Raw genomic sequence first — 57,671 nt, forward strand, 5'->3', positions numbered from 1 at the left:
TGGTGGGCCTTGGCTGCGAGGGGCTGCTGGACAAGGCGCCGGACTACTATGCCAAGGCGCTCGACCTCATGGAAGGCGCCGGCGCCAACTGCATCGACCTCTATTCGCCAAGCCCCGACCTGCGCACCAATCTCGGCCGCGCCATGCGCGGGCGCCGCGAAAAGTTCATCCTGCAGGGCATTTGTGCACCGTCTGGGAAGACGGGCAGTACAAATGCACGCGCGACCTGCAAAAGGTGCGGGCGTCGTTTGATGACCAGCTTAAAAGGCTCGGCACGGACTGGCTCGACATCGGCATGATCCACTATGTGGATTCGCTGGCCAACTGGAAAAAGGTGGAGGAGGGCGGCATCCTCGATTATGCGCTCGGGCTCAAAAAGCAGGGCGTCATCCGCGCCCTGGGACTTTCCAGCCATAATCCCAAGGTGGCGCTCAAGGCGGTGGAGGAGGGCGCCATCAAGGTGCTCATGTTTTCCGTCAATCCCTGTTATGACCTCCAGCCGGCGGACGAAGACGTGGAGCAGCTCTGGAACCGGGAAAAGTACAAGCAGCCCCTCACCAACATGGACGCCGACCGCGCCCGGCTGTACGAAACCTGCATGGAACGCGGCGTGGGCATCACCGTGATGAAGGCCTTTGGCGGCGGCGACCTCTTGCATGCCGAGCGCTCCCTCGCCGGCGTGGCGCTCACCGCGCACCAGGCCATCGCCTATGCCCTGGACAGGCCGGCCGTGGCCTGCGTGCTCGCCGGGGCCCGCAGCCTCGGGGAGCTTGAGGAATGCCTCAGTTACGGCGCGCCCGGGAGCGGGGGGAGTGACTATGCCGATGTCCTCGCCCGCTTCCCGCGCATCAGCTGGAAAGGGCACTGCATGTATTGCGGGCATTGCGCCCCGTGCACGGAATACATCGACATCGCCATGGTCATCAAGCTCCTCAACCTGGCCTGTGCGCAAAACGAGGTGCCCGAAACGGTGCGCGAGCATTACCGCGCATTGCCGGCCCGGGCCGATGCGTGCAGCCAATGCGGCGTTTGCGAAACGCGCTGCCCCTTTGAGGTAAAGATCCGCGAGCAGATGGCCCGCGCACGGGAAGTCTTTTCCTGAGCTTCGCCGCGTCGCCGGGGGGTTTCCTTTTCGCGCGAGTGACAGACATACAGAACCAAGATGCTTCAACCATAAAAAGGTGGAGGACAGGTAGATGAAACTCCTTTCCCGCAGAACTTTCGTTCAGGGCGCCGCCCTCTCCCTGGGCGCCGCCGCCCTTGCGCCGGGCCTCAGCCTTGGGGCGCAGAAGCAGGATGCCGCGGCTTCGCCGCAAAAGACCCCGGTCACAGGCTCCAAGAAAGTCACTGCGGCGCAGGCGCCGGGCTCGGTCGCCAAGGTGTATTTTTCGCCCGTCATTGATGAAGCGAGCCTTATCAAGCTGTATAATCTCGTCAATGAGGGCATTTACGGCAAGGTCGCCATCAAGGTGCACACGGGCGAGCCCAACGGCCCCAACATCCTGCCGCGCGAGCTCGTGGCCGCCCTGCAAAAGACCATCCCGGACAGCGCCATCGTGGAGACCAACACCCTCTATGAGGGCGGCCGCTACACCACCGAAGGCCACAGGAAAACGCTTGAGGTCAATGGCTGGACCTTCTGCCCCGTGGATATTCTCGATGAAAAGGGCGATGTCAGCCTGCCCGTGCGGGACGGTTTCCACCTGAAAGAGGTGGCCATGGGCAAGGGCATCACCGACTATGACTCCATGCTCGTGCTCACGCATTTCAAGGGCCATTCGAGCGGCGGCTTTGGCGGCTCCATGAAGAATATCGCCATCGGCTGCGCCTCCGGGCAGCTGGGCAAACGCCAGGTGCACGGCACCAACCTCGAGGGCAAGCCCGAGTTCAGCACATCCGCCAAAAAAGAACTCTTCATGGAGCTGATGGCCGATTCCGCCAAGGCCGTAATCGACCATTTCGGCAAGCATATCACCTATATAAACGTCCTGCGCAACATCAGCGTGGATTGCGATTGCGCCGGCACCCGCGCCCACGCGCCCACCATGAAGGATATCGGCATCCTGGCTTCCAATGACCTGCTCGCCATTGACCAGGCCGCGTGTGACCTCGTTTTTGCCGCGCCGGACAGCAAGGACGTTATCGAAAGAATCGAGAGCCGCCACGGCTTGCGGCAGCTTTCGGCCATGCGCGAAAAAAAGATGGGCAATCCGCAATACGAACTGATCACCGTTGAGTGAGCCCGGCGCAGGCCGGTCGGTCACATGAGGGATGGCGTTCGCCGGGGCATTCCCCGGTGGGCGCGCCCCTCTCCTCGCTTGATGCCCCTGCAAAATTTGATTAAAAAACCCTCTGGACTAGTGGCCCGCTTTGCCCATATGGCCGCGGCAGAGGCCGCCACCGGGGCATGGGCGCCCAGCGGGCCGGCGCTTTTCCTGTAACGAACGCAACTTCAGTATCCCGTGGAGAACTGCCATGGATTGGTTGGTGCACATCTTCAGGGCCAACCCCGTCATCCCCATTTTCTTGACGCTCAGCATCGGCTTCTGGCTCGGACAACTCAAATACAAGTCGTTCACCCTTGGCCCGGTGGCGGCCACCCTGCTGGTGGGCGTGGTCATCGGGCAGATGCAGATCCAGATCCCGGAGATCGTGCGTTCCATCTTCTTCATGCTGTTCCTGTTTTCCATCGGCTACAGCGTGGGGCCGCAGTTTTTCATGGCCTTCAAGGGACATGGCCTCAAGCAGGTGGCCTTTGCGCTCTTGGAGGCTGTCATCTGCGCCACAACGGTCATCGTGGCCGCGCGTATCATGGGCTATGACATGGGCGTGGCGGCGGGCCTCTTCGCCGGCTCGCAGACGGCCTCCGGCTCCCTCGGGCTCACCACCGAGACCATCCGCGGCCTCATGATGGATGCTGACAAAAAAGATTTTCTCCTGTCAATGATCCCGGCGAGTTATGCCGTGACCTATGTTTTCGGCACCATCGGCTCGGCGTGGTTCCTTTCCAATATCGGGCCCATGCTCCTTGGGGGCATGACCAAGGTGCGCAAGGAGATTGAGGAGATCGAGGCCGCCATGGAGGACGGCGAATTCCAGGCCGAGCCCGGCTACATGCTGGCCGAGCGGGCCGTGTCCTTCCGCGCCTACCGCGCGGAGAGCGCCTTTTTTGACCGCCCGCGCACCGTGGCCGAAATCGAGAAGGAATTTGCGGACAGGGGCTTGCGCCTCTTTGTGGATCGGTTGCGCATCAGGGGGGAGATCCACGACCCCGCCCCTGCGCTCCGTGTGCGCAAGGGGGATATCGTTGTCCTCAGCGGGCGCCGTGAGGTCATCGTTGACGACGGTCAGGCTATCGGCCCCGAAGTGGCCGATCATGAGCTCCTGAGCTTTGGCGTGGAGAACCTGCCCGTCACCATCGCGCAGGGCAAGGTGGCGAAGATGACTTTCGGCGAGCTCAGGCAGCAGCCCTTCATGAAGGGCGTGGTGGTGCGCAGCCTGACCCGCAACGGCGTGTCGCTGCCCGGGCGCTCGCGGACGCGGCTCCAGCGCGGGGATGTCATGACCCTCGTGGGCCTGCCCGGGGATGTGGCCGAGGCCGTGCAGGAGATCGGCTATTCCGACCGCCATACCCAGGCCACGGACATGATCTTTTTGGGCTTCGGCGTGGCGCTCGGCTGTTTTGTGGGCGCCCTAAGCGTGAAGATCGGCGGGGTGCCCGTCTCCATCAGTACCAGCGGCGGCACCTTGCTCTCGGGCCTTTTCCTGGGCTGGCTGCGCAACCGGCGCCCGTCCTTTGGCCGGATACCTTCGCCGGTCATCTGGCTGTTTGACAAGCTCGGGCTCAACATGTTCATTGCCGTCATCGGGCTCACGTCCGGCGCGACCTTCATCCACGCGCTCAAGGAATTCGGTGTGGGCCTTTTCGTCACGGGCATCGTCTGCACCCTGCTGGCCCTGACCATCAACATCTTCATCGCCCGCAAGATTTTCCGCTTCACCGCGCCGGAGACACTGGGCTGCGTGGCCGGCGCCCGCTGCGGCGTGGCCTCCATCGGCGCCATTCAGGACGCCCTTGACAGCAACCTGCCGGCCATCGGCTACAGCGTCACCTATGCGGTGGCCAATCTCGTGCTCGTCTTCTCGAGCCTGCTTGTGCTGGCATTTGCATAAGAAAAGCGCGTTCCCTGAGGGGAGCGCGCTCGTGGTTTCCTCGAGGAAAGCGCCCCGCATGCGGGGCGTTTCTTCATATCTTATGCGCTTCAGGCTTCGGCCCTGGTCTTGGCGGCCTTGATGAATTCCCGGAAGAGGGGATGCGCCTGCATGGGGCGCGACTTGAACTCGGGATGGAACTGGCAGCCCAGAAACCACGGATGATCGGGCAGCTCCACGATTTCCACCAGCGAGTCATCGGGCGCGGTGCCGCTGAAAATCATGCCCTTTTCGCCGAGCGTATCCTTAAAGTCATTGTTGAACTCATAGCGGTGGCGGTGGCGCTCGTCTGCCATGTCCGTGCCGTAGGCGTCATGCGCCCGGCTGCCCGGCAGCAGCTTGCACGGGTAGGAGCCGAGGCGCATGGTGCCGCCCTTGTCGCTCCCGTCATCCCGGCGTTCCACATTATGCGTGCGGAAATCGAACCACTCCTTCATCAGGTAGATGACCTTTTGCGGCGAGAGGGGGTTAAACTCCTCGGAATTGGCTTCGGGGAGGCCGGCCACATTGCGCGCAAACTCGATGACCGCGCATTGCATGCCGAGGCAGATGCCGAAAAACGGCACCTTGTTTTCGCGCGCGTACTGGATGGCCGCGATCTTGCCCTCCACGCCGCGATAGCCGAAGCCGCCCGGCACCAGGATGCCGTCACAGCCGGCAAAGACCTCGGCGGCGTTTTCCGGGGTGACATTCTCGCTGTTCACATAGCGCAGCTCAACGGCCACGCGGTTGGCGACGCCGCCGTGCATCAGCGCCTCGTGCAGGCTCTTGTAGGCTTCCTTCAGGTCCACATACTTGCCCACGATGGCGATGGTCACCTTGCCGCGGGGATTGGCGCTGTCATGGATGAGGCGCTCCCATGCTTCAAGGTGGGCGTTGCGCGCGGGCAGGCGCAGCATGATGGCAACCTTCTGGTCAAAGCCCTCCTCGTAGAACTTGAGCGGCACCTCGTAAATATTGTCCACATCCACCGAGGAAAACACGGCGTCCTCGTCCACATTGCAGAACAGGGCGATCTTTTTGCGCATTTCCTGCGGGATGCTCTGCTCGCAGCGGCACAGGATGATGTCCGGCTGGATGCCGATGGACAAAAGCTCCTTGACGCTGTGCTGGGTGGGCTTGGTCTTGTGCTCGCCCGCGCAGCGCAGGTAGGGCACGAGGGTGAGGTGGATGTTGAGGCAGTTGTCGCGCCCGAGCTCGGAGCGCAGCTGGCGGATGGCCTCGAGGAAGGGCAGGCCCTCGATGTCGCCCACCGTGCCGCCGATCTCGATGATGGCCACGTCCGGCGCGTCGGGCCCCTCGGCGAGCGAGAGCACCGTCTGCTTGATCTCGTCCGTGATGTGCGGGATGACCTGCACCGTGGCGCCGAGATAGTCGCCCCGCCGCTCCTTGGCGATGACATGGTTGTAGATGGCGCCCGAGGTGGTGTTGTTCTTCCGCGACATGGGCACATCGAGATAACGCTCGTAGTGGCCGAGGTCGAGGTCGGTCTCCGCGCCGTCGTCGGTGACGAAGACCTCGCCGTGCTGAAAGGGATTCATGGTGCCCGGGTCCACATTGATGTAGGGGTCGAGCTTCTGGATGGTGACATCCAGCCCGCGCGCCTTGAGCAGGGCGCCCAGTGAGGCCGCCGCCAGCCCCTTGCCCAATGAGGAAAGCACGCCGCCCGTCACGAAGATGAACTTGGTTTTCATGGCACCCCCTTGGCACTGCCGCGCGCGGCGGCATATCGCTCAACCGGGGAAGAATAAACCATGTCGCGCGCCTTGGCTAGTCATTTTGCCGGTCCGCCGGCTGGCGGGGGTGCGATTGCGAGCTTCGCCGGACGAAGATGTGGGCGACGCCGATATGGGTAACATGCAAGACAAAACTTGCCCCCAAAGTTGCCCCCTTTTAGTGGCTGCCAACGATTCTTAGCGCAAACCAATGGGCGACAAAAGCAGAAAAACCCGCTCTGCTCAAGGCATTGCGGGCTTTCTTGAACCGTGTTGAGAACTTTCTTGGTGGAGGCGGGGGGAGTCGAACCCCCGTCCGCGAACACTCCGCGCGAAGCGTCTACAGGCATAGATCAGGTTTGAATCTGACCGTGCTGGTGGCCCCTGATCAGGCGCAGCACGGCGGGCTCGCCGGTGACAATCTCGCGGAAAACCCCGGTGAACACCAGTTTCCGCCAGCCTGATAAGTGTCGCCCGGAGGGAATATCAGGCGTCCTCCCCCCGGACGTGACCGGCTATGCGGTCAGGTTGCCGCGCTGACTAGGCAGCGTAGGCGTAGTCGTAATCGTTGTTGGCAATTACTGTTTTGCCGCTTTTTACGAGGCCAGCGGCGCCTCGGCCTGCAACTCCGGTTTCCATATCCACGTCGAAACCAGTGCGCCCCCGTGCCGTGCACAATAGGGACTTAATGCCCGCCTGGCAAGCTCAGCGGACATAAAAATGTGAGAGCGCCCCCTTGAGGCACATGTGGTAGCGGCCGAGCAGGGGCTCCTCGTCGCTGTCGGCGCCGGCCTCCATGGCCGCATGCGCCCGCCGGGCCACCGCGATGCCGTGGGTGAGCAGGGCGAGGCGCGCGAGCTCCCGAAAACGCTGGTGGAGCTGCGGCTGGCGGGAAAAGATGGCGCAGACCTTGTCCGCGTCGTCATCCTCGCCCTCCACCACGAGCTTGCCCTCCGGCGAGAGGAAGATGTGCAGCCTGTGGTCCGGCGTAAATTTTTCTTTTTCAAACTGGCGCTCGAGCAGCGAAACGAAGGTCTCTTGCAGGCCGTCGAGCTGTTCTTCAAGTTCCGGAAGAAGTTCCGCGCTTTGGTTCATGAATTCCCGCAGGCGGGCCTTGACGGGATCTGGAGAGGCTGGGGGGAGGCAGTCGGGGATGGCGGAGCGGGCTTGGGCGGTGAGCGGTGTATCGCTGTTCCTCAAGTGTACCATCTCCGCAAGGTGGTTCCGGCTTTCGCTATTCACAACATCCTCCAGGGCAGGTATCGCATGGGGTTTGCCCTCCGGGAGCCCGGAAACCCTGCTTTTGCGCGGGGCGGCCGAATTTTCCTCGGGGTGGCAACGCCCGTGAGAAAGCAAAAGCAATGCCAAAAATGCGTCTGGATCTCTCTTAGCAGAAAATTTCTAGAAAATATCGTGAAAAAATGGAGGAAAGTGCTTGAAATCAAGTTCCCGAGCGCCCGGGGAGAGATGGAGAGGCTAGGCTTCGGCGTCTTTTTGACGGGGAGGACAGCTGGATTTTGCCGGCCCGCTCCCTCTGGCAGGCAAAAATTTCCAGTCGCCGGCAGGGGGACGTTTCACTCAAGAAGGGAATGCGCCACGGCCTCGCCCTGGCTGCCACCGCCAGCCATGCGGGCGAGCTCCTGGCGGCGCCCTTCCGCATCCAGCGGGGCACAGAGGGTATAGGTGGCCGCATCGCGCACCACCTTGCTGATCTGGAAGTGCCGCTCAGCGCGGGCCGCGAGCTGCGGCCAGTGGGTGATGAGCAGCATCTGGTGACTGTCCGCGAGGGCTACCAGCCTGTCCGCCAGCTTGTTGAGGGTCATGCCGCCCACGCCCGCATCCACCTCATCAAAAATATAGGTGGCGTCTCCCTGGTCGGTGCGCAGCCCCGCCAGGGCCAGCAGGAAGCGGGAGAGCTCGCCGCCCGAAGCGATTCGGTCGAGCGGCTGCGCCGGCTGGCCCGGGTTGGGCGCCCAGAGGAGGCGCCCGCGCTCGTCGTTGATGCCGGGCCAGAGCTCATGGGGGGTGAATTCCGGGATGACCCGCGCCCCTTCGGAAAAGCCGAGCCCGCGCAACTGCTCCTCCAGATTTTTGGCAAGCCCGGTGGCTGCCTCCCGGCGCAGGGGCACGATACGCGCCACAACGGCGCCAAGCTCTTGCACAAGCCGGGCTTCCTCCTTGTTCAGGCGCGAAAGATCGAGCGAGCAGACATCGAGGAAGGAAAGGTTTTCGACAATCTCCTCGCGCATGGCGAGGATTTCGGGGAGTGTGCGCTTCAGCTTGCGCTTGAGCTGCGCCAGGAGGAAGAGGCGTTCCTCCACCTTGTCGAGGTCCACGTCAGTGTCGACCGCGGGCTGGCGGCGCAGCTCCCCGGAGAGGTGCGAAAGCTCCTGGCGCAAGGCGGCCGCAGCCTCGGCGGCGGCCACGGAGCGGTCATCGCCCTCGCGGCCCATGCGCTGGGCGAGGCGCTCGAATTCCGCCAGCAGGTCAAGCAGGCCCGGGCCGTCCTCGCCATGCAGGAGCAGCAGGGCGCGTTCTCCCTCCTCGCGCCTTGCCTCCGCGTCGCGCGCCTGTGCGCGCTGGGCTTCAAGCCGCTCCTCCTCGCCCTCCTGCGGCGCCACCTTGTCGATCTCCTGCTGCTGCATTTCCAGAAGGTCGCGGCGCTCGGCAAGGCCCTCCTGCCGGGCGCGCAGGGTATCCCGTTCTTCCGCAAGGGCGCGCAGTTGCGCGACGAGCCTGTCCCGTTCCTCGAGCAGGGCCGGCTCCGGGAAGGCATCATCAAACAACCGGGCCTGGAAGGCCGGCTGGAGGAGCTTCTGCTGCGCGTGCTGGCTCGTATGGCTCACGAGGCGGCTGCGCAGCTCGCGCAGGCTCTCCTGCGAGCTCAGGGCATCGTTGATATAGAGGCGGCTGCGGCCACTTTCCGCCGCCAGTTCGCGCCGCAAGACCAAGTCCCCGTCTTCCAGCGCGAAGAGCGCCTCCACTTGCGCCCGCTCGGCGCCCGGCCGCACCATGTCCGCGCCAAGCCTGTCGCCCAGCAGAAAGCCCAGGGCCTTGAGGATAAAGCTTTTCCCGGCGCCGGTCTCGCCCGTGAGCACATTGATGCCGCGGGCGAATTCCAGCTCCATGTCCTCGATGAGGGCCAGGTTGCGGATGCGCAGATATTCCAGCATAGGTTCACCCGAAAATACGTTGCCCGGGGCGGCACGGCTGCCCGGCGCGTCCCTGCCTATTGCGAGAGGCGCGGGTCCAGCAGGTCGCGCAGGCTTTCGCCCACCAGGTTGTAGCCCAGCACCGTGAGCAGGATGGCGAGGCCCGGATAGACGGAAAGCCAGGGCGCCGTCTCGATGGTGGCCTTGCCCTCCATGAGCATGTTGCCCCAGCTGGGCATCGGCGGCTGCACGCCCAGGCCGAGAAAGCTCAGGCTCGACTCCACGAGGATGGCGCCCGCGATGCCAAGGGTCGCCGTGATGAGCACCGGCGCCAGCGCATTGGGCAGGATATGCCGCATCAGGATATGCGGCGTGGAGGTGCCGGCCAGCCGGGCCGCGGCCACAAATTCGCGCTCGCGCAGGCTCAGGGTCTCGGCGCGCACCAGGCGGCACACGCCCATCCATGAGGTCAGGCCGATGACAATCATGATATTGGTAAGGCTCGGCTCCAGAAAGGCAATGACCGCCAGGATGAGAAAAAAGGAGGGGAAGCAGAGCATGATGTCCACGAGGCGCATGACGGCTTCGTCCACCCAGCGGCGAAAATAGCCGCTGATGAGCCCGAGCGTGGTGCCGATGCTCACGGAGATGCCCACCGCCACGAAGCCCACCCACAGCGAGACGCGGCCGCCATAGAGCAGGCGCGAGAGAATGTCACGCCCAAGGCGGTCGGTGCCGAGCCAGAATTCCGCCGAAGGCGCCTCGAGCACATGGTCGAGATGTTCGGCGTCGGGCGGGTAGGGCGCGAGCCATGGCGCCCCGAGCGCGGCCAGCGACATGAAGATCACGATGCCGAGCCCGAGGGCCAGCATGCCATTGCGCCCGAGAAAGCGGCGCACGGAGGCGCACATCATTGGCCGCCTCCGCTGCGGATGCGGGGGTCGGCGAGGCCGTAAAAGAGGTCGGCCAGAAGGTTGCCCGCCAGCGTGAGCACCGCGCCGAGCACAAGGTTGCCCATGATCATGGTGTAGTCGCGCGCCATGACCGCGCTGTAAAAAAGCTGCCCGAGCCCGGGCAGGGCGAAGATGGACTCGATGATGACGCTGCCGCCGATGAGCCCGGGCACGGAGAGCCCGAGGAGGGTGATGACGGGCAGAAGCGCGTTGCGCAGGGCATGGCGCAGGATGACCTGCCGCGGCGAGAGTCCCTTGGCCCGGGCGGTCAGGATATAGTCCTGCCGCAGCACCTCCAGCATGCAGGCGCGCATATAGCGGGACATGCCGGCGAGCGAGCCCACGGTATACACCGTGATGGGGAGCACCAGATGGCGCGCGAGGTCGCAAAACTTGCCCCAGGGGCCCAACCGCGCATAGTCCATGGAAGTGAGCCCGGAAATGGGGAGCCACTGGAGGTCGATGCCGAACCAGAGCATGAGCAGGAGCGCCAGCCAGAAGGAGGGCATGGCGAAGCCCAGAAAGACGAGCACCGTGACCGTCCGGTCGAGCAGGGAATTGCGCCGGCATGCGGAGAGGATCCCCACGGGAATGGCGATGAGCAGGGTGAGCACCAGCGAAATGGCGTTCATGGAGACGGTCAGCGGCAGGCGCTCGAAAATCTTGTCGAGCACGGGCCGCGCGTCCGCGGACATGGAATTGCCGAAATCGCCGTGCAGAAGCCGGCCGAGCCAGTCGAAATACTGGACGTGCAGGGGCTTGTCGAGGCCGTAGAGCGCCTCGAGCTGCTGGCGCGCCGCCGCGCCGGCGAGCGGGTTGAGCGTGGTCTCCATATCCGTGGGCGAGCCAGGCGCGAGGTGGATGACCCAGAAGGAAATGAGCGTGATGCCCCAGAGCACGAGGAGCATCCAGAGCAGTTTTCTCCCGAGCCGCAGCAGGGCGGCAAAAAGCGGCGTGCCGGGCAGCATCGCCGGGGTGAGGGCAGGGGAGAGCGGTCCGTTCATGCGGCGAACATGGGGCAACCACGCGTGCAGCGCGGGCGCCCGTTCAGGCGGTGCGCGTCATCCATTGGCCCATGTCGGCCACTTCCTTCGGCCATTGCGGCGAGAGCCGCAACTTGAGGAAGCGCGCGTAGAGGCCGTCCAGGAGCGCCATGCAGGTTTCCATGAGGTAGATCTTTTCAAGGAGCAGGGCGTCCGGATCGTCATCGGCGTCGCCCTTGTCGAGCTTGGGGGTGCGCAGGCTTGCGATGGAAAAATCCTCGGCCCGGAGGGTGAACTGGAAGGCCATGTCATCTTTTTCAAGGCGGATGAGCGCCCGCGTGACCTTTTTGCCGGTGCCGAGGCCGAAGCGCGCCTCGCGCAGGGGCGAGAGAGAGCCCGAGACCGAGGCCGTCTCGCGCGCGTCGCCCTGGCCGCCGGCCACCACGATGCGCTGCTCCATGGAGACGGCGAAGGGCTGGCCGTGGATGTCGGTAAAGGCGCCGGGCGCGGTGTCGCTCTGGTACCAGAGCCAGGTGAGAAATTCCTGCCCGAGGATGGCGTCGGTCGAATCGGAGGACGGCAAGGTCATCATCTCCTCCCTATGCGTCCTGGGACGCGAATTCCGTGGCCTCCAGCCGGTCAAGGCGGAGCAGGGCGTCCTCGTCGAGCATGCCGACGGCCAGGGTATAGGGCGTCAGCTGGTCAAGGCGCAGGTCAAAGGTCTGGAGGAACTCCTCCATGAAGAGGTCGATCATGCCGCTTTGGGTGGAGGCGAACCAGACCTCGTTTTTCTCCAAAAGCCAGATGACATTGAATTCACCCGGCACCGGCAAAAAACGCTGCCGGAGCCGGAGATGCACCCGTTCCTTGATTTCTTTTTTGCGGTCGCCGGAAATGAAGTTCTTGCCGCGGGCGCGCTGCTCAGCCAATTCCTGCCGCAAGGCAAGCGCCACATATTTGCGGATGACGGCAGCCGGTATCCGGCGATTGTCAACACGAAGGGAAAAGACGAGATAGTTGCCTTTTTGCGCGGGGGCTTCGTTCCATTCGGTATCGAGAAAATCCTCAAAGCTGACCCAGCCTTGGGCGTGCATTTCCGGCAGGTCGTCGATATCGACGATGGCATGTTTGCGCAGCCGGTCGGGAACTTCGCGGATGAGCTCGTCCGTGACTGGGTCAAGGATGCGAAAACGGGTGAAACTTACGCTGGCGTTGGCAAAACCCATGGGTCTTCCTTTCAAGAGCCTTCCTTAAAAAAGGAGGCAGGATGGCGGTGTGCACGGCCGGGCTCGAGGCAAGTACTCAGGCCCGGCGCCTTCCGGCGCCATGCGAGCAGCCTCAAAATATCCTTTGCGGGCGGCAAGCCGTGCGCCTGTTGTACGTCAGAGGCTCGCTTACGGCAAGGGGCGTTCAGGCGCCCATGGAGCGGACGAAGAGAACCGGCTGTTGGCGGGCAGCAGGGCACCCTCTTCAGGCGCACCTCTCATTGTCCCATAATGATAATTATGTAAACTAATAATGCTGAAAAACCTTTATCCGGCGTAGCCCTTGACGCGCGCCGGCGCTTCGCGCAGCATGGCGCCAGTCATAACCGCATCGGAAAGCTGCATGAAAAATCCCAAAAATCCGCCTGAAGTCAAAACCCCAAACGGCCGACCCAGGCGTTCCGGCTTGTCCGGAGAAGTCACGCGGCCGCCTAGGTCCGGGCGCGTCACAACCAAGATAAACAGTGGCGGTTCCTGTTCAGAGGGCGCCACTGACGGCCTGCGCCTGAATAAGGCCATTGCCGCCTCGGGCCTGTGCGCCCGCCGCAAGGCCGACGAGCTTGTTTTTGCCGGTCGCGTCACGGTGAACGGCATCCCCGAGACCAATCCCGGGCGGCGTGTGCTGCCAGACGACAGAATAGCCGTGGACGGTGAGCCGCTGCGCGTAAGGCAGCAAAACGCCTATCTGCTGCTTCACAAGCCGGTGCGCACGGTTTGCACCCTGAGCGACCCGGAGGGACGCCCCACCGTCATGGACCTGCTGCCGGAAAAGGCCCGGGAGCTGGGCCTTTTCCCCGTGGGCCGACTGGACTATTTTTCGGAAGGGCTGCTCCTGCTCACCAATGACGGCGAACTCGCCCATCGCTTCCTCCACCCGCGGCACCATGTGGACAAGATCTATGAGGTATTGGTGCGCGGCGCCGTGCCGGACTGTCATCTGGAAATCATGCGCAGCGGGATGCGCCTCTCGGACGGCACTCCCCTCCTCCCGGTGGAGGCACGCCGCGTGCCGTCTCCGAACAGGCGGAGCACTCTGCTGCGGCTGGTCCTGCGGCAGGGCGTGAATCGCCAGATCCGCCGCATGTGTGACGACCTTGGCCTTACTATCTTGCGGCTTACGCGCGTGTCCGAAGGAGGGCTCTCCCTGGGCGCGCTCAAGCCGGGGGAGGCACGCTTTCTTGAGTGGGACGAGGTTCGCGCGTTGCGAAAGCGGGCGGGACTTTCGGAAAAACCCTGACGCGCGGCCTTCCCGCGTGACGATCTCGCAGTCTAAGATTATCGAGAGAGGCATCCGCTTGCCGGAAAAAACTGCCACTGAAAAAATCCTCGGGCTCTATACCCTGCTCCTGTTGAGCCCGCGCGCCTGGTCACTCACGGAATTGGCCCGGCACTTCCACTGCATCAAGCCACCATCCTGCGGCTGCTTTCCCGCATCGAGCGCCTGGAAGGCGTTGCTCTTAAAGCGGAACTGCGTCTGGAAGCAGGCCGCTGGCAAAAATGGTATCAACTGGATCGCGCCCCCACCGTGGCCGAGCGCGGGCGCCTCCGGTTCAGCGCGGACGCAATGCGCCTGCTGGCCTTTGCCCGCGACCTGGCCGCGCCCTTTCTTTCCGAGGATATGGGGGTGGCCCTGGACGACAACCTCAGGCGCGCGGCCGCCCTCTCCGCCGATGCGGTACCCGAAGCGGAAACTGCGGTCCCGCTGGTGCAGCCGGCCATGCTCGGCAACATCGACTACGCGCCCTTTGCGCACATCCTGACCTCGCTGCTCCGCGCCATCCGGCAGCGGCTCGTCTGCGAAATCACCTATGCGCGTAAACCGGGCCGTACCTATGAAATGGCCGTCACGCGCCTCGTGAGCGGCCACGGCGCCCTTTACGCCCACGGCTGGAAAGTGACGGACAAGGGCCGCGTGGAGGCGTGCCCCCGCTGTTCTTTGCCGTCCACCGTCTGCTTGACGTGCGCCTTACCCGGCGTACCCATGACCTGCGCAGTCCGGATGAGGAACCTGGCTTTGGGGTGGCTGACGGCCATGTTTTTCCTGTTCGGCTGCACGTCGCCCGGGAGCGCGCCACCTACGCGCGCGAGCGGCTCTTTGGGCCGGCACAACAGATTGAGGAGGCCGGGGACGGTGGCGTCATCCTTACCTTTCTCGCCCGCAGCGACCAAGAACTTTTGGCCTGGGCGCTGAGTCTTGGACGCCATGCGCGCGTGCTAGAGCCCCCAGCCTTGGCCGAAAAAGTGCGGAGCGAGGTTCGTGCCATGCTGCACGAGGACTGATGTTTCGGCATCATGCTTCGCTCATCCTTCTGAGTTCCGCTGATATCCCGCGTACGCTTCCAGCCACTCCCCCAATTGGTTCCAAAAAATTCTCTTTTAAAAATTTTTCCGCTCCCGTTTCAAAAAATGGAACGGGGGCGGCCTATCCTGTGCGGGTTGGGATTCACTCAGTCGCAGAGGAGGCAGCAATGCACAGCGATGACGATTATTTCTGGCGGAGCCTGATCATTTCAAATCCGGACAATATTCGGCTACACCCAGATCCTCCCGAAGATCTCTGTCTGCTCGCCGTGTGGGAGGCCGCCTATGTGCTCCGGTATATCCATGACCAGACGGATGCTCTCTGCCTGGCAGCCGTGCAGGTGGACGGCTTGGCGCTCCAGTATGTACATCGCCAGACGCGGCAGATTTGCCGGGCGGCGGTACAACAGGATGGCATGGCCCTTCAATATGTCCGTCATCAGACGCCTGAACTCTGTCGCTCCGCCGTTATGAATGACGGCATGGCGCTCCAGTATGTGCATGAGCAGACGGAAGATATCTGCGTTGCCGCCGTGGAGCAGGACGGCAGGGCGATGGCCTATGTGCAGCGTGAGACGGCAGAGATCAGTACCGCCGCTGTTATGCAAAACGGCGAGGCGCTGGAATATGTGCAAGGACAGACCCCTGCCATCTGCCTCGCCGCCGTACGTAGGACGCCGGCGTCCCTGCGCTTTGTGCGCGAGCAGACGGAGGAAGTCTGCCGCGCCGCGGTGCGCAGGGATCCGGAGATGCTGAAATATGCGGAACGACATCCGGAAGACCTTTGCTGCGCGGCCATTGAGGAGGACACCGAAGCCCTGAAGTATGTCCGCCACCAGACGGAAAAAATCTGCCGCTTTGCCATTGAAAAGGATGCCAGCGCCCTGAGGTTCGTTCGCTGCCAGACACGGGAGCTTTGCGAGCTCGCGGTGGAGAACGATGCGGATGCCTTGCGCTACGTGGCCGACAAGGAGCTCCGCGCCAGGCTGGCGATCGAAATCTTGGGCGATGACGCGGAAGACGAGGACTAAGGTTCCTCGCGGTACTCTTTGCTAGCAGTTGCGGCAGCGCCGGGAGGTTCCGTGGTGGCGCTCCCGGCCCTGCGGCGGACATACGAGAATTTCCTTGTGGAATAAGGATGTTAGGGTTACTTTTATCAAAGTGATTTTAAAAAAGGTCTGAAAACTCTTTCCACTATCTTATTACTCGGGGGGGGGAGAGGAAATACCGTGCAGTTCACCAATGCTGTTCTCAACAGATATAAAAAACTGATTGATGAGTACAAAGACGATCCTCGGGTTCAAAAGAGGAATCAACATAATGTTTTGCGAAAAAATATCTACATTTCCGAAGATTCCTTCTGGAAGGCGCTTGTCATTGCCATACTGAGTACGCAATCGAGGAATACTGAGGAATTTGGGAAGAATCGTGCGGAACTGGCGACAGACAATTATGAAAAAATGAAAAACTGCAAGGATATAGCGAATCGAGTCAGGCAACTCAAAGGTATCAGATATACGACTAAGAAGCCGGAAAGCATCGCAAGGAGTATGAGAGTTTTACAGGAGAAGTGGAAAGAAATTAAAAAACATCTTGAAACCTTGCTAAACACTACGAGCTTGGAAAAAGAACGTGAAGTTGCAGATTACCTCAGAGAAACGTTTAAGGGTAATCAAATTGGCCTCAAGCAGTCGAGAAATATTATCCAGATGCTGGGTCTCAGCCAATATGTAATTCCTCTCGACAGCCGCGTGATGAAGGTGCTGGAGGCCAATGGCGGCATCAGGGAGCCGAAGCAAAAGAAGCCGCTTCAGAGCAGAGCCGGCTATTGCGACATCGAGGAGCAAATCAATGAACTTTGCGAACATCTGAATGGTCAGTGTGGAGATTTTGTCGTGAAACCCTGCAACTTTGATATTTGCGCCTTCATCAGCGAAGAAAACTGATGGATATCGCGGATATGCCGCCATAAGAAACAACTTCACATCCGCATATTTCAACTTTTTTGCGGCTTGGTGCGCATATTCGCATCAGACCGAAAAACAAGGCTTGCCAATGCGCCAAATCCTCATTGCCGATGCTGTGGAAGCTAGGGACTACCCCGCGCTGTTCCGCCAGGGAGACCTCGACGGGGCCTGTGGCCTCTATGCCCTCATGATGAGCCTCAATCTGTGCGGTTATGTGGACTGCGACACTTCCTTTGCCAACGAACCGGACCGGCGTACCCAACTGGGCAAGCTTTACAAGCATTTTGAGGACTACCCGGCCCTTTTTAGCGGTGGCTCCTACATAGAGGATTTGAAGGAGATAGTGGACAAGGCCTATGGCCGCAAGATCAAGACCGAATTCCACGAAGGAAACAACAAGAGTATCATCAGATTCACGGTAAGCCACCTCATGGGGGGGCATCCGGTACTTCTCGGAATCCGCGCGCCGGCGGCGCTGATCACGCGGTTCTCGCTTGTGGCCTTGAATTTGAACGGTCTGACCCCGGAAGCGACGAAAAGCCCGGAAAGATGCCCAAGCCGTGCAGGATACTTGTCCTCGATCCGGGTGGTTACGAAGTTCCCCCTTTCATGCTCTGGAACAGCATCATTTATCCGACGCCACTTCTGAAAGGCGGCTATCCCTATCTGTTCGTGGAAGGCAACAGCAATGAGAGAAAAGTGAGCTTCGATGAGGCCTTGGCGCTCTGGAGCAGAGACTAGTCACAGACTAGTCAAGGAACTTGTTCCAAAGACCCCGTAATTGGCCCATTAGCGAGGACGCACCGCTACCGTTTTCGTTCCAGGCATCTTCAAGCGCCTGGCGAAATTTCGCCGCCGTCTCCGCGCCCTCGGATGCCAAATCATCCCCGTTTTTCCCTAAGGCAATGCGGAAGGCCGCTTTGGCCTCGTCGGAAATGGAAACGGTATCGCCGGACCTCTCTTCGCTCCGGCGGGGCTCGCGGCGCGTCCGCTGCGTGCGGTCTATGCCGTTGACCGCGCCTATGGGGCTGTAGCTTCCTGAAACCTGCATGGCATCACCCTAGCGGCAGGAAAAATCTTCCTCTACCATGCCTGTCCTGCAAGGGCTGTTCCTTTAAACGCAAAGCCGCCCCGCAGTTTCGCAGGGGCGGCCTTGAAAGACGCGTGCGCGAGCGGCTAGACGATGCCGTGTTCTCCCGGGCGCTCGTACTTTTCCTTCTCCTGCGCGCGGACGTAAAAATCGGTGTCGCCCAAGGCCAGCAGGATGGCGGAAGAAACATAAATGGACGACGCGGTGCCCACCACCACGCCGATGAGCATGGTCAGGGCAAAATCGTGGATGACGCCGCCGCCGAGCAGGAAGAGCGAAAGCGTGGCCACAAAGGTGGTGCCGCTCGTGAGGATGGTGCGCGAGAGAGTCTGGTTGACGCTGCGGTTGATGAGCGAGGCTAGGTCAAGCTCGGGCCGGGCCCGGAGATTTTCGCGCAGCCGGTCATACACGATGATGGTGTCGTTGAGCGAATAGCCCACGATGGTCAGGATGGCGGCCATGACGTTGAGGTCGATCTCCACATCGAGGATGGAGAGCAGGCCGAGGGTGATGAACACGTCATGCAACAGGCCCACAACAGCCCCCAGGGCGAAGTTCAGCTTGAGCACGAAGCAGACCATCAGGGTGATGGCAAGCGCGATAAGCACCTGCCAGCCCATGCTGACGGGCGTGAAGCTGAAGAGGTACATGCCGCCCCACAGCGCCGCGGCCATGATGGCGGCCGCCATCCAGCGCTGCTCGAAGCGGCCGGAGATATAGACCGCAATAAGCAAAACCGCATAGTAGAGGGCGCTCAGGGCCTTGTTGGTAAGGTCGTCGCCCACCTTGGGGCCCACCACCTCGAGGCGCTGGATCTCGGCCGGATTGTCCGGGAAGGCTTGGGCGAGCGCCTTGAGCACATTGGTGCGCAAAAGGGAGGCATCCCCGGTCTCCGAGCTCGAGAATCGCAACAGGTAGTCGCGGCCGCCCTCGCCGAAGCGCTGGGTGGAGATGCCCGGGAGCTCGGGAACATTGAGGCTCTTCTTGAGCGCCTCGTCCTCCACGGGCTGCGCGAACTGCACCTGCACGATGACGCCGCCCGCGAAGTCGATGCCGAGCCTCAGCCCGTTGCCCCACAGCACGGAAGCGAGCCCGGCCAGCAGGATGAGGATGGAGAGGCCATAGGCCCAGTGCCTCTTGCCGATGAAGTCGATATGGGTGTCATGCTTGATAAATGCAAAGCCCATGGGGTTCTCCATGTGCGCCCGGGGCTTTCCGCCCCGGAGGTGATGCCCGATGCCGCCCTGCCGGGGCGGCTAGATGCTGATGCCCTTGGGGCCGCAATGTCTGGCCCACTCCTCGAAGATGGCCCGCGAAACGAAGATGGCCGTGAACATGGACGCGATGATGCCCAGCGAGAGCGTCACGGCAAAACCGCGGATGGGGCCGGTGCCGAACTGGTAGAGGACCACCGTGGCGATGATGGTCGTCAGGTTGGAGTCGGTGATGGAGATGGCCGCGCGGTCAAAGCCGGCCTTCACCGCGGCGAGCGGGGTCAACCCGTGGCGCAGTTCTTCTCGGATGCGTTCGTAAATGAGCACATTGGCGTCCACGGCCATGCCGATGGTCAGCACGATACCGGCGATGCCGGGCAGCGTCAGGGTGGCGCCGAAGGCACCCATGCCCGCCATGACGATGAGCATGGTGAAGCAGAGCATGAGGTCGGCTATGATGCCGCTCACCCCATAATAGATGGCCATGAAGATGATGACGAGCGCCGCGCCCACGAGGGCCGCGCGCACGCCGCTGTCGATGGATTCCTGCCCGAGGGAGGGGCCGACGCTGCGCTCTTCCAGCACGGAGACCGGCGCCGGGAGCGAGCCCGCGCGCAATACGATGGCGAGGTCCTGCGCCTCGGCCGTGGTGAAGTTGCCCGAAATGCTCGCCCTGCCCCCGCCGATCCGCTCGCGGATGACGGGCGCGGAATAGACCTTGCCGTCGAGGACGATGGCCATGCGGCGCCCCACGTTCTCGCCGGTGACGCGCTCGAAGATGCGGCCGCCTCGGGCATTGAAATTGAGGGTCACATAGGCCTGGTTCATCTGGTCGAAGGCCGGCCGCGCGTCAGCCACATCCTCGCCGGTGAGCATCGCGTCCTTTTCAACGGCGATGCGGCCTTCCTTTTTCGCATCGTCCTTCTGCCCCGGGCTGCTTTCCAGCAGCGGCAGCACAACCACGCCCGAGGGGAGCACCGCCTTGCCCGGGTCCACATCGTCGCGCACCAGATGGAATTCAAGGTGGGCGGTCTGGCCGATGATCTGCACGGCGCGCCGCGGGTCGGAAATGCCGGGGAGCTGCACCTGGATGCGGTTGTCCGCCTGCTTGCGGATGTCGGGCTCGGCCACGCCGAACTGGTCGATACGGTTGCGGATGGTGCGCAGGGCCTGGTCGAGCGCCATGTTTTCGAGCCGCGAGACCTCGTCGGAGGTGAAGTGCGCCACATAGCGCAACTGGCCGGCGTCGCCGCGTTGCGGCGCCTCCACATCCAGTTGCGGGAAATGGCGGGCGAGCAGCTCCTGGAGCTTGGCCTCGTTTTCGGCCCTGGGCAGCACAAATTCCAGCGTGGTGCCCCCCACGACGCGCGGGCGCAGGACGACGATCTTCTCGTCCTGCGCGAGGCGGCGCACGTCCTGCCCTGCGAGCGCCAGGGCATTGCTGACGGCCTTTGCCACATCCACGCCAAGGGTCAGGTGGATGCCGCCCTTCAAGTCAAGGCCGAGATTGATCCTGCTCGCGGGCAGGATGCGCTCCAGCGCCGTCCCGATGCCCGGGATGCTCGGCAGGGCATAGACCAGGCAGAGCAGGAATACCAGAACGGAAATGCCGAGTCGCCACCGCAGACCCATCGTTCACCTTCCAGGATACGGCCAAGGCGGCCGAAAATGACATGCGCCGCCCGGATGGCGCGCACCCCGAGGGGCCGCAGCCATCCGGCCGGCATGGACAGGGACGGCCGAAGCCGCCCTTTTATTTCTTTTCCGCCGGGGCGTCAGCAGGAGCCTTGGACGGGAGCAGCCCACCCACCGCCGCGCGCGAGATTCGCAGCTTGGAGTCGCCGCTTTCGATCAGCACCTGCTCGTCGTCGATCTCGAGAATGCGGCCGATGATGCCGCTGGAGGTCACCACATGGTCGCCGCGCTTGAGCTCGGAGAGCATCTGCTTGTGGGCCTTGGCGCGCTTTTGCTGCGGACGGATGAGCAGGAACCAGAAAATGACGAACATGAGGATGAGCGGCAGGAACTGCATGAGCATGTCCGTGCCTTCGGGAGCGGCGCCCCCGGCCTGGGGCGTGCCCATGGCGAAAGCGATGGATTCAAACAAAACGCACCTCCAGAGGTGTAGGATGGCGCCGGGAGGCCCCGGCATGGGCTCACAAGGTCACAAGAGCAGCCCCTGCTCATAGCCTGTACCGCAGGAATTTGCAAGCCGCGGACTCCCTTCCGCCCCGCCGTGTCATGGGCGGCCCCGGCTCAGGCGTCTTCCGTGTCGCGCACCACTTCGAGGATATCCGGGAGCGCGCGGATGGACTCGATGAGCTGGTAGAGCTGCGTCGCGCTCTTCACCTCCACCGTGAAGCGCAGGCGCGCCCGGCCGTCCACCTGGGTGTCCATGTTGAGTCCCGTAATATTGATGCTGCTCTGGGCGATGACCTCGGCCACGCGGGCGAGCACGCCGGCCACGTTCTGCGAGATGATGAAGATGCCGGCCTCGTAGGGCTGCTCGGCCTCTGTGCCCTCCCAGTGGACGGAGATGAGCCGCTCCGGCTCCATGTTGGCCACATTGGCGCAGTCCGCCCGGTGCACGGTGATCCCCATGCCCCGGCTGATATAGCCGATGATGGGGTCGCCGGGCACCGGGTTGCAGCACTTGGCAAAGCGCATGAGCACGCCGTCCACGCCGGAAATGCCCACGCCCTCGGTCTTCTTGCGGGCGGCCTCCTTGCTCTCCTTGACGCTCGGGGGCTCGGGCGCGGCCGGCGCCACGGCCTCGGGATGGAGCACGGCATAGAGGCGGTTGAGCACCTTGCGCGGCGTGATGTGGGCATAGCCCACGGCCGCCACGAGGTCGTCCACGCTCTCGAAATTCATGTCCTGGGCCACGATGGCGAGGTGCCCCTCCTTGTGGGCCTTGCTCACATTGAGGCTTACCTTGCGGCCTTCCTTTTCCAGCATGTCGCGGCCGAGTGTCACGGCGTGGGTGCGCTCCTCGGTGCGCAGATAGCGCTGGATGCGACTGCGCGCCCGCGCGGTCTTGACGAGCTTGAGCCAGTCGCGGTTCGGGTTGCGCGCCGGGTCGGTGACGATCTCGACGATGTCGCCGTTCTTGAGCTCGGTGCCGAGCGGCATGAGGCGGCCGTTGATCTTGGCGCCCGCGCAGTGCTGGCCGACCTTGGTGTGGATGTGGAAGGCGAAATCGAGCGGCGTGGCGCCTTCGGGGAGCTCCTTGACATCGCCCGCCGGCGTGTAGACGTAAACCTCGTCCTTGAAGAGGTCCATCTTCAAGGAGTGCATGAACTCCCGCGAGTCCGCCTCCTCGCCCTGGCGCTCAAAGATCTCCCGAAGCCACGAGAACTGCTCCAGATCCTTGCTGTTGACGCGGCCCTTTTCCTTGTAGAGCCAGTGCGCGGCCACGCCGTGCTCGGCCTGGCGGTGCATGTCCTCGGTGCGGATCTGGATCTCGATGCGCTCGCCCTCGGGCCCGATGACCGTGGTGTGCAGGCTCTGGTAGCCGTTGGCCTTGGGCATGGATATATAATCCTTGAAGCGCCCGTACACGGGCTTCCACTGCGAGTGGACGAGGCCGAGCACGGCATAGCAGTCCTTGATGTCCTTCACGATGACGCGGAAGGCCATGATATCGTGCATTTCGTCCAGCGTGAGCGATTGGGACTGCATCTTTTTATAGATGCTGTACTTGTGCTTGATGCGCCCGTAGACCTGCCCCTCAATGCCGTTGGAGGCCAACAGGTCACGAAGCAGCGCCACCACCTTGTCGATGATGTGCTTTTCCACCACCTGATGCGTTTCGAGCCAGTGGTCGATCTGGTTGTAGATGTCGGGCCGAAGATACTTGAAACTCAGGTCCTCGAGGCGCCGCTTCAGCACATTGAGGCCCAGCCGGTTGGCGAGCGGCGCATAAATATCCATGGTTTCCTGGGCGATGCGGCGCTGCTTGTGGGCCTTCTGGAAATCAAGGGTCTGCATGTTGTGCAGCCGGTCGGCCAGCTTGACCATGAGCACGCGCATGTCATGGCTCATGGCGAGGATCATCTTGCGGATGTTCTCGGCCTGGGCTTCCTCCTTGTTTTCAAAGGGGATCATGCTGATCTTGGTCACGCCGTCAACGATGTCGGCCACGTCCTCGCCGAAATTCTCGTCGATCTCCTCGATGGTCGCCTTGGTGTCCTCCACGGTGTCGTGCAAAAGGCCGGCCGCCACGGTGGATTCGTCAAAGCCCATTTCCGCCAGGGTGGAGGCCACGGCAAGAGGATGCGAAAGATAGGGCTCGCCGGAAAGCCGCGTCTGTCCGGCGTGCGCCGTGGCCGCATAGACATACGCGTGCTGGATGAGCTCAAGATTGGCGTTCTTGTTGTTGTCGGAAACCTTGTCGAGAACTTCCTGGATGCGGATCATGGCGCCCCCGCGGGCCTGGAGGATGCGCCAACAGGAAACGCGGCGGCCAGAAAGCCTGGCGACGCCGCGCGCTGCAGCGCATGTTTGCAGTTTCGTTTGACTATGTTCCGACAGGCAGCCCCTTGTCAACGGCGGGGCGCGGGCTGCGGCCAGCCTCGTGGCTTCAGGCTGGGGAAGGGAAACAGGCCGGGTGAAAAATTAAAGTATTACATTAAAAATGAGTGGCGCAGCCGTCCCCACGCCCTTGGCGAATCTTGTCTTTGTCGCCGCGATTGACTAGGCTTGTGGCGGCAGGGCGCGATATTTTTCGCTTTTTCCTGCTTTTCCAACCCTCACCAAGGAGAAACCATGCTCAAGCACATAGCCGCCCTGGCCCTCGTCCTCTGCGTGGGCGCCCCGGCCCTTGCGGCCGAGAAAACGCCCGGCGAGCAGGCAGCGCCGGCTGCCGCCGGTGACAAGGCCCCCCAGGCTGCGGAAACGCCGGCCCCGGCCAATCCTGGAGAACTGAGCTGCAAATACTACACGGTGACCATGCCGGATGACTGGAAAGCTGTCATGGCCCCCACGGAAAACCAGGGCATGACGAGTGCCATCTTCGCGCGCACGGCGGGGAGCGCTGTCGTCACCATGGTGGTCGGCCCGTGCGGCGTGGCGGACGGCAAGATGATCGCGGGCATGTTCGCCGAGCAGTTCAAGGCGGAAAAGCCCCCGGTGGAAAAGAACGGCCAGTACACCTTCTCCTTCACGCAGCAGGGCATGCCCTGCCAGGCGTGGGTGTCCACCGAGGGGGATGTGTTCATGGTCACGACGGTGACGGGCAACCGCAAGGAAGCCCAGGCCTTCCTCAAGCAGCACGTCAAGAGCGCGGACTACGCCAAGCTGCTGCCGCAATAGGCAGCCTGCACGCCGGGCGCGGCTGGAGATGGCCGCGCCCGTGCCGCGGGCGTACCGCAGGCCGTCAGGAGGCCTGGAACTCGGGCCGGAGCAGCGGGAAGAGGATGACCTCGCGGATGGAGGGAGAATCGGTGAGCAGCATGACCAGACGGTCGATGCCCACGCCCTGCCCCGCAGCCGGCGGCATGCCGTATTCGAGGGCGCGCAGGTAGTCTTCGTCCATGCTGTGTGCCTCGTCGTCGCCGGCCTCACGCTCCCGCTTCTGCTCCTCAAAGCGCAGGCGCTGGTCAACGGGGTCGTTAAGCTCCGAAAAGGCGTTGGAGAGTTCGCGCCCGGTGATGAAGAGCTCGAAGCGGTCGGTTATCTCGGGCCTCACGTCATTGCGGCGCGAGAGCGGCGAGATGGCCGTGGGATAGTGATAGATGAAGTGCGGCTGGATGAGCTTGTCTTCCACATCCAGGTCAAAGAGCTTGGCCTGGAGCTTTTCCAGACACTCGTTTTCGAGGATCTTTTCGCCGCGTTCGCGGATATACGCCTTCACCTTATTGTAATCGTTGTAAAATTCCGGCTTGTGGCCGCCAATCTTGGTCAGCGAGTCATAAAAGCTCATGCGGTGCCAGTGCCCGGGCGTGAGGTCGATTTGCTCGCCCTGGTAGGTGACCATCGAGCTTCCGCAGACCTTGCGCGCAATGTGGGCGAAAAGCTGCTCGGTGAAGTCCATGAGGTCTTCAAAGGTGGCGTAGGCCCAGTAAAATTCACACATGGTGAATTCCGGGTTGTGGCGCGTATCGATGCCCTCGTTGCGGAAGTTGCGGTTGAGCTCGAAGACCTTTTCAAAGCCGCCCACGAGCAGGCGCTTCAAATAGAGCTCGGGCGCGATGCGCAAAAAGAGCTCGAGGTCGAGGGCATTGTGGTGCGTCTTGAAGGGCTTGGCCGTGGCGCCGCCGGCGATGGGCTGCATGACCGGCGTCTCCACCTCCATGAAGCCGTGGTCTTCCATGAAGCGGCGGAATTCGCGCACGATGAGGCTGCGCTTGATGAAAATCTCACGGCTGCGCGGCGTGACGATGAGGTCCACATAGCGCTGCCGGTAGCGGGTCTCCATGTCCTTCAGGCCGTGGTATTTTTCCGGCAGGGGCCGCATGGAGCGGGAGAGCAGGCGCAGGGAGCGGCAGGCGATGGTCAGCTCGCCCGTCTTGGTGCGGAAAAGATGCCCGGAAACGCCCACGATGTCGCCCACATCGAGCTTCTTGACGATCTTGTAGGTGTCTTCGTCCAGATCTTCGCGCGAGGCATAGCACTGGATATTGCCGCTCTGGTCCATGAGGTGGAAAAAGGCCACCTTGCCGAAAGAGCGCAGGGAGACAATGCGGCCGGCCACGGCGAAAACATCCTCGGTGGCTTCCAGCGCCTCGCCCTCGAGCTTGCCGTATTTCTCCAGCACCCAGGCGATGGAGTGTTCCTTGCGGAAGTCGTTGGGGAAGAGCGGGGTGCCGCTGTCGAGCAGGTCACAGGCCTTGGTGACGCGGTTCTTGATGACTTCATTGAGCTCGTTGCGCCCGGCGAAACTTTCGAGCATGGGCATGAAGTACGCAGCATGCGGCGACTTGGTGCCCAGCTTGACAGCCGGCTTTGCGCCCTTTTTCTTCTGTTCCCGATCGTCCACGCTCAGGCCCCCTTCCGTCTCCCCTCGCCTTCCGCCGCGCGGCCATGGCCGCAGATTCCTCCCGCGCGGAAAGTAGGCCAAGGTATGCCATTCGTACCGGAGCGTCAAGACGCGCACCCGGGAGCCATTGCCAAGAACCGAAAGAATGTTATATGGAAAGGGACTTGCGCCCCCCGGGCGCCCGGTGGTCACGGCCGCGCCAGGCTGGCGCGGCCAAATGGCAACGGAGGCAGTATTGAACCAGTTCAGCCGCAACCTGATGCTCTGGGCGGCGATCGTCCTGGCGATGGTGATGCTTTTCAATATGTTCCAGCAGCCCCAGTCCGGGGCGCAGCGGGTGCCCTTCACGGAGTTCCTGAACAAGGTCGATGACGGCCAGGTGCTCTCCGTGACCATGCAGGGCCAGACCCTCATCGGCAAGACCGCCGACAACAGGAGCATCCAGACCTACGCGCCGCAGGATGCGGGCCTCGTCAACCGCCTCATCGAGAAAAAGGTGGAGATCAAGGCCGAGCCGCCGGAAGAGTCCCCGTGGTACATGACGCTTTTTGTCTCCTGGTTCCCCATGCTTTTGCTCATCGGCGTCTGGGTCTTCTTCATGCGCCAGATGCAGAGCGGCGGCGGCAAGGCCATGAGCTTCGGGCGCTCGCGCGCGCGGCTCCTCAACCAGGAGAACGCGCGCGTCACCTTCGCCGACGTGGCCGGCGTTGACGAAGCCAAGGAAGAGCTCTCCGAGGTGGTGGAATTCCTCTCCAACCCCAAAAAGTTCACCCGCCTCGGCGGCCGCATCCCCAAGGGCGTGCTTCTCGTGGGGCCTCCCGGCACCGGCAAGACGCTGCTCGCGCGCGCCGTGGCCGGCGAGGCCGGGGTGCCCTTCTTCTCCATCTCCGGCTCGGACTTTGTGGAAATGTTCGTGGGCGTGGGCGCTTCGCGTGTGCGCGACCTCTTCGTGCAGGGCAAGAAGAACGCGCCCTGCCTGATTTTTATTGACGAAATCGACGCCGTGGGCCGGCAGCGCGGCGCGGGCCTCGGCGGCGGCCATGACGAGCGCGAGCAGACACTGAACCAGCTCCTCGTGGAGATGGACGGCTTTGAAAGCAACGAGGGCGTCATCCTCATCGCCGCCACCAACCGCCCGGACGTGCTCGACCCGGCCCTGCTGCGCCCCGGCCGCTTCGACCGGCAGGTGGTGGTGCCCACGCCCGATTTACGTGGGCGCCGGCGCATCCTCGAAGTGCACACCAAGCGCACCCCGCTCGACCCCGGGGTGGACCTTGACGTGCTCGCGCGGGGCACGCCGGGCTTTTCCGGCGCGGACCTCGAAAACCTCGTCAACGAGGCGGCGCTCCAGGCGGCGAAGCTCAACCAGAGCCGGCTCGACATGCGTGACTTCGAGTTCGCGAAGGACAAGGTGCTCATGGGGCGCGAGCGGCGCAGCCTCATCCTCTCCGACGAGGAAAAGCGCATCACCGCCTATCACGAGGGCGGCCACGCGCTGGCGGCGCGGCTGTTGCCCGGCTCGGACCCGGTGCACAAGGTCACCATCATCCCGCGCGGGCGCGCCCTTGGCGTGACCATGCAGCTCCCCGAAGAAGACCGCCACGGCTATTCGCGCACCTACCTGCGCAACAACCTCGTCGTCCTGCTCGGCGGCCGCGTGGCCGAGGAGCTCATCCTCGACGACATCACTACCGGCGCCTCCAACGACATCGAGCGCGTCACGCGCATGGCCCGCAAGATGGTCTGCGAATGGGGCATGAGCGAGGCCATCGGCACGCTCTCCATCGGCGAGACCGGCGAAGAGGTCTTCATCGGCCGCGAGTGGGTGCAGAACAAGAACTTCAGCGAGGATACGGCTCGCCTTGTGGATGCCGAGGTCAAGCGCATCGTGGAGGAAGCCCACGCGCGCTGCCGCAAGCTTCTCGAGGACAATGCCGATACCCTGCACCGCATCGCCCGCGCCCTTCTGGAGCGCGAGACCATCACCGGCGACGACCTCGACCTTTTGATGGAAGGCAAGCCCCTCCCCCCTTTGGAGGTGAGCGCCGCTTCCGCCCCGGCGGACGGCGCGGCCAGCGGCACGGTGGTGGCCGAGACGACCGACTTCGTGCTCGAGTCGGACGACGCGAGCCCGGCCGACGGCGAGCAAGCGGCGAAGGATACCACCGAGGCGCAGGAGCAGGCTCCCGCCAAGGACGATCCCGCCCGGGTCCCCAGCGAAAGCCCGCAGGACAAGGGCGGAGACGACGGAAAGAGCGGCGACCAGGGCAAGAGCGAAGAATGACACGGGCGCGCAAAAGCTGCATGTTTCGGCCGCGCAGGGGCCGTTGATGGCCGAATGCGAAGCGCCGGAGGCTGTGGCCCGGAGAATGGCGCCCCCTGCCTGGGTGGTTGCCGGTGGCCGGGAACTCAAGCCCGGGACGCCGTACGGCGTCATGGGCATCCTCAACCTCACGCCCGATTCCTTCTATGACGGCGGCCGCCACGATACGGGCAAGGCGGCGCTCACACAGGCCCAGGCCTTGCGTGATGCCGGGGCCGACCTTCTGGACATCGGCGCGGAGTCGAGCCGGCCCGGCGCGCGGCCGCTGGAGCCGGGGGAGGAGCTGGAACGGCTCGTCCCTGTGCTTCGCTCCGTGCGGGAGCACATGCCGGGCCTGCCCGTTTCCGTGGATACGGTGCATGCGGCCACGGCCGACGCCGCGCTCGGCATGGGCGCGCTCGTCATCAACGATGTCTCGGCCTGCCGGGCCGACCCTGGGCTTACGGACGTGCTTGTGGAGCGCAAGCCCGGCTATGTGCTCATGCACAGCCAGGGGCGGCCGCCGGACATGCAGGCCGCGCCGCACTATGCGGACGTGTGCCGCGAAGTGCGCGAGTTTTTCGGGCGCGAGCTTGACCGCCTCGTGCGGGCGGGCCTGCCCGAAGACCGCATCGTGCTCGACCCGGGCATCGGCTTTGGCAAGACGCTGGCGCACAACCTGGCGCTTCTGGCGCACGCCGGAGAATTTCTGGAGTTCGGCCGCCCGCTCCTCGTGGGGCTTTCCATGAAGTCCCTGTTCGGGGAATTGCTGGGACTGCCGCTGAGCGAGCGCGGCGCGGCCACGCAAACGGCGTCGGCCCTCCTGTGGGAGCGCGGCGTCTACTGGCACCGGGTGCACGACGTGGCTGGCGTCACGGGCGCCCTGCGCCTGGCCGCGGCCCTGGCCGGGGCGTAAGGCAACGCCCGCGCGCAAGCGCCCCCCGCCCACAAGGAAAGCGCATGGTCTTCGAGCACTTTGTCTTTGACTGGCGCGACGCGCTGGACATCGCCCTGGTGAGCCTTTTGCTCTACCAGATCATCCAGCTTTTACGCGGCTCGCGCGCCCTGGCCGTCCTCACGGGCCTCGGGCTGCTCACCCTGCTCTATTTTCTCGCCCGGGCGCTCGGGCTCTACACGCTCTCCTGGCTGCTGCAATATATTTTCGGCTCCATTTTCATCCTTATCGTCGTCATCTTCCAGTCCGACATCCGGCAGGCCCTGGGCGAAATGGGCACGCACCGCTTCTTCCGGCGACGGGAGCTCGCCGAGGGCGCTGTGGACGAGGTCGTCCAGGCCTGTGTGGAGATGGCGCGGCTGCGCGTGGGCGCGCTCATCGTCATCGAGCGCAGCATGCGCCTCGGGGACATGATCAAGCGCGAGGGCGTGCGGCTCGACGCCCTGCTCTCCCGGCAACTGCTCATGAACATCTTTTACCCCAAGGCGCCGCTCCACGACGGCGCGGCCGTCATCAGCAAGGGCAGGATCATGGCCGCGGGCTGCATCCTGCCGCTGGCCGTGGCCAAGGGACAGAATTTCGGCACCAGGCACAGGGCGGCGCTTGGCATCACCCAGGAGAGCGACGCCGTGGCCATCGCCGTCTCCGAAGAGCGCGGCGAGATTTCCGTCGCCATGAAGGGCGAGCTCGTGCGCTCGCTGGACGCCACACGCCTGCGGCAGGTACTTAATGAAATCCTTTAAGAAACAGGATGCCGACGGGGACAAGGGGCGCCTCGGCCGCGCGCCGCATGCGCTCTCCATGCTGCTCGCCGTGCTGCTGGCCTCGGCCATGTGGTATGCGGTGAGCGTGCGCGACCGCCTCGAAGCCCAGGTGGAAGTCAATATCGATTATTACGGCATCCCGCCCAACCTCGTGGTCACCGACGGCCTTGTGAGCAAGATTATCGTGCGCCTTCGAGGCCCGGAGACCTTGCTGCGCTCCATCCCGCGCGAGCGCCTTAACGAGGCCGTCGACCTTTCGGACATCAAGAAGGGCGTCACCATCGTGCCCCTGGCCGGCGACGAGCTGGGGCCCGCCTTCCGGGCCTTTGAGGTGGTGGACATCCAGCCGCCGCGCATCGTGGTCAAGGCGGACACCGTGCTCGAGCGCAGCGTGCCCGTGCGCACCATCGTGGATTCGCCCCTGCGCGGGGGCGCGCTCACCGTTGAGAACGTGAGCGTCTCGCCGGCCACGGTCATCCTGCGCGGGCCGGAATCCGTGGTCAGCACCATTTCCAATGTGCCGGCGACCATCAAGCTCGACCCCAAGGCGGCGGGCACCACGGTGCAGCAAAGCATCACCCTGGATACCCCTAGCCTTGTCACCGCGTCGCCGCCCTCGGTGCGCGTGCGCTACACCATCACGAGCGGGCGCACGGTGGTGTCGCGTCGCTGCCGTATCAGCGTGGAGACCGACGCGCAGCACCACTACACCGTGTCGCCCGACGAAATGACCGTGCTCGTGGAGGTGCCGGAAGCGCTCGCGAAGAGCTCGAGCTACCTCCAGCAGCTTGAGGTGAGCGTGCTGCCGCCCGCCATGGACATCGACGAGAGCAGGAAGGTCAAGCCGCGCTTCCGCCTGCCCGAAGGCATGACGCTCTTGAATCCCCCCACCGATGACGTTACGGTGACACGAACGAAAAAATAGCGCCCGGCGCGCGGAGGCGTGAGATGGCTCAACGGCTTTTTGGAACAGACGGCCTCCGGGGCAAGGTCAATACCCCGCCCATGACCGTGGACGTGGCCCTGCGCTTGGGCCTTGCCGCCGGCGTGCGCTTCAGGCGCGGGCCGCACCGGCACCGGGTGGTCATCGGCAAGGATACGCGCCTTTCGGGCTACATGTTCGAGTCCGCGCTTACGGCGGGCCTTTGCGCCTCGGGCATGCACGTTATCATGACCGGGCCCCTCCCCACGCCGGCCATTTCCTTCCTCACGCGCAACATGCGCGCCGACCTCGGCGTGGTCATCTCCGCCTCGCACAATCCTTTTTATGACAACGGCATCAAGTTTTTCGACGCGGACGGCTACAAGCTCCCCGACCAGACGGAAAACGAGATCGCGGCCATGGTGCTCGACCGGGACTTTGCCTGGCCCTATCCCGATGAGCGCAGCATCGGCCGCGCCACCAAGATCGAGGACGCGGGGGGGCGCTACATCGTCTACACCAAGAGCTGCTTCCCGCCGCACCTGACCCTCGCCGGCCTGCGCATCGTGGTGGACTGCGCCAACGGCGCGAGCTACAAGGTGGCGCCACTGGCGCTGGAGGAACTTGGGGCAGAGGTCTTCCGCATCGGCACTTCGCCTGACGGCACCAATATCAACGACCACTGCGGCTCGCTTTACCCGGAGGTGGTGGCGGCCAAGGTGCGCGAGCTGCGCGCCGATGTGGGCCTCGCGCTGGACGGCGACGCCGACCGCCTCATCGTGGTGGACGAGCGCGGCACCATCCTCGACGGCGACCAGCTCATGGCGCTCTGCGCGCAGTCCATGATGGCGCGCGGGGAGCTGCCTAACAACCTGCTCGTCGCCACGGTGATGAGCAACCTGGCCCTCGAGATCTTCATGCGCGAGCATGGCGGCAGCCTTTTGCGCGCCCCCGTGGGCGACCGCTATGTGGTGGAGGCCATGCGCCGCGAGGGCGCCATGCTGGGCGGAGAGCAGTCCGGGCACCTCATCTTCCGCCACTACAGCACCACGGGCGACGGCCTTTTGGCCGCCCTCCAGATACTGCGCATCATGCGCGAGAAGGAAAAGCCCCTCTCCGAGCTCGCCGGGCTGCTCACGCCCTTCCCGCAGTGCCTTGTCAATGTGCATGTGGAAAGGCGCCTGCCCTTCGAGGAAAGGCCGGCCATCGCCGAAGCAGTGGCCAGGGTGGAGGCTGAGCTCGCGGGCAGGGGGCGGGTGCTCCTGCGCTATTCGGGCACGGAGGCCCTCTGCCGGGTCATGGTGGAAGGGGAAAACGCCGACCGTGTGCGCCAGTACGCCCACGACCTCGCGGAGCTCGTGCAGCGGGAATTGCGCTGAAGGGCGCCGGGAAGCCCAGTGGACGGGTATGCGGGACAGGTTCCGGGCAACGGCTCCGGCCCCGCACACCCGCGGGGGGCCCAGGCCTGGGAGATCAGGCGCCGCCGTGCCGCATCACTCCTCATTGCGCGGGGGGAGCACCCTGCCGCCCTCTTCCAGCCGCTTGAGGAACTTGTCGCGGCACTCATAGCTGCAAAAATAGTGGACCTTCTCCACGTCGCGCACCGAGATGGCGCTGTCGACAGCCACATATGTGCCGCATTCCGGGTCCCGCACCATCTCGCCCGCAGCCACCTGGCGCTCCATCTCGGCCGCGTCCTCGGCGTCGCTGGCCTTCTTCTTTTTCAAAAAGTCATTGGCGAAAAGGCGGTAAAGGGCATAGACCGCAAGGGCCAGAATCAACCATTTCCACATCGTCGTGCTCCTCGGGAGATGTCCTTTTTGTTCACGGGGGGCGCCCATGCACGCATAGCACACGCGGCCCGGCGCGTCATTGAAAAATTTTGTTGCCGCAAAGCCTGAAGTCAAGCTCCTGCAAGGCGCCGCTCAGGGGCACGCCGTCAAGAGAAATTCCCGGCGCCACATCCAGGAGCGGCACGAGCACGAAGGCGCGCCGCAAAAGGCGCGGATGCGGCACCGTGCAGTCGGCCGCGGCGCAGCGTTCCTCCCCGAACAGTAGGAGGTCGAGGTCGATGACGCGCGGGCCGAAGCGCCGCGCCGGGTCGCGCACGCGGCCCATGGCCGTTTCGATGTCCAGCAAGGCAGTCACCAAGGCAGGCGCCCGCCAGGACGCGACGAGCCCCAGCTTGAGCACCTGGTTGAGGAACCACGGCTGGTTGGCGTCTTCCTGCGGTTCGGTGCTGTAGACGGGGGAGGCCGCCTGCACCTCCACTCCGGCAAGGCGCCCCACGCGCCGCGCGGCGCAGGCCAGCATCCGGGCGGCGTCCGCACAGTTGGAGCCAAGGCTTATGTATGCGGCAGTCGTCGCGTCCTTTGTCATCCTCCCCAGTATAGACGGCAAGCCCCGCGCCGCCAAGTGCGCCCCTTGCCCGAAGGCGCCTTCAGGGCTAGCATGCCGCATGGCTTCCGAACCCTCCTCCCCCGGGCGCTGCGCCCCCCTTGCCGCGCTGCTGCCGCAATGGCTCGACCATCTCCTCGCGCAGCGGGGGCTCTCGCCGCGCACGGTGGAGGCCTATGGCCGGGATGTGGAAAACTTTTTTCTCTTCGCGGCCGAGGCCCAGGAGGACATGGCAGGGGCCGAGGCGGAAAACGCTGGTGCCGCCTTCCCCTCGGGCCATGACCTCTTTCTCTACATGGCCTGGATGCGTGGCCGCGGCAACACCGGGCGGACGCTGGCACGCCGGCTTTCGGCCTTGCGCGCCTTTTTCGGGTATGCCGTAGATGAAGGCCTGATGGCGGCCAATCCCGCCGCACTGGTGGAAAACCCGCGCCTTCCCCAGTATTTGCCCGAAGTCCTGAGCTGTGAAGAAATGGAGCGCCTTCTGGCACTCCCGGACATGAATACCAAAAACGGCTGGCGCGAGCGCTGCATGCTGGAACTGCTCTACGCCGCGGGCCTGCGCGTTTCCGAGCTGTGCGACCTCACAGTGGGCGACCTCGACCTCCAGGCGGGCCTTGTGCGCGTTTTCGGCAAGGGCGCCAAGGAGCGCCTCGTGCCCCTGCACGCCATGGCCGTGCGCCTTCTTAGCGAGTATCTGCGCAATTGGCGCCCCCTCTTCAGCCCAAAGGGCAACCACCTCTTCGTCAACCGCGCGGGCCACGGCCTGAGCCGCCAGTTCGTGTGGAAGCGCATCAAGGCCCTCGCGCTTGAGGCGGGCATCCGCCGGCCCATTTCTCCGCACACCTTTCGGCATTCCTTCGCCACGCACCTTCTGGAAGGCGGGGCGGACCTGCGGGCCGTCCAGACCCTGCTCGGCCATGCGGACATCAGCGCCACCGAAATTTACACCCATGTGCAGGCCGAGCGCCTGCGCGGCATTCACCGCCGCTTTCACCCGCGCAGCGCGCCATAACCCGCAGAGACCGCTCCATGACCACATCCGGGCGCACCCTCATCACCTGTCACGCCAATGCCGATTTTGACGCCTTCGCCGCCATGCTGGCCGCGCACAGGCTGTATGCCCCCTGTTCCCTGCTCTTCCCGGGCACGCAGGAGCGCGGCCTGCAAAAGCTCGCCGCCTCGCTGGACGCCGCGGCCTATGACTTCGTTGAGAACGACGCCATCCGCTGGGAAGATTATGACCGCCTCGTTCTTGTGGACACGCGCCAGAAGAGCCGCGTGCCCCATGTGGCGCCGCTTCTGGAGCGCCCGGGCCTGCGCATCGAAACCTGGGACCATCATCCCGATTCGGCGGATGACATCGCGGCGGACGTGGCGCATCTTTCGGGCGCTGGCGCGGTGACCACGAGCCTCGCCCTCGCCCTGCGCGAGCGCGGCGAGCGCCCGGGCGCCGAGGAGGCCACCCTGCTCGGGCTCGGCATTTACGGCGACACCGGGTCCTTCACCTATTCCTCCACCACCGAAGAGGATTTCCAGGCCGCGGCGTGGCTCCTCGGGCTTGGCATGGATGTGAACCAGATAAGCGAGATGGCGGCCCATGAGCTCACGAGCCTGCACATCCACGCCCTCAACAGCCTGCTCGAATCGGCGCGCACCTACCTTGTGAACAATGTGCCCGTGGTGCTCGCGGAAGTATCGCTCGAGCATTATCTCGGGGATTTCGCGCATCTCGCCCACCGGCTCATGGAGATGGAAAAATTCACCGTGCTCTTTGCCATCGGCCTCATGGGCGACCGTATCCAGGTGGTGGCCCGCAGCCGCAGCGACGCCGTGAACGTGGGCGAGATCTGCAAGGAGCTCGGGGGCGGCGGCCATGTGTACGCGGCGTCGGCGTCCGTGCGCTCCAAGATGATCACCGAAGTGCGCGAGACCATCCTGCGCCGGCTCTATGACCAGGCCAATCCCGAGAAGAACGCGGGCGAGTACATGTCCTCCCCGGCGGTGGGCATCGAGGCGGAGGCCAGCCTGCGCGAGGCCGACGAGCTCATGCTCCATTTCGGGCTCAAGGCGGTGCCGGTTTTCCAGCCGGGTACCCGCGTCTGCGTGGGCCTGCTCGACGCGCAAACGGCCTCGCGGGCGCGCGCCCACGGCCTCGGGGACGAGCCCCTGAAGGAATATATGCAGCGCCGCGTCCGCATGCTGCCCCCGGAAGCCGGCATCAAGGAACTGACGGACATCATCGTGGGCGAGCGGCAGCGCCTCGTGCCCATCGTCAATGGCGATGCGGTCATCGGCGTGGTGACGCGCACTGACCTCATCAATGTGTTCGCCAGCGAGGCAGGGCGCCTCCCCACCCCGCAGGAGGGCGGCAAGGCCCGGAACGTGAGCAAGCTCATTGAGGACCGGCTGCCCGCGAGGACACGTGAGCTCCTGCATCTCGCTGGCGAAACGGGCAAGCGCCTGGGCCTTCCCGTCTATGCCGTTGGCGGCTTCGTGCGCGACCTTTTGCTCGATGTGCCCAACCAGGATATCGACCTCGTGGTGGAGGGCAACGGCATCGCCCTTGCCCGCGCCCTGGCGGAGGCGCTCCACGGCCGCGTGCGCGAGCACCAGAAGTTCCTCACCTCAGTGGTCATCTTCAAGGACGAGGAAGGCAAGGAACGGCGCATCGACGTGGCCACCGCGCGCCTCGAATATTACGAATATCCGGCGGCGCTCCCCACGGTGGAGCTGTCCTCCATCAAGATGGACCTCTTCCGGCGCGATTTCAGCATCAATTCCCTCGCGGTCAGGCTCGACAGCGAGCCCTTCGGACAGCTGGTTGATTTTTTCGGCGGCCGCCGCGACATCAAGGACCGCCTCATCCGCGTGCTCCACACCCTGAGCTTCGTGGAGGATCCCACGCGCTGCCTGCGCGCCGTGCGCTTTGAGCAGCGCTACCAGTTCCGCATCGGGCCGGGCACGGAAAAGCTCATCCGCAACATCCTGCCCATGCACCTCCTCGACAAGCTCTCGCCCGCTCGGCTCTTCAACGAATTCCGCCATATCTGCGACGAGGAGGAGGCCGACGCCTGCCTGAACCGCCTGGACGACCTCGGCATCCTGCAGGCTCTTTCGCCGCATCTCGCTCTCAACCCCGCCAAGCGCGCCCTGCTCAGGCGGCTCAAGGAAGTGCTCGCCTGGTACCGGCTGCTCTATTTTGAAGAAGCGGCCCAGCCGTGGCTGCTCTACTTTCTCGGCTTAAACTATCACTTGAACTATGCGGAAACCTCCGCCAATTATGCGCGCCTGGGGCTTCCGCATGCCAAAAGGGGCGAGATCATGCGCCAGCGCGAGCTCATGCGCATGGCGCGCCCCAAGCTTCAGGCATGGCGGGCGGAAGCGGCTGCTGGCAACGCCCGGGTGAGCGCGCTCTGCGAGCTTTTGCGGCCCTTGCCGCTGGAATTCATCCTCTATCTCATGGCCGTGGAGGAAGACCCCGGGCTCGAAAAAACGCTCTCGCGCTATATCACCCAATGGCACAGGGAAAAGGCCGACATCACCGGCGAAGACCTCTGCCGCCTGGGCCTTGAACCCGGGCCGGACTTCGGGCGCCTCCTGGCGGCGGCGCTACGCGCCAAGCTGGACGGTGAAGCGCCCAATGCCAAGGCGCAGCTCGAGCTCGTGGCGGCGCTGGCGGCGCGAGGGAAGGAAGAAGAAGTGTAGGCGCCGCCAAAGGCGCGGGCGCCGTGCGCTATATCAAGGCTTGCCCCGTGCAGCCGTCGCGTGTATACTCCCCTGACCATGAAACAGCTTTGGGCACCCTGGCGTATCGACTACATCCTCGGCCCCAAGCCCGATGAGTGCGTCTTTTGCCTGCCCGAGGGCACTGAGGAGGACGCCGAGCGGCTTGTGTTGCACCGCGGTGAGTCCGCCTTCGTCATCATGAACAAGTTCCCTTATAACAACGGGCATCTCATGGTCTGCCCGTATCGGCATGTCATGGCGCTGGAAGACCTCACGGCGGAAGAAACCGGCGAGATCATGGCGCTCATGCAGCGATGCGCCACGATCCTCAAGCAACACTTTAACTGTCAGGGCATCAATATCGGCCTCAACCAGGGCGAGGCGGCTGGCGCCGGCATCCGCGAGCATCTGCACTTCCATCTCGTGCCCCGCTGGAATGGCGACTCCTCATTCATGGCCGTCATGGACGAGGTGCGCACCATGCCGCAGCACCTTCGCGAGAGCTATGCCGCCCTGTTGCCCTATTTTCGCGCTTCCGGGCCGTCCTTGGGGAGTGGCTCCCCTAAGGGGCCGGCCGCCCAATAAAACGGACGGGGCCGGGAGCCGCGCGGGCACAGGCCTCCGCGGAGCCGCGCTCTGGAAAAACCGGAGTCAGTTCCTGCCGCAAGGAGAAACGTATGCGTTACCTCAAGGCTCTTGTGCTCGCCATCCTCATCTTTCTGGCGCTCGTGTTCTTTTTCCAGAACCAGACCGCCCTTTCCCAGCAGCTTGAGCTGACCCTGAACCTCTTCTTCATCCCGCCCATGACCTCCATACCGCTGCCCTTCTACTTCCTCGTGATAGCGGCCTTCTTCGTGGGCGCCCTGCTTTCCTTGGCCCTGCTCTTCTGGGATCGTTGCAACACTTCTGCCAAGCTCGTGAAGTCCCGCTGGCATATTTCCTCGCTGGAGAAGGAACTTGCCAAGCTGAAGAAGGACATCACGGGCGGCGAGAGCTCTGGCGGCAAGTCCTCTTTCTTCCACCGCAAGGACAAGACCGCCCTTGCTCCGGCTGCCGACATGGCCTCCGCCAGCGCGCCCGCCAAGGAGAGCGGCGACACGGCAGACGCCTGAATTTCCCCACTGTGAAGGGCCGGCCCAGGCGGGCGGCCCTTTCCGGGCCGATGCCCTCCAGCGCCCGCGGCCCGGCTCCCCTTTCGCGCCCGGCAGCGCTTGAGGCCATGCCTGAACTTCCGCAGAAACTGACGCCCATGCTTGAGCAGTATCTGGGCATCAAGGCTGAATACCCTGATGCCCTGCTCATGTACCGCATGGGCGATTTCTATGAGCTCTTCTTTGAAGACGCCGTCATCGCCTCGCGCGAACTCCAGATAGCCCTCACGAAGCGCGGCAAGGACAACGGCAACGCCTACCCCCTGTGCGGGGTGCCCTGGCATGCCGCGCAAAGTTATATGGCGCAGCTCATCGACCGCGGCTACAGCGTCGCCATCTGCGACCAGGTGGAAGACCCCAGGGACGCCAAGGGCATCGTCAAGCGCGCCGTCACCTGCGTCCTCACGCCGGGGACGGTGCTCGACGACGCCAACCTGGGCGCCGGCAGCCACAACTATCTTGGCGCCATCTGCCAGAATGCGGCCCAGGGGCGCAGCGCTTTCGCCTGGGCGGACGTGTCCACCGGCCAGTGGTCGGGCGTGGAATTTCGGAAAGAAGCCGACCTCTGGCAATGGGTGCAGAAGCTCGCCCCGCGGGAACTCCTGGTGCCCGAGGGGTTGGGGCTCCCCCCACGCTGCCTTTTGGAAAATATCCGCCTCGTGCGGCTGCCGGCGCAGCATTTTGAGCAGAGGCACGCGCTCGAGCGGCTCTTGGAGGCGCAGGGCGTGCGCGAGGCGGGTGCCCTCGGGCTGGACGGCAAGGAGACCCTCGTGCGCGCCTGCGGGGCCCTGCTCGCCTACCTGGAGCAGACGCAGAAGCGCAGCCCCAAACATCTTTTGCCCTTCAGGCCCCTCAATCTCGGCCGGCGCCTGCTGGTGGACGAGATCACCGAGCGCAACCTCGAGATCTTCGTGCGGCTCAACGGCCACAAGGGCAAGGGCACACTGCGCCACGGGCTCGACATGACCGTGACCCCCATGGGCGGCCGCTTCCTGGAAGACATGCTGCGCCATCCCTGGCGCGAGGCAGCGCCCATCCGGCGCATCCAGGAGGCCGTCGCCTTTCTGCACGATAACGACGAAGTGCGAGGCGCGCTCCGCGCGGCGCTCGACAAGGTGTATGACCTGGAGCGCCTCTCCACGCGCATCAGCCTGAACCGCTGCTCCCCCAAGGATTTTATCGCCCTCAGGCAAAGTCTCGGCGCGCTCCCCGCCGTGCGCGCGTCACTTATCCGGGCAACCGGGGGGCGCTACCTCACCGAAAGCGAGGCCCGGGGCGAGACTTTGCCCGCGCCGCTCTATGAGCTCCTGAATGTCTGGGACGACCTCGAGGACTTGGCCGCCCTGCTCAACTCCGCGCTGGTGGACGATCCTCCGGCTGTCATCACCGATGGCGGCCTTTTCCGCCAGGGCTTCCATGCAGGGCTGGACGCGCTGCTGGATCTTGTGGAAAACGGCGAGCAGAAGCTCCAGCGCCTGCTGGAGGAAGAACAGCAAAGGACGGGCCTCACCAAGCTCAAGCTCGGCTATAACCGGGTCTTCGGCTATTTTTACGAAATCACGCGGGCGGCCGGCACCGGTGCGCCACCGGCGCATTTCATCCGCCGACAGACCCTCGTCAACGCCGAACGCTTCACCACCGAAGAGCTCAAGGCGCTGGAGGAGGAGCTGCTTTCGGCGTCCGACAAGCGCAAGAGCCTTGAATACCAGATGGTCCAGGATCTGCGCGCCCATGTGGCGGGGCAGCGCGACCGCCTCGTGCACATGGCGGACTTGCTGGCGCATCTCGATTACTGGCAGTCGCTCGCCGAAACGGGGCGCCGCAACGGCTGGCGCCTGCCCACCCTCACCGAGGGCACGGAGCTCAGCATCCGGCAGGGGCGCCACCCGGTGGTGGAGGCCATGGTGGGCAGCGCCAACTTCGTGCCCAATGACATCACCCTTGACAAGGGCCATCACCTCTGCCTGCTCACCGGGCCCAACATGGCGGGCAAGTCCACAGTGCTCAGGCAGGTGGCGCTCATCTGCCTGCTCGCCCAGATGGGCTCCATGGTGCCCGCCGAGGAAGCCGTCATCGGCCTTGTGGACCGGCTGTTCTCGCGCGTGGGGGCGTCGGACGACCTCGCCCGCGGGCAGAGCACCTTCATGGTGGAGATGATGGAGACCGCGCGCATCCTGCGCCAGGCCACGAGGCGGAGCCTCGTCATCCTCGACGAGATCGGGCGCGGCACCAGCACCTTTGACGGCATGGCGCTCGCCTGGGCCGTGGTGGAAGACCTCGCCGCCCGCGGCGGGGGCGAGCTGCGCACGCTCTTCGCCACCCATTATCACGAGCTCACGGCGCTTGAAGGCCGCATCCCGGGGGTGTTCACCATGAATATCGCCATCCGGGAGCACAATAACGATATCCTCTTCCTGCACAAGCTGGTGCCCGGCCCCTCTGACCGCAGCTATGGCGTGGAGGTGGCGCGCCTTGCCGGTGTGCCCGTGCCCGTGGTGCACCGCGCGCGGGACATCCTGGCCGCGCTGGAACGCAGCCGCGAAAGCGGGCGCAAGAACCTTGTGGCGGCCTCCCTGCTCTTGCCCGGGCTGGAGCAGGGGCGGCCGGTTCCCTCCGGGGCGCCCGACGCCGCCACGAGCGAGAGGGCTGCGCCGGCAACACCCCATCCCCTGCTGCGGCAGCTGGAACAACTGGAGCCCGAGGAACTCAGCCCCCTCGCCGCCCTCAAGCTGCTCATGGACTGGAAACAGCGCTGGGGTACGGGTGAGCCCGATGCCCCGGCCAGGGACGGCGCATGAGAGGCGAATGGTCGGTCATCGGGGCCATCGCCGAGCAGCGCATCCGGGAGGCGCAGGAACGCGGGGATTTTGACGACCTGCCCGGTGCCGGCCGCCCCCTGAAACTCGACGACATGAGCGCTGTGCCGCCGGAACTGCGCATGGCGTATACCATTTTGCGCAACGCCAACTGCCTGCCGCCGGAGCTTGCGGAGCGCAAGGAGATCCAGAAGCTCGCCGACCTGCTCGAAGGCTGCACGGACGAGCGTGAGCGCGTGCGCCAGATGGAGAAGCTGCGCTTCCTCATCCTGCGGACCCGCATGCGCCATGGGCGCCCGCTCATGCTGGAGGAGCACGACGCCTATTATGACCGCCTCCTCGCGCGGCTCGGGAGCGGCGGAAAGGACACGGCGCCGGAAAAGGCGGACGACTAGGCAGCCCCGCCGGCACAGGATTTTTCGACACGCGCACTGAAAAGCCCCGGAAAGCTCGATACGTCTTCCGGGGCTTGCTGCATGCGCCTGACGCTGAAAGGCCCCATCATTGCGAACGGGGCCTTTGTGTTTCAGGTGGGTCGAGTGCCGTCAGGCCTCGATTTCGCGCGCCTTGGCCATGGCCTTGGCCTGCTCCTCAAAGTCCTTGAAGCCGGCCTGGTGCAGGGCGTCGAGCACCGTGTCTTCCCAGCTCCACGTCGCGTAGATGACCGGCTTGTGGAAGGTGGCGCGGAAGTTTTGCAGCTCGGAGCGGTAAAAGTCTTCCTTGGGCGTGTCAAGGTGCTCGCGCAACTGTTCATGGCGCCGCTGCAGCTCGCCCTCGTACCACTCCTGGATGTCCTGCGGCTCGGTGTACTTCTTGAGGATGTGCCCGTAGCCCGAATTTTCCATGAGCTCGGAAAGGCGCTTGTGGTGCTGCCGCGTGAGCCACTTGCCGAGCTCCGAGGTCGGGATCTTCTCTTCCTCCACCGTGTTGATGTCGAACACGGTCTGGTAATAGGTGTCGGGCACCACCGAGGCCGACGTGATGCCGGCAATCGCCACGAGCCCGCGCAAAATGACGCTGTTGGACACGCCCTGGCCGCAGAAGCCCACCTTCTTGCAATACTTCTGCCCGGTGAAGATGCTGACAAGGATGGCCCACACAACGGCAGGGTCTTCCTCGTCATAGATGTGCGAAAGGCGCGAGTTGTCGCGGTCTGTGGCGAGCACCATCTGGGTCATGTCGTTGGAGCCGATGGAGAAGCCGTCAAACTCGCTGATGAACTGCTTGGCGAGGATGGCGTTGGAGGGGAGCTCGGACATGAGGATGATCTTGAGGCCGTCCTGCCCGCTCTTGAGCTTGTGCACCTGCTCGAGATAGCAGCGCATGGAGCGGCCTTCCTCCAGCGTGCGCACGAAGGGCAGCATGATGCGCAGGTTGCTTCCGCCATAGACGCCGCGCGCCAGCTTGAAGGCCTCGATCTCCCAGTCATGGATATTGCGCGAAACGCCCCGGTAGCCGAGCATGGGGTTGGCTTCCTGATGCTCGAAGAGGTTGCCGCCCAAGAGATTGCGGTATTCGTTGCTCTTGAAGTCCGTGGTGCGGTAGGTGATGGGCTTGCCGTAGAAGGCCATGGCGAAGAGCGCCAGGTTCTGCGCGAGCGTCTGGACGTAGTGCTCCTTGCCGGTGCGGAAGCCGCGCGACTTGATGATGGCGCGGATCTTTTCGGGCAGGTTGCGGATGTCGTCCATCTCCTTCTTGAGGCCGGAGCGCAGGCTCACCTCCTCGCGCAGGTGGCGGATATTCTCAAGCACGCGCACCACGCTCGGGAGCTCCCTGACGCGCTCGATATGCGCCTCCACGCTGGCCTCGATCTCGGCGGCGCGCTTGGGCGCCTCCGGGTCGGAGGGCGAAAGCAGGGCCAGCTCGTCGTCATAGCCCATGATGATGCGCACATGGTCGGCCAGGTTGGCCGAGGTCTTGAGCACCTCGATGCGGCGCGAGGCCATTTCCATATGCTGGTCGAGCTTGTGGTCGAGCTCGCGCATCTTGCGGTGCTGGAGCAGGATCTCGTCCGGGGTGAGGTTCTTGTCCGTCTCGGCAAGCGCGTTGAGCTGCGCGGAAAGGCCGGTAATCTCGCCCACATATTCGCGAAGGTTGAAATTGAAGACGATGAGCCCGGCGGCCATCTGCTCGCGCAGGATCTTGGAGAGGCGGTTTTCCAGCTCCTTGAGCTTGGCGGAGACCACCACGTCGAGCTCGCCGTTGTCAAAGGCTTCCAGCGCCTGCGGGTGGATGCCGATATTGCCGAGCATGAATTCGGCGCGCAAAAGGCCGACCTCGAACTGCGGATAGTCGCGCAGCCGCGAGAGGAAGAGCGCCTGCCCCACATCGGCGAGCACGAGGCCCACCTTGGTCTTGGTGACGGGCAAAAGCGCGATGTCCATCTCGCCGCCCACCTGGTGCAGGGGCAGAAGCCCGCGATAGACGCGGCCGCGCGTGCCGTCCACCGTCACTTCGGAGCCGTCCAGCGCGCGGAGCACTTCCACCCGCTGGATGCCGATGACCGCCGCGATGCCGAGCTCGCGGGAGGTGATGGCCGCGTGGCTCGTGTCGCCGCCCACATCGGCCATGATGGCCGAGGCCACGCGCATGCCGGGCACCATGTCCGGGTCGGTGCGCTCGGCGGCGAGCACGTCGCCCTTGTTGACCTTGTTGAGCTCAAGGGCGGAGCGCAAAAAGCGCACGGTGCCCTGCCCGGCGCCACGGGAGGCGCCATTGCCCTCCACCAAAATCTCGGCCTGCGCCGCCGCCTTGGGGTCCACCTCCATGCGGCGCATGAAGATGGTGGTGGGGTGCAGCTCGAGCTCCTCGTTCCAGCGGGTCTCGGGCCGCGCCTGCACGAACCAGAGCTTGTCGTTGGCGTCGATGCAGAATTCCGTGTCCATGATCATGCCGCCATAGGCGCGGCTCACGGCGCGCACGCCCTTGGCCACGCGCTCGGCCTGGCTCAGCGACAGGGCCCAGCGCAGGGCTTCCAGCTCGGGCACGGGCACCTCGCGCGTGCCGCCCTTCTCGTCATAGACGATCTTCATGTCCTTGCAGCCCATCTGGCGGATAACCACCTCGCTGCCGTCGTCCCGCTGGAAGACATAGAGCTTGTCGGGCGTCACCTTGCCGCCGACCACGGCCTCGCCGAGGCCGTAGCTCGCGTCGATGCTGACGAGATCCTTGCGGTTGGTGCCGCGGCAGCCGGTGGCCGTGTCCGCGGAGAAGGCCGTGCCGGAAATGACCGGGTTGATCATCTGCATCATGCAGACGGAGAGGGACGTGTTTTCAATGGCCCACTCTTTCTTGGCCGTCTCGGCGATTGCGTCGTCGCCCGTTTCCTCGGCCTTGGCGAGGGCGTCCAGGATGGCCTCGCGGCGATAGGTCATGGAGCGGAGATTATAGGCCGAGGCGCAGTCCCAGTGGTAGGCCTCCACCACATGGTCGGGGCCGACCATGTTGAGATAGGTGTCCTGCAGGCCGGCAAAGGCTTTCTTGCGCGAGTCCTCGCCGGCGGCGGACGAGCGCACGGCGACAGGCGTCATGTCGTCGCCGTTTTCCTCGCAGATGGCCTTGTAGGCGCCGCGCACGGCTTCGTCGACCTCGGGCGGCAGGTCCACGGAAAGGATGGCGGCCTGCACGAGCACCGAGCGCTTGCGGAGCTGGTCGATGCCTTCGGGCGACGTGGCGAAGCCCTCGACGATATTGTTGATGAAGGTGCGCAGCTTGGTGTGCGCCTCCTCGCCGGAGGCCTTGGCCGCGTCATGGGCCTGCTTGCCGAGCTGGCGCACGAATTTCTGCAGGAAATCGGGGTCGCCGTTGATCTCCGGGTCCAGCCAGTCGATGCGGCCGTATTCCTTGTCCACCACGGCGCGGACGATGCGGCCATTCACCTTGGTCTCGTCGAGCAGGCGGTGGAACGCGAGGGACGAGATGGCGCGGAAATGCGGCGCCTGGATGCCGTCTATCTGGCTGATGAGGGCCGTATTGTAGTTTTTGCCGCCAACAAGGAGTTCAGCATCCGGGCCGAGCCCAACGATGTCGGCGCCGGTGAGGACGAGCTTTTTTTCAACCGCTTCGTTGGAACTGGTTTTGGACTTGGAATGCGTGGCTTTGGCAGTCTTGGCCATGACTTCCTCCGTGTTGGAAAACTCGCTGGAGATAGCACCAAGGATATACGCCCATGGACGAACTGTCCACAAAAACCCGGGGTTGCCCGGGGCTTTCCCGGAGCTTCTGCTAAAAGCGCCCGCCTTTTCGGGCGGGCGCCTTCATGTTCAATTGCCGGCCTCCTCTGTGGCGAGCGCGGTGCCGCAGGAGGGGCAGAAGCGCATGGACTCCGCCGGGATGGGCTGGCCGCAGGCCTCATTGGGGCAGAGGCGCGGCACGGGGCCCAGTTCCACGATGAGCTCGCCCTCGTGCACCGAGACCATCTGCTTGCTCTCCTTGAAGTCCGCCGTCTTGAGCACGCGTTTCACGATGCCGTCCACCGGCGCGAGCACCGCCTTCTCCTGCTTCATGATGGAGACGTTGAAGAGCTCCTCTCCGGTCTTCACCACATCGCCCGGGTGCACATACATGACCCACAGGTCGCCGTTGCTCGGCGAAGCCACCTCATAGGGGTCGTTGGGGTCGGCCATGGGTACGCCCTGCCCCTTCTGGGCGGCGGGCTCGGCCACCTGCACCTCGCAGCTCATGAATTCCGAGTCGAGCACGTAGCGGCAGATGGCCATGCCCGCATCATTGGGCCGCGAAATGCTGAGCAAAAGCAGGTGGTGCGGCTTGCCGCTCGTATCCGTGAAGTTGAGGTCCTGCCCCACCTTCATGCCCTCAAACCACACATCGAGCGGCAAATTGTTGGGGTCGCCATACTTGGCGCGGAACTGGATGGTCTTGAGCGCGTCCGCGGGATGGTTCAAGTAAAGGATGAACTCTTCCGCATTGGGCGGCCGCTTGAGGATCTCGGCGCAGGCCCGCTCTTCGGCGGCGAGATTGGTGTCTTCCAGCGACTCCAGCGGCGAGGCTTCCGTCCTGGCGGCGATGGCGGCCTTCCAGTCCGCGCCGAAGGCGCTTTCATAGACCCAGTCCGCGGGAAAGCCCAGGGGGAGCTTACCGAACTTGCCCAAAAGCAGGTTGCGGAAGGCGTCGTTGCAGTCCTGATAGATGGAGAGGCGCGCCCGCCGCATCTCGGGCGAGAGCTCGTCCTCCGGCGTGCGCGTCACCTCGCCGAGCACTTCGAGGAGATAGCGCACCTCCTCCTCTCCGCCGCGCTTCCACGCGCCGGTCACGGCCAGAAAGGCCGTGTTCCACGTGATCTGCGAGCCCGGCGTCACATCGTGGTAGCGCACGATCTGCCGGCTGCCCTCCAGGAACTTGAGCATGTAGGGCAGAAGGTGGATGTAGCCCTGCTTCATGGCGCCCTCCTGCGAGGAGGAGGTGGCGCCGCCCGGCATGCCGTGCAGGGTCACGTCGTGGTCGATGCCCTGAAAGTACGGCGCGCAATAACGGTCATAATAGGGCATGATCTGCTTGCAGACGAAGTTGGCGTCGCGGATGGCCTCCTTGTTCAGGTGGCACTTGAGGCCCAGTTCGTCCTCCAGATAGGCCATGGTGGACAGCACGTCGCCCTGCCCGTAGGAGCGCACGGCAGCGCCCAGCCCCACGTCGAGGATATGCGCGCCCGCCTTGGCCGCGGCGCCCACGGCCGGCACGAAGAGGCCGTCTGTATAGTGGCGGTGGTAATGCAGGACGAGGTCGGGCCATTCCTTGCGCAGGGCCGTGACGAGCTCGGTCATGAACCTCGGCGGGCACACGCCGGCCATGTCCTTGAGGCCGAGGATGATGTTGCGCGACGCCACCCTCTGGTCCACGCCCATGATGTCCGCCGACATGTCGATCATGGCGCGCGCCACATCGAGATAGTGCGGCACGTCGAAGCCCTTGGTCCACGAGAGGGAAACGGCCGGCTCGAAGATGACATCCTTGCGCGAGAGCACCACCTCGGCGAGCGGCCGCATGTTCTCCACATGGTTGAGGAAGTCGAAGCAGCGCACCACCTGGTAACAGTCGCAGATCATCTCGCCGGTGGCGCGCATGAGGTTGCGCGGCTGCGGCGTGTAGCCGAGCACGTTGGTGGAGCGCACGAGGAGCTGCTTGAAGGTCTTGGGCGCGAACTGGTTCCACTCCCGCGCTTCGGTGAAGGGGTAGGTCATGTTGCCGAGCATGGCCACATGGAAGTGCGCGCCGCCGCCGTTCTCGATGGAGAAATAGCCCACGTTGTCAAGATAGGGGCCGATGAGGCGGTCTTCGGCGAGGCGGAAGCGGTTGCCGGAATTGGATTGCGTGAAGTCGCGCGGCGTGGTGTCCGTGAAGTGGATGTAATCCGAGTCGCGGATATAGTCGAGGGTGGCCAGCCGGTCGCCATGCGGATAGGGCGAGGGCCGGCGCCGCACCGAGGGGCTGATGGGCGGCAGCACCGGCGCGAAGGGCCCGAGGGCCGGCGTCGTGATGGAGCGGTATTCGCCGAGCTGGACATACGGGTTGTAGCCCTTGGCCGAGATCTCGGCCACGAGCCTCGCGAGCCGCTCCCCTTCCGGCGCGAGGTCGGTATAGAGCATGAGCTCGGGGTGGTCGGCGATGAAGTTGGTGTTGATCCGCCCGCGGCGGAATTCAGGTTGCTTGATGACCTTGCGGAAGAAGGGGATGGTCGTCTTGATGCCGCCGATGACATATTCGCTGAGGGCGCGGTCCATGATGCCGAGCGTCTTTTCCCAGTCATGGGAAAAGGCGATGAGCAGCGAGCCCGCGGAATCGTAGTTGGCCGGGAACTCGTAACCCGCGCTGATGTTGGAGTCGAGGCGCACGCCCGGGCCGCCGGGCGACACATAGCGGGAGATGAGGCCAGAATTGGGCGCGAAATTGTCCTGCGGGTTCTCGCAGTTGATGCGCACCTGCATGGCGCTGTAGGTGGGCAGAAGCTCGGACTCGCGATAGCGCAGCTCCGCGCCGAAGGCCACGGCGATCTGCTCCTCCACGAGGTCGATGCCGTAACGGCATTCGGTAATGCCGTGCTCCACCTGAAGGCGGGTGTTGACCTCGATAAGATAGGGCTCGCCGTCAGGCGTGATGAGAAATTCCACCGTGGCGAGCGAATGGTAACCCACGTCCCGCACCAGGCGGCGGGCGTAGTCTTTCAGGCGTTCGCGCAGCTCCGGCGTCACCCCCGGCCACGGCGAGGGCGTGATCTCGATGAGTTTCTGGTGGTTGCGCTGCACCGTGCAGTCGCGTTCGTCAAAGGCGAAGACATTGCCGTACATGTCGGCGATGACCTGGATCTCGATATGGCGAACGTCTGCGAGGAATTTCTCCACAAAGAGGCGGGGGTTGCCGAAGGAGGCCTGGGCCATGGAGGAAGCCTTGAAAAAGGCGTCCTCCAGCTCGGCCTCGTTGTGGATGGCGAATATGCCGCGGCCCCCGCCGCCGCCCTCGGCCTTGAGCATGATGGGAAGCCCGATCTCCTTGATGAGCTGGCGGGCAGTGGCGATGTCCACCGCGCCGTCCGAGCCCGGGACCACGGGGATGCCCAGCTTGCGCGCCACGGCGCGCGCCTGCACCTTGTTGCCCAAAAGGTTCATGGCCTCGGCGGTGGCGCCGATGAAGGTGATGCCGGCTTCCTTGCAGCGCTGGGGAAAGCGCGTGTCCTCCGAGGCGAAGCCCCAGCCCGGGTGGATGCCCACCACCCCGCGGCGCTTGGCCTTGTCGATGATGGCGTCGATGTCGAGGTAGGCGCGGGGCTCGTCCCCGAGAAGGATGAGCTCCTGCGCGGTGGCCGCGGCCGGCGCGGTCTTGTCCACGTCGGTGGCGGTCATGGCGGCGACGGCGTCAAAACGTTCGCGGATGGAGCGGCAGATACGCCGGGCCGGGATGCCCCGGTTTGCCACGAGTATGACCTTGCCCTTGAGAAATTCCTGCACATCGGCGAATGTTTTTCTGCCCATCCCTTTCCCTCTGTTTCCTTGCGGGCCGGCCTTGATTTGTTTGGCTGCGCCGCGCTCACGCGGGCCGCAGGCTGCCGCCCGTACACTCCATCGCGCCCTGCTCCGTTTCCAGGCGTAAGGCCCCCGAGGGCCATAGTCCGGCCAGCCGGCCATTCAGCACCGCTTGGCCGTCCGTGACCGTCACCGTTCTCCCCCGCCAGAGGAGGAGCGCCTCGGCGCGCCCGCGCCACGTGCGGGCAAAAATGCGCGCGTCAATGTACGCGGAAAGCATGTGACTTACAAGGCGCGTCCACAACCCGGGCGCCGGCGGCACCGGGGCGCCCTTGCGGCTTTCGGCAAGCGATGTGGCCGCAAGGGCCGCTTCGGCCCGCAGGGCGTCCACCGGCGGATGCGAAAGCACGTTGACGCCAATGCCCGCCAAAAGGACGCCAGCCCGCTCCTCTAGCAGGATACCGGCCACCTTGCGCGGTGTGTCCCCGCCGATGAGAACCAAATCATTGGGCCACTTGATGCGTACCTGCCAGCCGAGCGCCGCCAGCGCTTCCGCCGCGAGCAGGCCCACCGCCGCCGCGGCCGCGCCGTCGTCGAAGGGGGGCGACACCGGGAGCCTGAGGGCCGCATAGATATTGCCCGGTGGCGAAGACCAGTGGCGCCGCAACTGGCCGCGGCCCGCTGTCTGGCTGGCCGCAAGCACGCTTGCCCAGATGCCGAGCCGGCCATCGGAGGCCAGTTCCATGGCCGTGTCGAGCGCGGACGATACCTCGGCGAAGGCAAAGATTTCCGGCCGGGGCCGGTCTCGGGCTTCGGGTCGTGTCGCCCCGTTCATGGCGCGGTCGCGGCTTCCGCCGCCTCCGTGAGGGCGGCACAGAGCGCGTCCATACCGGGCCCGTGGTCGAGCCCGGCAAGATGGCCCATGCCGTGCGCCAGCAGGCGCAAGAGGTGTTCGCTGGGCTCCTGCCCGTAGAGCAGGCATTCCCGGTCAAGGGTGTCCAGCGAAAGCAGGAGCGTCCCCGGCATGGCGTCGCCACCAGGGAAGGAGAGCACGTTGGTCGGCCCTGTGCAGCCCATGTGCCGCATATTGGCGCGGGCCATGGCCGCATCGGTGACGAGATAGAGCTCGACGCCCGCAAGCGGGCGCCCGTGGGCAGCCGCCGCGGCGCACATGGCCCAAAGCGCCCCCCGCAACTCGCGCCTCGCCAGTGGCGAACGCCAGATGGCGCCGCCATGCCGGCAGAAGACCGCGGGCTGGGGATCCTGTCCGCTGCCCCCCACTTCCGCAAGCGCCCCGGGGTCAGAGCGCAATGGGCTCGTCCCCGATCATGGACGGCGACTCGCGCGGAGGCGTGGGCGCGGCCGCTTCCGGCTGTTTCTGGGCCTCGCGGCCATTGGCGGGGCGGGCGCCCTCCCCGGCCGGGGCGTGCTTCCCCTCCTTGGGCGCTTCGGGCTTGCGGGCGCCGTCCTGCGCGGGCTTCTTGGCGTCCGGGTAGGTGATGCGCTGATGGAAGATGCCGGTCAGGATGCGCTGGAAATTCTCGCTCAGGTAGTGCAGATCCTTGAAGGTGAGCTCGGATTCGTCGAGCTGCCCCTCGGCGAAGATGCCCTTGATGATGGCGTCGATATGGCTCTTGATGCGGGCCGGGGTCGGGTCGGTGAGGGTGCGGCTGCTCGCCTCCACGGAGTCGGCCAGCATGAGGATGGCGGCTTCCTTGGTCTGCGGGCGCGGGCCCGGATAGCTGAAATCCGCTTCTTGCGGCTTTTCGCCGAGATCAAGGGCTTTCTGGTAAAAATAGCGCATGAGGCGCGTGCCGTGGTGCTGGCGGATGATGTCGCAGATCTCGAGGCCGAGATTGTAGCGCTCCGCAAGCTCGGTGCCCTTCTTGACATGCGAGAGAAGCACGAGCGCGCTCATGGAGGGCGCCAGCTTGTCGTGCTTGTTGGGCGCGCCGAACTGGTTTTCGATGAAATAGTCGGGATAGGTGAGCTTGCCCGCGTCGTGATACAGGGCCGCCACCTTGCAGAGCAGGCTGTTGGCGCCGATGGCCTTGGCCCCGGCCTCCACCATGTTGGCCACCACCAGCGAGTGGTGGTAGGTGCCGGGGATGGTGACCATGATCTCCTGCATGAGCGGCTGCTCGAGGCTCATGAGCTCCATGAGGCGGAAGCGCGTGCTGTAGCCGAAGGCGAGCTCCAGCACCGGGCTCACGGCAAAGAGCAGGATGAGCGAGAGCAGCGAGCTTATGAGCACCGCGATCATCTGGACGGGCATCTGCACGGGCGCCGTCTGCGCAAGCAGGGCCATGCCCGCCCAGACGATGAGCAGCCCGAGCGAGAGCGGCACCACGCTCCAGACCACGTCCTGGCGGTTCTGGGCGCTCGTCACGAGCCATGTGGCGAGCATGCCGCCGAGGAAATAATAGATGAAAAACGCAAAGCTCTCCTGAAACATGAGCATGCAGAAGAACGCGAGCAACAGGCCCATGGTGCAGTAGCGGCGCGCCGCGAAGACCATGGCCACGAGGCCCACGGCGCCGGCCACGGGATAGGCGAGCGCAAAGGCGTTGAGCAGGCTCGGGCTGTCGAGGCGCAGGCCAAGCAGCCAGACGCACTTGGCGCCCACCCCAAAAAGCAGGAGCACAAGGGAAATGAGCAGCATGTCCTTCTTGCGCAGCGGCGTGCCCGGGCGGCCGCTCGGAGCCACGAAGAAGCCGATGGCGAGCAAAAGCGAGCAGAGAAAGGCGCCCGCCGCCGTCTCCCAGCGCATGGGGTCAGCCGCGGAATTGTAGAGCGCCTGCATCTTGATCTGCTGCTCACGGCTCGCGCGCTCGCCCCGGCGCATGACGAGCTCGCCCTTCTGGATCTGGTAATAGACCGGCGCCACCGAGGCCACCACGTCCGCGCCGCGCTTTTGCGTGGCCTCGCGGTTGAGGGTGAGCGAAGCCGGCATGGTGGCCGAGAGGAGGATGTTGATGGCCCGGCGCGACTGCGGGTTGAGCTCGGGCACTTCCCGAAGCTGGGCCGAGATCTCGGCGAGGAAGGACTGGGCATCCGGGAGGGAGCGCACATCCGGCCGCAGAGCCTCGGTGTTGGCGTCCAGATTGCGGAGGATGATGCCCGAATGCCCCACGCGGGCCGCGCGGATGTCCCACACGAGCCCCTCGGCGAGCTGTTCGCGGATCTGGGGCAGGAGTTTTTTCAAAAGATAGGTCTGCACGTCCCGGCGCGAGAGCTCGGGCAGCACCTCGTCCGCCACGGGGGCCGTCACTTCCTCGACGAGGCGCTGGAGCTCCGGCGAAGTGCGGTGGTCGGGGCCGCTGTTGAGCGCCCTCAAGATGTCGAGGATGCGGTTCTGGAACTGGGTATAGGGCTCCATGCTCAGGTCATAGACCGGCGGCTGGAGCGAGAGCACCTGCTTGCGGCGGGCCTTGGTGGCCTGGCTGTCCTCCACGAGGAGGTCGCGGTCGGCGATGACATCGCTTTCCGCCACCTGCCCGGCCACATACAGCCGGTGGGAGGTCTCGAAATTGGCGCCCGCCAGGAGCGAGAGGAAGAGCAGGCAGCCGATGAGGGCCCAGATGCCCCAGCCGCACTTGTGGCGCGCCTTGAGCGCGCGGATGAGCGCCAGTGTGCTAGACGGGCGGGGCGGCTTTTTCTGCTTCGTCATAGGCGCTGACAATGGCTCCGACTAAAGGATGACGCACCACGTCCGCCTTGCTGAAACGGTGGATGGCAAGGCCGGGGACTTGCTGCAGAAGGCCCAGGGCGTGCACGAGGCCGGAACGCGGCCTGTCCGCGCCGGGCTGCGCGGGAAGGTCTATCTGGGTGGCGTCGCCCGTGACCACCATGCGCGAGCCGAAGCCCATACGCGTGAGGAACATCTTCATCTGTTCGCGGGTGGTGTTCTGGGCCTCGTCAAGGATGATGAAGGCGTCGTTGAGCGTGCGCCCGCGCATGAAGGCCAGCGGGGCGATCTCGATGACGCCGCTTTCAAGCATGGCCGCCACCTTGGGCTGCGGCGTCATGTCGTATAGCGCGTCATAGAGCGGCCTGAGGTACGGGTTGACCTTTTCCGCAAGGTCGCCGGGCAAAAAGCCGAGCCTTTCGCCGGCCTCGACCGCCGGCCTCGTCAGCACGATGCGCTTGACGCGGTGCCGCTGGAGCATGGAAAGGGCCATGGCCACGGCGAGATAGGTCTTGCCGGTGCCGGCCGGCCCCACGGCAAAAACGAGTTCGTTGGCGCGCAGAGCCTCGAGATAGGCCTTCTGCGCCACATTGCGGGCCGTGACCGTCTTGCGGGGGGTGCTCACGAAGACGGCGTCGCGGAACACGGCGCCCAGGTTGAGGCCCGGGTCGTTGCGGACCATGGCATAGGCGCGCGTGATGTCCTGCTCGCCCAGCACGAGGCCACCGCGCAGGAGCGCATAGAGCTGGACGAAGACCTGGCAGAGGGCGCGGCGCACGTCAGGGTCGTCGCTCTCCACAAGAACGCTGGCGCCGCGGCTCGTGATGTGCGCGCCGCTCTCTTTGGCCAGCATGTCGAGATGCGCGTTGCGCGGCCCGAACAGCAGGTTGGCGAGCGCGGGATCGTCAAATTCCACGAGCTCCGGCACAGAGGGATACTCAGGCATGTGACGGGATGTAGCCTATTTCCGCCCTGCTGTCCATCATTGGCCTCACGCGGCATGGGCCGCAGCCAATGTGACGACATGGCATGATATGTGCATAAATCCGGGCGAATCCCCGCGCGCGTCGCCGGAACGGCTTTTTCGCCCCCCTCCGGCACTTGGGCGGCAAATATTTCCTGGAGTCCCCATGAGCATTTCCGGCATCGGCAACTACCGCGACGTCCTGTTCCAGTGGCAGGGCCAGCAACTGAAAAGCACCGGCTCCGAGACGGCCAAGAGCTCAGCGGCCAACAGCGTGAGCTCCCTTTTCAGCGGCGCGTCCATGACGAACCAGATCTCGAGCATGGTGGAGCTCACCAAGTATGCCATGGACGCCATGGGCGTCGGCTCCAACAGCCGCGTCACCTTCAGCCAGATCACCCGCTATCGCGAACAACTCCAGAGCGAGTTCAGCCAGGCGGTGAAGGACGGCCTCGCCCAGTCGGGCATCAGCGACCTCTCGGGCCTCAGCTTTGAGCTCGGCAAGGACGGCAATCTCTCCGCCATCGGCGCCAACGCCAACGACCGCAAGGCCGCGCAGGCGTGGCTCGACGCCAACCCGGCCTTGGGCAAGGACTTGCGCGCGGCCCTTGGGGAGGCCGGCGTGGATGCGGAAACGCCCGTGCAGTTCCGCCTGAGCTCCACAGGCCGCATGAGCGTTATCAACACCACGGCCGCGAGCATCCAGTCCGCGCTGGACGGCAAGGCGGAGCTCACGAAAGACCTGCGCGCGGGGCTCTCCAAGCTCGGCGTGTCGCTCGATACGCCGCTGGAATTCGGCTTCGACACCGAGGGCAAGCTCGCGGTAAAGGGCACCCCGGATGCGGGGGCGTCCATCAATCAGTGGCTGGAGGACAATCCCGAACTGGCAGACGCCCTGAAGAAGGAGCTGGAAAAACAGAATGTGGACACTTCCGCGATGAGCCTGCGCCTGGGCGCGGAAGGCAGCCTTCAGGTCAGCGTCAGTAATGCGGCCGTCAACGATATCCAGTCCGTGCTCGACCAGAACAGCGCCGCCGGCAAGAAGCTCGCCAGCGGCCTCGACAGCCTGGGCATCGACCCCAATATCAACTTTTCCATCCAAATCGGCGACGACGGCAGCCTCACCGTGGTCAGTGACCACCCCGACCGCGACAAGGTGCAGCGCTTCTTTGACGAAAACCCGGAGCTCGTCAAAAAATACCGCCAGATTGAGACGCTTTCCGGCATCGACGACGCCCGCAAGGCCATGCAGCTCGCACCCTCCGACATGCGCAAGCGCATCCAGATCGAGTCCATGGCCTCCTGGTGGGCAGATTCCGGCAGCGCGAGCTCCTATTTCGGCGCCTATTCCGGCGGCAATCTCTCCGTACTCTCCGGCCTCAACCTCAGCGTCTAAGGGAGCCCGGCTCAGGAGAGCTTCTTGGCGAGCAGCTGGTTGACGAGCGCCGGATTGGCCTTGCCTTTCGTCGCGCGCATCACCTGTCCCACGAAGAAGCTCATGAGCTTGGTCTTGCCGCCCCGATAGGCTTCAGCCTCGGCCGGGTTGGCCGCGATGACGCCGTCCACCGCCCCTGCGAGCTCGCCCGTGTCCGAGATCTGCGCGAGCCCTTTTTCCTTCACATAGGCGTCCGCCATGACGCCGCTCGTAAAGAGCTCGCCAAAGATGTCGGCGGCTATCTTGGCGCTGATGAGTCCATCGTCGATGACGCGCGCGAGCGCCGCGAGCCCTTCCGCCGTCATCTTCCAGACATCCGGGCATTTTTCGGGCGATGGCGCGAGGTTGCGCGCATTGCATTCGCGCAACAGCGGCCCGAGGATAAGGCCGGCCACCTTGCGTGGCTCGGCGCCGGCGCAGGCCTTCTCAAAAAAGTCGGCAAGACCCTTGCCCTGGACCAGCACCTCCACTTCCGCCGCGGGCAGGCCCGTCATCTCCACGAAGCGGCGCGCCCGCTCGCGCGGGAGCTCGGGGAGGGCCGCCTTCCAAGCGGCGAGCTCCTCTTCATCGATGACCACGGGCAAGAGGTCCGGGTCGGGGAAGTAGCGGTAATCCTGCGCCTCCTCCTTGCCGCGCATGGCGAGGGTGACGTTTTTCCCCGCGTCATAGAGCCGCGTTTCCTGCACCACGCTGCCCCCATCCTCAAGGATGTCCTCCTGCCGCGCGATCTCGAACTCGATGGCCCGCTGCACATTGCGGAAGGAATTGAGGTTCTTGAGCTCGGTGCGCGTGCCGAGCCGCGCCTCGCCCACGGGCCGGATTGACACATTGGCGTCGCAGCGGAAGCTCCCCTCCTCCATGTTGCCGTCGCTCACGCCGAGGTAGGTGACGATGCCGTGCAGGGCCTTGAGATAGGCCACGGCCTCCGCCGCGGAGCGCATGTCCGGCTCGGAGACGATCTCCACAAGGGGCGTGCCCGCGCGGTTCAGGTCCACATAGCTCACGTTCTCGGCCGGGGCATGGATGTTCTTGCCGGCGTCGTTCTCCATATGGATGCGCGTGATGCCGATGCGCTTCGGGCCTTCCCCGGCGTCGACCTCAAGCCAGCCGTGCTCGCAAATGGGCAGCTCGAACTGCGAGATCTGGTAGCCGGCCGGGAGGTCGGGATAAAAATAGTTCTTGCGGGCAAAGCGCGAGCTGCGGTTGATGGCGCAGTTGACGGCGAGGCCCACGGTGGCGGCATATTCAATGGCGCGCCGGTTGGGCGAGGGCAGCGCCCCGGGCATGCCCGCGCAGACCTCGCAGACATTGGTATTGGGCGCCTCGCCGAACTTGTTCGGGCAGGAGCAGAAGAGCTTGGAATCCGTGGCGAGCTGGACATGCACCTCCAGCCCGATGACCGCCTCGTACGCACCCATGCGTCATTCCCCTTCGCGGCGCGCCGCAGGGGCGCCCGGCACCTGTGGAGCAGGCGGCGCCCACGCGCCCTCCTCTCCGCATCCATCGGCGTCAAGGGCGAAGCCCCGGACGCGCAACCTTTCAAAAAACCGCACGCCGCCGAGAAAGCGCACTCCGTCGGGCGCACCTGAGATACGGACTTCATCACCGCCCAGGAGCGGCAGCCCCTCCTGCCCGTCCACCGTGAGCCACGCCTCGGTGCAGGTGCCGACGGACACCCGGCACACGCTGACCCCCGGGAGCACCAGCGGCGCCACCGCGCCCGCGCAGGGGCAGATGGGCGTCAGCCCGATGGCGTCCATGCCGGGGAAGATGATGGAGCCGCCCGCGGAAGCGCTGTAGCCTGAGCTCCCCACCGGGCTGCAACACACGAGGCCATCGCAGCGCAGGACGCCCATGGGGCAGCCATCCACCGTCACGCCAAGGCCCATGAGCCGGGCGAGCGCGCCACGGCCCACCACCACGTCATTGATGGCGACGCCCTCGCCAACAAGGCTCCCGCCGCGCATTACCTGCCAGCGCAGGGCAAGGCAGCTGCGCACCGGCGTTTCGGGCGCCAGCGCCGTTTCAAGGCGTTCCTGCCAGTTGGCAGGCTCGGCAGTGGTGAGAAAGCCCACGCGCCCGAAATTGATGCCAAAAAGCGGAATGCCGCTGAAGGCGAAACGGCGCGCCACGCCGAGGATGGTGCCGTCGCCGCCGAGCACGATGACGCAGCGGGCCGGGCGCGGCAGCCCAGCCCCCGCATGCTCCGCGGCGCCCTTACACCCGGCTTCGCCCCCGGACTCGCACAGGCGCGCGCCGAAGCCCCGGGCCTCAAGCCAGGCGACCACCTCGAGGCCCAGGGCGCGCGCCTTGGCATGGCGCGCCTTGAAGACGACGAGCACATCGGGCTGTTCCCCTAAACACATGCGGCTTGATTACGTCATCGGGGGCCGGACCGCAAGCCCGGCGGGGGCCGCCCGCTCTTGTCAGCGCCGGCGCTTTGGCATACAAATGGCCGGTTCGTCAGGAAATGGCAGGTGCACCTTTTACCGGGATGCAAGCGATGAGCGACGCCGCCCTCGAGATCATTGCCAGGCACGCGGCCGAGGGCGCGCGCCTGCGCGAAGAATTTTTCCGCCTGCGCGGCGAGGCCCTGCGCGAGGCGGCGCTGGAGGCCGCGGCGGCCATAGCTGGCGGTGGCAAGCTCCTCTTCTGCGGCAATGGCGGCAGCGCCGCGGACGCGCAGCACCTCGCGGCGGAGTTCGTCAACCGCTTCCTCATGGACCGGCCCGCGCTCCCCGCCA

At 64.6% G+C, this 57,671-nt stretch carries 46 protein-coding genes and 1 other RNA gene (2 of these 47 cut by a window edge); 23 read left to right on the plus strand and 24 right to left on the minus strand.

Annotation, left to right across the window (positions count from 1 at the left end; genetic code table 11):
• The 4 genes from G7Y54_RS12460 to aspT all read left to right on the plus strand — a co-directional run.
• A protein-coding gene (locus G7Y54_RS12460) for a hypothetical protein (protein WP_206214877.1) crosses the window boundary here: on the plus strand, positions 1-299 show its 3' portion. It extends 43 nt beyond the left edge of the window; the window shows 299 of its 342 coding nt (coding positions 44-342); its start codon lies beyond the left edge, outside the window; it ends in the stop codon at positions 297-299.
• On the plus strand, positions 236-1,102 hold the full coding sequence (locus G7Y54_RS03040) for an aldo/keto reductase (protein WP_206214878.1): 867 nt from the start codon (positions 236-238) through the stop codon (positions 1,100-1,102). The genes G7Y54_RS12460 and G7Y54_RS03040 overlap by 64 nt, the downstream gene beginning before the upstream one ends.
• A gap of 94 nt (positions 1,103-1,196) precedes the next feature.
• Positions 1,197-2,240 carry a DUF362 domain-containing protein gene (locus tag G7Y54_RS03045; protein ID WP_165077122.1) on the plus strand — a complete coding sequence of 348 codons (1,044 nt, stop codon included), beginning with the start codon at positions 1,197-1,199 and terminating at the stop codon, positions 2,238-2,240.
• A gap of 235 nt (positions 2,241-2,475) precedes the next feature.
• Positions 2,476-4,173: an aspartate-alanine antiporter gene (aspT, locus tag G7Y54_RS03050; RefSeq protein WP_165077124.1), complete on the plus strand. Its 1,698-nt coding sequence runs from the start codon at positions 2,476-2,478 to the stop codon at positions 4,171-4,173.
• 89 nt (positions 4,174-4,262) lie between these two features.
• Here aspT and G7Y54_RS03055 read toward each other — a convergent pair whose 3' ends face one another.
• The 8 genes from G7Y54_RS03055 to G7Y54_RS03090 all read right to left on the minus strand — a co-directional run bounded on the left by G7Y54_RS03055 (position 4,263) and on the right by G7Y54_RS03090 (position 12,241).
• Complete coding sequence (locus tag G7Y54_RS03055) at positions 4,263-5,906, minus strand: CTP synthase (protein WP_165077126.1); 1,644 nt, start codon at positions 5,904-5,906, stop codon at positions 4,263-4,265.
• Between the two features lie 307 nt (positions 5,907-6,213).
• Positions 6,214-6,592: a transfer-messenger RNA gene (gene ssrA / locus G7Y54_RS03060) on the minus strand.
• Positions 6,593-6,632: 40 nt separating this feature from the next.
• Positions 6,633-7,022, minus strand: a complete 390-nt coding sequence (locus tag G7Y54_RS03065) for a hypothetical protein (RefSeq protein ID WP_165077128.1) — start codon at positions 7,020-7,022, stop codon at positions 6,633-6,635.
• Positions 7,023-7,501: 479 nt separating this feature from the next.
• Positions 7,502-9,100: an AAA family ATPase gene (locus G7Y54_RS03070; protein WP_165077130.1), complete on the minus strand. Its 1,599-nt coding sequence runs from the start codon at positions 9,098-9,100 to the stop codon at positions 7,502-7,504.
• Positions 9,101-9,156: 56 nt separating this feature from the next.
• On the minus strand, positions 9,157-9,993 hold the full coding sequence (locus G7Y54_RS03075) for an ABC transporter permease (protein WP_165077132.1): 837 nt from the start codon (positions 9,991-9,993) through the stop codon (positions 9,157-9,159).
• Positions 9,990-11,000, minus strand: a complete 1,011-nt coding sequence (locus tag G7Y54_RS03080) for an ABC transporter permease (RefSeq protein WP_165077968.1) — start codon at positions 10,998-11,000, stop codon at positions 9,990-9,992. Before G7Y54_RS03080 ends, G7Y54_RS03075 begins: the two co-directional genes overlap by 4 nt.
• Positions 11,001-11,079: 79 nt before the next feature.
• On the minus strand, positions 11,080-11,604 hold the full coding sequence (locus tag G7Y54_RS03085; protein ID WP_165077134.1) for a hypothetical protein: 525 nt from the start codon (positions 11,602-11,604) through the stop codon (positions 11,080-11,082).
• A gap of 10 nt (positions 11,605-11,614) precedes the next feature.
• The gene (locus G7Y54_RS03090) at positions 11,615-12,241 is read right to left on the minus strand and encodes a hypothetical protein (protein ID WP_165077136.1); all 627 of its coding nucleotides are present in this window, start codon (positions 12,239-12,241) and stop codon (positions 11,615-11,617) included.
• Positions 12,242-12,623: 382 nt separating this feature from the next.
• Between G7Y54_RS03090 and G7Y54_RS03095 the strand changes: the two genes are divergently transcribed.
• The 5 genes from G7Y54_RS03095 to G7Y54_RS03120 all read left to right on the plus strand — a co-directional run bounded on the left by G7Y54_RS03095 (position 12,624) and on the right by G7Y54_RS03120 (position 17,197).
• Positions 12,624-13,517 (plus strand): pseudouridine synthase, encoded by an 894-nt coding sequence (locus G7Y54_RS03095; RefSeq protein ID WP_346773626.1) that lies wholly within the window; start codon positions 12,624-12,626, stop codon positions 13,515-13,517.
• A 327-nt stretch (positions 13,518-13,844) separates the two neighbouring features.
• On the plus strand, positions 13,845-14,471 hold the full coding sequence (locus tag G7Y54_RS12540) for a hypothetical protein (protein ID WP_241159341.1): 627 nt from the start codon (positions 13,845-13,847) through the stop codon (positions 14,469-14,471).
• Between the two features lie 277 nt (positions 14,472-14,748).
• Positions 14,749-15,612 (plus strand): DUF4116 domain-containing protein, encoded by an 864-nt coding sequence (locus G7Y54_RS03110; RefSeq protein WP_165077142.1) that lies wholly within the window; start codon positions 14,749-14,751, stop codon positions 15,610-15,612.
• A gap of 198 nt (positions 15,613-15,810) precedes the next feature.
• A complete protein-coding gene (locus tag G7Y54_RS03115; protein WP_165077146.1) occupies positions 15,811-16,527 on the plus strand; it encodes a hypothetical protein in 717 nt (238 codons plus the stop codon).
• 109 nt (positions 16,528-16,636) lie between these two features.
• Complete coding sequence (locus G7Y54_RS03120; protein WP_165077148.1) at positions 16,637-17,197, plus strand: hypothetical protein; 561 nt, start codon at positions 16,637-16,639, stop codon at positions 17,195-17,197.
• A 99-nt stretch (positions 17,198-17,296) separates the two neighbouring features.
• On the opposite strand, the gene G7Y54_RS03125 is transcribed toward G7Y54_RS03120, so the two are convergent.
• The 5 genes from G7Y54_RS03125 to G7Y54_RS03145 form a co-directional block, all read right to left on the minus strand.
• The gene (locus tag G7Y54_RS03125; protein WP_165077151.1) at positions 17,297-17,599 is read right to left on the minus strand and encodes a hypothetical protein; all 303 of its coding nucleotides are present in this window, start codon (positions 17,597-17,599) and stop codon (positions 17,297-17,299) included.
• A 125-nt stretch (positions 17,600-17,724) separates the two neighbouring features.
• Entirely contained in the window at positions 17,725-18,825 is a 1,101-nt protein-coding gene (gene secF, locus G7Y54_RS03130) for a protein translocase subunit SecF (protein ID WP_165077153.1), read from the minus strand.
• A 69-nt stretch (positions 18,826-18,894) separates the two neighbouring features.
• Positions 18,895-20,484, minus strand: a complete 1,590-nt coding sequence (gene secD / locus G7Y54_RS03135; RefSeq protein WP_165077155.1) for a protein translocase subunit SecD — start codon at positions 20,482-20,484, stop codon at positions 18,895-18,897.
• Positions 20,485-20,605: 121 nt separating this feature from the next.
• Entirely contained in the window at positions 20,606-20,959 is a 354-nt protein-coding gene (gene yajC, locus G7Y54_RS03140) for a preprotein translocase subunit YajC (RefSeq protein ID WP_165077158.1), read from the minus strand.
• 149 nt (positions 20,960-21,108) lie between these two features.
• Positions 21,109-23,271: a bifunctional (p)ppGpp synthetase/guanosine-3',5'-bis(diphosphate) 3'-pyrophosphohydrolase gene (locus tag G7Y54_RS03145; protein WP_165077160.1), complete on the minus strand. Its 2,163-nt coding sequence runs from the start codon at positions 23,269-23,271 to the stop codon at positions 21,109-21,111.
• 348 nt (positions 23,272-23,619) lie between these two features.
• On the opposite strand from G7Y54_RS03145, the gene G7Y54_RS03150 reads away from it, so the two are divergent.
• Positions 23,620-24,165, plus strand: a complete 546-nt coding sequence (locus G7Y54_RS03150; protein WP_241159342.1) for a hypothetical protein — start codon at positions 23,620-23,622, stop codon at positions 24,163-24,165.
• A gap of 64 nt (positions 24,166-24,229) precedes the next feature.
• Here G7Y54_RS03150 and lysS read toward each other — a convergent pair whose 3' ends face one another.
• Positions 24,230-25,744, minus strand: a complete 1,515-nt coding sequence (gene lysS / locus G7Y54_RS03155) for a lysine--tRNA ligase (protein WP_165077973.1) — start codon at positions 25,742-25,744, stop codon at positions 24,230-24,232.
• 322 nt (positions 25,745-26,066) lie between these two features.
• On the opposite strand from lysS, the gene ftsH reads away from it, so the two are divergent.
• Genes ftsH through glmM form a run of 5 tightly spaced genes read left to right on the plus strand, consistent with a single transcriptional unit; the run spans position 26,067 to position 32,153 of the window.
• On the plus strand, positions 26,067-28,115 hold the full coding sequence (gene ftsH / locus G7Y54_RS03160) for an ATP-dependent zinc metalloprotease FtsH (protein WP_165077162.1): 2,049 nt from the start codon (positions 26,067-26,069) through the stop codon (positions 28,113-28,115).
• A 46-nt stretch (positions 28,116-28,161) separates the two neighbouring features.
• Positions 28,162-29,049 carry a dihydropteroate synthase gene (folP, locus tag G7Y54_RS03165; RefSeq protein WP_241159343.1) on the plus strand — a complete coding sequence of 296 codons (888 nt, stop codon included), beginning with the start codon at positions 28,162-28,164 and terminating at the stop codon, positions 29,047-29,049.
• A gap of 44 nt (positions 29,050-29,093) precedes the next feature.
• Positions 29,094-29,831 carry a diadenylate cyclase CdaA gene (gene cdaA / locus G7Y54_RS03170; protein WP_165077165.1) on the plus strand — a complete coding sequence of 246 codons (738 nt, stop codon included), beginning with the start codon at positions 29,094-29,096 and terminating at the stop codon, positions 29,829-29,831.
• Positions 29,818-30,777, plus strand: coding sequence for a CdaR family protein (locus G7Y54_RS03175; RefSeq protein WP_165077167.1), 960 nt, complete (start codon positions 29,818-29,820; stop codon positions 30,775-30,777). The genes cdaA and G7Y54_RS03175 overlap by 14 nt, the downstream gene beginning before the upstream one ends.
• A 23-nt stretch (positions 30,778-30,800) precedes the next feature.
• Positions 30,801-32,153 carry a phosphoglucosamine mutase gene (gene glmM / locus G7Y54_RS03180; protein WP_165077169.1) on the plus strand — a complete coding sequence of 451 codons (1,353 nt, stop codon included), beginning with the start codon at positions 30,801-30,803 and terminating at the stop codon, positions 32,151-32,153.
• Positions 32,154-32,267: 114 nt separating this feature from the next.
• Here the strand turns inward: glmM and G7Y54_RS03185 are convergent, their stop codons facing one another.
• The gene (locus G7Y54_RS03185; RefSeq protein ID WP_165077171.1) at positions 32,268-32,567 is read right to left on the minus strand and encodes a transcriptional regulator; all 300 of its coding nucleotides are present in this window, start codon (positions 32,565-32,567) and stop codon (positions 32,268-32,270) included.
• A gap of 76 nt (positions 32,568-32,643) precedes the next feature.
• Positions 32,644-33,153: a 2-amino-4-hydroxy-6-hydroxymethyldihydropteridine diphosphokinase gene (folK, locus tag G7Y54_RS03190; protein WP_165077173.1), complete on the minus strand. Its 510-nt coding sequence runs from the start codon at positions 33,151-33,153 to the stop codon at positions 32,644-32,646.
• Between the two features lie 79 nt (positions 33,154-33,232).
• On the opposite strand from folK, the gene xerD reads away from it, so the two are divergent.
• The 6 genes from xerD to G7Y54_RS03220 all read left to right on the plus strand — a co-directional run bounded on the left by xerD (position 33,233) and on the right by G7Y54_RS03220 (position 41,262).
• Positions 33,233-34,186 (plus strand): site-specific tyrosine recombinase XerD, encoded by a 954-nt coding sequence (gene xerD / locus G7Y54_RS03195; protein ID WP_165077175.1) that lies wholly within the window; start codon positions 33,233-33,235, stop codon positions 34,184-34,186.
• Positions 34,187-34,203: 17 nt separating this feature from the next.
• Positions 34,204-36,879, plus strand: coding sequence for a DHHA1 domain-containing protein (locus G7Y54_RS03200; protein WP_165077184.1), 2,676 nt, complete (start codon positions 34,204-34,206; stop codon positions 36,877-36,879).
• Positions 36,880-36,957: 78 nt separating this feature from the next.
• The gene (locus G7Y54_RS03205; RefSeq protein ID WP_165077977.1) at positions 36,958-37,485 is read left to right on the plus strand and encodes an HIT domain-containing protein; all 528 of its coding nucleotides are present in this window, start codon (positions 36,958-36,960) and stop codon (positions 37,483-37,485) included.
• Positions 37,486-37,577: 92 nt separating this feature from the next.
• On the plus strand, positions 37,578-38,012 hold the full coding sequence (locus tag G7Y54_RS03210) for a LapA family protein (protein WP_165077188.1): 435 nt from the start codon (positions 37,578-37,580) through the stop codon (positions 38,010-38,012).
• A 107-nt stretch (positions 38,013-38,119) separates the two neighbouring features.
• Entirely contained in the window at positions 38,120-40,849 is a 2,730-nt protein-coding gene (mutS, locus tag G7Y54_RS03215; protein ID WP_165077199.1) for a DNA mismatch repair protein MutS, read from the plus strand.
• Positions 40,846-41,262, plus strand: coding sequence for a DnaJ family domain-containing protein (locus tag G7Y54_RS03220; protein WP_165077202.1), 417 nt, complete (start codon positions 40,846-40,848; stop codon positions 41,260-41,262). Before mutS ends, G7Y54_RS03220 begins: the two co-directional genes overlap by 4 nt.
• A gap of 150 nt (positions 41,263-41,412) precedes the next feature.
• Here the strand turns inward: G7Y54_RS03220 and G7Y54_RS03225 are convergent, their stop codons facing one another.
• The 6 genes from G7Y54_RS03225 to G7Y54_RS03250 form a co-directional block, all read right to left on the minus strand.
• Positions 41,413-44,982 carry a PEP/pyruvate-binding domain-containing protein gene (locus G7Y54_RS03225; RefSeq protein WP_165077205.1) on the minus strand — a complete coding sequence of 1,190 codons (3,570 nt, stop codon included), beginning with the start codon at positions 44,980-44,982 and terminating at the stop codon, positions 41,413-41,415.
• Positions 44,983-45,129: 147 nt separating this feature from the next.
• Positions 45,130-48,849 (minus strand): pyruvate carboxylase, encoded by a 3,720-nt coding sequence (locus G7Y54_RS03230; RefSeq protein ID WP_165077208.1) that lies wholly within the window; start codon positions 48,847-48,849, stop codon positions 45,130-45,132.
• A gap of 55 nt (positions 48,850-48,904) precedes the next feature.
• Entirely contained in the window at positions 48,905-49,675 is a 771-nt protein-coding gene (locus G7Y54_RS03235; RefSeq protein ID WP_165077210.1) for a biotin--[acetyl-CoA-carboxylase] ligase, read from the minus strand.
• The gene (ybeY, locus tag G7Y54_RS03240; protein WP_241159364.1) at positions 49,672-50,121 is read right to left on the minus strand and encodes an rRNA maturation RNase YbeY; all 450 of its coding nucleotides are present in this window, start codon (positions 50,119-50,121) and stop codon (positions 49,672-49,674) included. Before ybeY ends, G7Y54_RS03235 begins: the two co-directional genes overlap by 4 nt.
• A 19-nt stretch (positions 50,122-50,140) precedes the next feature.
• Positions 50,141-52,510, minus strand: a complete 2,370-nt coding sequence (locus tag G7Y54_RS03245) for an HDIG domain-containing metalloprotein (RefSeq protein ID WP_165077212.1) — start codon at positions 52,508-52,510, stop codon at positions 50,141-50,143.
• Positions 52,476-53,474 carry a PhoH family protein gene (locus G7Y54_RS03250; RefSeq protein ID WP_165077215.1) on the minus strand — a complete coding sequence of 333 codons (999 nt, stop codon included), beginning with the start codon at positions 53,472-53,474 and terminating at the stop codon, positions 52,476-52,478. Before G7Y54_RS03250 ends, G7Y54_RS03245 begins: the two co-directional genes overlap by 35 nt.
• Before the next feature lie 184 nt (positions 53,475-53,658).
• On the opposite strand from G7Y54_RS03250, the gene G7Y54_RS03255 reads away from it, so the two are divergent.
• Entirely contained in the window at positions 53,659-54,888 is a 1,230-nt protein-coding gene (locus G7Y54_RS03255; protein WP_165077217.1) for a hypothetical protein, read from the plus strand.
• 11 nt (positions 54,889-54,899) lie between these two features.
• Here G7Y54_RS03255 and gatB read toward each other — a convergent pair whose 3' ends face one another.
• Positions 54,900-56,345 (minus strand): Asp-tRNA(Asn)/Glu-tRNA(Gln) amidotransferase subunit GatB, encoded by a 1,446-nt coding sequence (gene gatB, locus G7Y54_RS03260; protein WP_165077219.1) that lies wholly within the window; start codon positions 56,343-56,345, stop codon positions 54,900-54,902.
• Between the two features lie 3 nt (positions 56,346-56,348).
• The gene (locus G7Y54_RS03265) at positions 56,349-57,293 is read right to left on the minus strand and encodes an NAD(+)/NADH kinase (RefSeq protein ID WP_165077221.1); all 945 of its coding nucleotides are present in this window, start codon (positions 57,291-57,293) and stop codon (positions 56,349-56,351) included.
• 137 nt (positions 57,294-57,430) lie between these two features.
• On the opposite strand from G7Y54_RS03265, the gene G7Y54_RS03270 reads away from it, so the two are divergent.
• Positions 57,431-57,671 carry the beginning of a D-sedoheptulose 7-phosphate isomerase gene (locus tag G7Y54_RS03270; protein WP_165077224.1) on the plus strand. The gene runs 392 nt beyond the window's last position, so the window shows 241 of its 633 coding nt (coding positions 1-241); the start codon lies at positions 57,431-57,433; its stop codon lies off the right edge, out of view.

The organism is Desulfovibrio sp. ZJ746 (assembly GCF_011039155.1).
Taxonomy (GTDB): Bacteria; Desulfobacterota; Desulfovibrionia; order Desulfovibrionales; family Desulfovibrionaceae; genus Desulfovibrio.

Bases quoted from the DNA above. Each gene is read 5' to 3' on its own strand.
- G7Y54_RS03045 (WP_165077122.1), top strand. From the start codon at position 1,197: ATGAAACTCCTTTCCCGCAGAACTTTCGTTCAGGGCGCCGCCCTCTCC.
- aspT (WP_165077124.1), top strand. From the start codon at position 2,476: ATGGATTGGTTGGTGCACATCTTCAGGGCCAACCCCGTCATCCCCATT.
- G7Y54_RS03055 (WP_165077126.1), bottom strand. From the start codon at position 5,906: ATGAAAACCAAGTTCATCTTCGTGACGGGCGGCGTGCTTTCCTCATTG.
- G7Y54_RS03065 (WP_165077128.1), bottom strand. From the start codon at position 7,022: ATGAACCAAAGCGCGGAACTTCTTCCGGAACTTGAAGAACAGCTCGAC.
- G7Y54_RS03070 (WP_165077130.1), bottom strand. From the start codon at position 9,100: ATGCTGGAATATCTGCGCATCCGCAACCTGGCCCTCATCGAGGACATG.
- G7Y54_RS03075 (WP_165077132.1), bottom strand. From the start codon at position 9,993: ATGATGTGCGCCTCCGTGCGCCGCTTTCTCGGGCGCAATGGCATGCTG.
- G7Y54_RS03080 (WP_165077968.1), bottom strand. From the start codon at position 11,000: ATGCTGCCCGGCACGCCGCTTTTTGCCGCCCTGCTGCGGCTCGGGAGA.
- G7Y54_RS03085 (WP_165077134.1), bottom strand. From the start codon at position 11,604: ATGACCTTGCCGTCCTCCGATTCGACCGACGCCATCCTCGGGCAGGAA.
- G7Y54_RS03090 (WP_165077136.1), bottom strand. From the start codon at position 12,241: ATGGGTTTTGCCAACGCCAGCGTAAGTTTCACCCGTTTTCGCATCCTT.
- G7Y54_RS03095 (WP_346773626.1), top strand. From the start codon at position 12,624: ATGAAAAATCCCAAAAATCCGCCTGAAGTCAAAACCCCAAACGGCCGA.
- G7Y54_RS12540 (WP_241159341.1), top strand. From the start codon at position 13,845: ATGCGCCTGCTGGCCTTTGCCCGCGACCTGGCCGCGCCCTTTCTTTCC.
- G7Y54_RS03110 (WP_165077142.1), top strand. From the start codon at position 14,749: ATGCACAGCGATGACGATTATTTCTGGCGGAGCCTGATCATTTCAAAT.
- G7Y54_RS03120 (WP_165077148.1), top strand. From the start codon at position 16,637: ATGCGCCAAATCCTCATTGCCGATGCTGTGGAAGCTAGGGACTACCCC.
- G7Y54_RS03125 (WP_165077151.1), bottom strand. From the start codon at position 17,599: ATGCAGGTTTCAGGAAGCTACAGCCCCATAGGCGCGGTCAACGGCATA.
- secF (WP_165077153.1), bottom strand. From the start codon at position 18,825: ATGGGCTTTGCATTTATCAAGCATGACACCCATATCGACTTCATCGGC.
- secD (WP_165077155.1), bottom strand. From the start codon at position 20,484: ATGGGTCTGCGGTGGCGACTCGGCATTTCCGTTCTGGTATTCCTGCTC.
- G7Y54_RS03145 (WP_165077160.1), bottom strand. From the start codon at position 23,271: ATGATCCGCATCCAGGAAGTTCTCGACAAGGTTTCCGACAACAACAAG.
- G7Y54_RS03150 (WP_241159342.1), top strand. From the start codon at position 23,620: ATGCTCAAGCACATAGCCGCCCTGGCCCTCGTCCTCTGCGTGGGCGCC.
- lysS (WP_165077973.1), bottom strand. From the start codon at position 25,744: ATGCTCGAAAGTTTCGCCGGGCGCAACGAGCTCAATGAAGTCATCAAG.
- folP (WP_241159343.1), top strand. From the start codon at position 28,162: ATGGCCGAATGCGAAGCGCCGGAGGCTGTGGCCCGGAGAATGGCGCCC.
- cdaA (WP_165077165.1), top strand. From the start codon at position 29,094: ATGGTCTTCGAGCACTTTGTCTTTGACTGGCGCGACGCGCTGGACATC.
- G7Y54_RS03175 (WP_165077167.1), top strand. From the start codon at position 29,818: ATGAAATCCTTTAAGAAACAGGATGCCGACGGGGACAAGGGGCGCCTC.
- glmM (WP_165077169.1), top strand. From the start codon at position 30,801: ATGGCTCAACGGCTTTTTGGAACAGACGGCCTCCGGGGCAAGGTCAAT.
- G7Y54_RS03185 (WP_165077171.1), bottom strand. From the start codon at position 32,567: ATGTGGAAATGGTTGATTCTGGCCCTTGCGGTCTATGCCCTTTACCGC.
- folK (WP_165077173.1), bottom strand. From the start codon at position 33,153: ATGACAAAGGACGCGACGACTGCCGCATACATAAGCCTTGGCTCCAAC.
- xerD (WP_165077175.1), top strand. From the start codon at position 33,233: ATGGCTTCCGAACCCTCCTCCCCCGGGCGCTGCGCCCCCCTTGCCGCG.
- G7Y54_RS03200 (WP_165077184.1), top strand. From the start codon at position 34,204: ATGACCACATCCGGGCGCACCCTCATCACCTGTCACGCCAATGCCGAT.
- G7Y54_RS03205 (WP_165077977.1), top strand. From the start codon at position 36,958: ATGAAACAGCTTTGGGCACCCTGGCGTATCGACTACATCCTCGGCCCC.
- G7Y54_RS03210 (WP_165077188.1), top strand. From the start codon at position 37,578: ATGCGTTACCTCAAGGCTCTTGTGCTCGCCATCCTCATCTTTCTGGCG.
- mutS (WP_165077199.1), top strand. From the start codon at position 38,120: ATGCCTGAACTTCCGCAGAAACTGACGCCCATGCTTGAGCAGTATCTG.
- G7Y54_RS03220 (WP_165077202.1), top strand. From the start codon at position 40,846: ATGAGAGGCGAATGGTCGGTCATCGGGGCCATCGCCGAGCAGCGCATC.
- G7Y54_RS03225 (WP_165077205.1), bottom strand. From the start codon at position 44,982: ATGGCCAAGACTGCCAAAGCCACGCATTCCAAGTCCAAAACCAGTTCC.
- G7Y54_RS03230 (WP_165077208.1), bottom strand. From the start codon at position 48,849: ATGGGCAGAAAAACATTCGCCGATGTGCAGGAATTTCTCAAGGGCAAG.
- G7Y54_RS03235 (WP_165077210.1), bottom strand. From the start codon at position 49,675: ATGAACGGGGCGACACGACCCGAAGCCCGAGACCGGCCCCGGCCGGAA.
- G7Y54_RS03245 (WP_165077212.1), bottom strand. From the start codon at position 52,510: ATGACGAAGCAGAAAAAGCCGCCCCGCCCGTCTAGCACACTGGCGCTC.
- G7Y54_RS03250 (WP_165077215.1), bottom strand. From the start codon at position 53,474: ATGCCTGAGTATCCCTCTGTGCCGGAGCTCGTGGAATTTGACGATCCC.
- G7Y54_RS03255 (WP_165077217.1), top strand. From the start codon at position 53,659: ATGAGCATTTCCGGCATCGGCAACTACCGCGACGTCCTGTTCCAGTGG.
- gatB (WP_165077219.1), bottom strand. From the start codon at position 56,345: ATGGGTGCGTACGAGGCGGTCATCGGGCTGGAGGTGCATGTCCAGCTC.
- G7Y54_RS03265 (WP_165077221.1), bottom strand. From the start codon at position 57,293: ATGTGTTTAGGGGAACAGCCCGATGTGCTCGTCGTCTTCAAGGCGCGC.